This window comes from Anaerorudis cellulosivorans (assembly GCF_025943985.1).
In the GTDB taxonomy this organism is placed as follows: Bacteria; Bacteroidota; Bacteroidia; order Bacteroidales; family Dysgonomonadaceae; genus Anaerorudis; species Anaerorudis cellulosivorans.
The window spans coordinates 173,014-218,954 of record NZ_JAPCWE010000003.1 but is presented as its reverse complement, the minus strand read 5'-3'; the positions used below and the strand labels follow the sequence as shown (position 1 = coordinate 218,954).

Below are 45,941 nucleotides of genomic sequence, written 5' to 3'. Positions count from 1 at the left end.
GAAATATAGATTAATATGCAAGCAAATAGGATACTGATTTTAGTGCATTTTTGAAAAATTTAAACCGTCCCTTCCGGGTGTCACTGAATTGAAAATAAAAAGTCAGAGACTTTTCGGAGTGGACTCAAAATTCAAATTTTCCGCAAAATTAGCATCTTACTTTTGAAGAGAATTTTTCAATATGCACGAACGAATTATTCCATACGAAGAAAACTTGTTTTTCTTGATAAACGGCAATCATTCCTATTTTATGGACTGTATAATGTGGCTGTTCTCCGGTGGTATTATATGGATTCCTGCGGCTTTGTTTTTACTCATTGCTATGTATAAAAAGCAGTGGCAGGAATGGATTCCGATATTAGCTGCAATTATCCTTCTTTTTGTGTGCTGCGACCAATTCTCGTCATCGATTTGCAAACCTCTTTTCGCACGTTTGCGACCTACGCACTATCCGGGCATCGAAGAGTCTGTCAGGACATTGTATGGATATACCGGAGGAAAATATGGATTTATATCGGGTCATGCGACAAATGCTTTTGGTTTCGCTACTCTAACCGCACTTTTGTTCAGAAACAGATATTATACGGTTGTTATTTATCTCTGGGCATTGACCATGGCTTATTCACGGGTTTATTTGGGCGTCCATTTTGTATCAGATGTAGTTGCGGGAGCAATAGCCGGTAGTGCGATTGGATTCGGAGTATTTTGCTTATATCGATACTTTTCACGTGTATTCAACACAGAATATAAATGCAAACGAACATATTCAACCAATCGAATTAACATCATAACACTCACATTGGCATTTTACATTCTTTCAATTATCTTATTTAGTGAATTACTGATTAATATTTTTAAACCAACATTATTTTCTTAACGATGATATAATCTGTTTTATCACCTGTGATCTTTTTATGTCTGCAACATAATTATTCTCTCAATCGGGAGATAATTGATATATCGTTTTTTATCCAACGATAGACAAAACAATATTTCAACTACTCTAAAGTGACATTTTGATTGCCTGCTATACGTCGAAAACGGCGGACAGGCTTTTTGTATATAGTCTTTTCTTAAGTAATATTAAAGCCAGAAAGAATCGGTATATTCATTGTAAATAATGTTTTTTGGTGTGTTCAGTTAAATTTATTCTGGTTTGAACACTGTATGAATACCTGCCCCATTACCGGGAGAAGAAAAGCAAGTTGTTTTAATCTTGCTTTTATAATAGTTACTTTCAATAACAATAGTCGCATTTCCCTTTTTATCTTCGGGAATGAAAAATACAGAACCGTTTTTTCCAATCATAAATTGTTCATCAGGCTGGATAGCTGACAAATCATCTTTAACAAACCTACCGTTTCCTTGATAAGTATATCCAGACAGATCGTCTATACATATTCTGCAGTAATAATAAACCTTTGCTCCTGTATCAGGCTTTTTAAGATCAGGTTCATCAATAGTCTCATAAAACGCATATATTCTTATATCAGGTTATAGTTATAATCATCTTCTTCACAACTATACGTACTATAACTAAAAGTGTAAGAAAAGCCAATTTGGATATTATATTATATATTCATACAATCTCTTTTTTTTATTATATCTCAAATAAATATTGTATAAATGTAAAGGTGGAATTTTGTAGATATTTTGAATTTTATCTTTCTCTTATTTTTTTATCAGTTATCAAGTGGATTTTTTTGTCTACTGTTCAATACAACATAGATGAAACCTATCTTCAACTTGGGATCAATATGGATGAATATCGTAGAAGACTATATAAGTCATTTGCTCAGGGTGCAAGCAGGTTATTAATGATACCCAATTGAGTATTTTTGCTTTTACAACACCCAATAACCGATTTTCCACTTTTAACGGACATTTTTGTCACTTCTGAATTTTCTGTCGAAAAGAGGTTAAATATACAATCCGAGAACACACTGAATATCAACTGTTTTACTGCAACAAAAGAGAAATAATACCCAATTTCCCATTGGAATATCATGTAGAAAAACAAATTTTTCTAATACAATAAAGCCCTGTAATCACGGTAAAAGAAAATAGTCTAAAAATAGTTTACCCAAGTTGTCAATACAGGTGATTTATACTCCCGACCTTTGCAAAGTATCAATAAAACAAAGAATTATGGACGTAATAATTATGAAATCGGGAGCTTTCCGGGAGCTTATGGACAAGATAGAGGCCATAGAGAAACATATCTGCCGTATGGAACCTGAAAAATCTCCTTTGCAGGAAATATGGCTGGACAATGAGGTTGTCTGTGCTTATCTTAAAATCAGTAAACGTACTTTGCAACGTTATCGAAGCAATGGAGTGATTATCTATTCACTAATAGGTAGGAAAACCTATTATACCATTTCGGAGATAAAGCGACTGTTGGAAGAAAAACGCATCCAGCGCAGTAGCGGTTCGCTGGACGAATTGGACGCCAAAGGATTGATGACTTTGCCTAAAGATTGATTATGTTTATAGACAAGGAACATTTTGACAGTTGGATGTGGCGTATTATGGAGCGTTTCGACAGGCTCGAAAAGATGCAGTCGCCCGCATCTGTGCAAAGCAGAACACTGCTTCCCGATGGCGATATGCTGCTGGACAATTTCGACCTTTGCCAAATGCTGAACGTCAGCAAACGCACCCTGCAACGCTATCGTTCTTCCGGCGAGTTGCCCTTTCAGATGATATACCACAAAACCTATTATAAGGAATCCGATGTCATACGGTTTATTGAAAAACATTTCAGCAGTTTTCGGAATATGAATAAGAAAGGCAACAAATAAAACATGTTCAGCCGGAGTGAGAAAAGCCGTCGATTTTTTGTTTCGACGGCTTTCTCTTTAGATTTTCATGCTGCTTTTGGAAGGATTATCCGTATCGGCATGAGAGCGTGGAACGCTGCCAAGAACAATGCGTCCGCCGGAACTGTCAGCTATTTTCCTGAGCCGTGCCGGAATGTAAGGCTGTCCGTTGCCCAGAGAAGGTTGGCGGTTATCTTCCTGGGATTGTTTTTTGTTCTCTTCAACCTCGTTTACAGGCTGTCCCTCGCTTTCTTCTATCGGTTTGAGGGAAAGCTGTATCTTCCGGTCTAAATCCGTCAGTTCAGCCCTGAGAGAAGCCAGCTCCGGTTCTTTGCGCCATGTTCCGTCCACCACGTCTTTGAGTGTGGGAATATCTTTCGACAGTTTCTCATTCTCCTTTTGGAATTTTTCAAGCGTCGGTTCAATGGTTCCGAGTGCATTGATAAAATTCTGTGCTGCCAAACGTGGATCAGAGGCAAGATTACCATAGTTGTACTGATACAGGTAATCACCTTCGCCACGAACATAGAAACGGTTCTGCACAGCATCAAATCCTTCTTTTTGAGAAGTTTCACTTTTTACAAGCAGGTCGAAACCATACAAGCTACCAATCTTATCAAACTCATTTCCGGTGCGGGCGGTATCGGCAATATGATTCAGGTGTTTGCCGATAAACTTAATATCGCCGCCCTGAACACCATCCAGTTGGATAGGATTTTTATACGAGCCGTCCTCATTTAATTGTACCTGGCTTTTGAAATGTTCCAGGTCTTTACCGATGCGTTCAATCAAACCACTATTTTTCTCCACTTTTTGCAGAATCTCATCCAACTTGTAACGGCTGGATGATTTACCCCGCACGAATGCCTGCCGTTCGCTTTCCAATGTGGTGATTTTCTTTTCCAGACGGGCTTTCTCCAATAATTCCGTATTACCGGAAAGGATAGCCACATATTCGGAGAAGTTCATACCTGTCTTCTCATCCATTGCGCCCTCGTCAATGGTGCGTGCGCCCATATTGTTGGTTTTTAGTTGCTGAATAAAAAGTTCTTTGTTATGGAGTAACCCGAATTTATAGGCATCCAATGATTTTTCGACAGCATAGAGAACAACATCCACCTTATTATCGGCATAGTATTTGGCGACCTCGTTGCCTGTGCGGATGCCCCGCCCGTCGCGCTGGGTCAGGTCTGACGGTCGCCACGGGCAATCGAGATGATGAATGGCAACACACTTTTTCTGTGCATTTACGCCTGTTCCAAGCATTTCAGTCGAGCCGAACATGATACGGATTCTGCCTTCTTTCATTTCCTCTATCATGCGCTTGCGCATACTTTCGCTACTGGCGCCTTCCTGAATAAAGCGTACCTCATGGGCTGGTATGCCGTGATCTTCTACCAATTTACGCTTTACTTCACTATATACGTTCCACTCCCCAGCTTTGTAAGTGCCGAGGTCGGAGAATACGAACTGTGTACCCTTGTGTTGGTCGTACTTATAATAGTAATCGGCAATCATCCGTGCGCAATGGCTGGCTTTATTGTCCACATGGTCGCCGAAGCGTATCGGATCGACCATACGCATATCGAGCGACATTTTACGGGCGTAATCCGTAGCAATCAACATCTTTGCTTTATCTTCCCTGTCGGTCAGTTTACCACGATAGAGCAGTTCTCCATCGCCTGTTTTGGCAAACTCCACCAAACGGTCAATAAATGCCGTTTGGTCGGGTGTGGGCGGTATATTATGCAATATCTCATTCTTCTCTGGGCGGTCTATGCCGATATCGGCGGCTGTACGGAAGTCGGTGATCTCGGAATAAAAAGCCGCCAGTTCCGGCACTTTGATAAAATATCGGAAACGCTCTTTCTGCACAATCTCATTGGTTACCGAAAACTCGTAATCAATGGACTTTTTAGCAAAAACGGCTGCCCACGCATCAAAGGTTTTGAGGTTCTGGCGTTCCATTTCCTGCGGACGGAGGTATTTGAACAGCAAATAGAGTTCCGTCAGTGAATTGGAAATGGTCGTTCCCGAAAGGAAAGTTGCGCCTAAATCCCTGCCCGTGCGTTCCTGAATGGTACGGATGGCAAAAAGCATATTCAGCGCACGTTGGGAGCCTTCGGGGTTTCCCAATCCTGCTACCCGGTCGTGGCGGGTATTGAACGTAAGGTTCTTGAATTTGTGAGATTCATCGACGTAAAGGTGGTCTATACCCATGTGTTTGAAATCGACTGTATCATCCTTACGGTTTTCGATGGTGTGCATAACCGTTTGCAGCTTGGCTTCCAGATTGAGTTTACGCCTTATGCAACCTTTCAGCATGGCACGGGAAACTTCTTTGCCCTGGTCTTTGAGTACCTGCAAATTTTCCTCCACGCTGTCGAGTTCGGTCTGTAATATCTCCCGTTGCAGTTCCGGGGATTGCGGTATCTTGGCAAACTGTTCGTGTGTCAGGATAACAGCATCCCAATCGTTGTTCTTTATCTCGCGGAAGATCCTCTCCCTGTTTTTGGGAGTAAAATCTTCCTTGCCGGGATAAAGAACCTTTGCGTTCGGATAGGCGGTGCAAAACGTCTTGGCTATCTCATGTATATTGGCTTTTAAGCCTGTGATCATGGGTTTGTTGGCCAGTCCAAGCCGTTTTTTCTCCATTGCACCGCAACACATAATCAGGGTTTTACCACCGCCAACCTCATGGTCGCAAATATTTCCGCCCAATAATTTATCCATCCAAACGGCATCTTTTTGACTTTTATAGAGGTCTTTTATGCCTAATCCTTTCAGGTCAAGCCCCGGAAAGGTTTGGTGCGAACCGTCATAGTTGGGACGCACAAAACAGTTGAAGGTGCGGTTGTAGCGATCAGCCAGCCTGTCCTTAAATTCCGGTGACTGGTCGCGCAACCAATCGGAAAAACCGTTCCGCATTTCATCTATCTTGGAGTTGGCGAGTTGTATCGCTTCCGGGTCACGCACTTTTACCTCCTGCATTTTACCATCAATCAGCTTATTCACTTTCTTGGTGATGTCGGGCGAAGTGTTTTGCAGGGCGTGTTTCATTAGGTGTATGCCGTTAAATGTACGGCTCTGTGATTTCACGGCATACTGATCGGTTATTTTTACGTTCGTCCTGTCAACCTTTACGCTGTACTCGTCGATATTGGGTGCGAAGTTTATCGAAACATCCGCATCAAACAGATGCGATGCATATTTTTCATAAATACCTTTGGGTATCCAGCGTTCGCCAAAATTAAAATCAAGATCATCAAAGGCAATGGGTTTCGGGGTGGCTTCTTGAAGCGCCCGCAGAGAATCCGCTGCGGGAATGTGGTTAGGATTATCATTTAAAAAGCGCTCTACCCGTTCTGCTTTCTCTATGACATTTCCGGCTATGTATTTATCGGCAATTTCATAGCCGTTAATTTCCGGGTTGAAATAGATACTGCCGTGCAGTTCTTCCAGAATATTATCCTTTGTTCCTCTGGTAAGCCCCGCCATATATTCCAGATTCACCCCGGCGTATCTGTTTAAACTGGCGACCAACGCTTCACGGGCATCGGCAGCTTCGGTAATTTCATTAGGATTGAACGCTACCGGATGATGGAAAATATCGGCTTTCTGCGCTACCCCGTCAATATAGCGTTCGAGGGAAAGGATTTCCGTTCCCCTCGCGTCCATTTTAATCAGGTCGAGGTTTTTCTTCTCGTTCAACCTGCCGAAACGGTCTGTAAAGTTGTCGTACAGGCGATTTAGCATTTCCCTGAGGGCGGGATTGGCTTCCAACCGTTCGGCTTCATTCTGATAGAGGTGGTAATAAGTATCTCTTATTTCGACGTAGATAGAGGCTTTCTTCCCCTGTGTTTCGGTTAGTTCCAGTGGGTGGAATATAGGTTGTAAGCCGTCCATATCCCGCAGATAGCCGATACGGTTGTGTTCATCCGAAACGAGTGAACCCTCACGGTAATGCGGCAGTATTTCCGCTTTGAACGGGATCGGTTTCAGGTATTCTTCCCGTTCCTGTTCCCGCCGTAAGGCTTCCTGTTGTTCCACTCTGCGGGCATCTTCAACCGGATAAACAAGTGGTGTATTGTCTGCCGATGCTCGTTCCGGTTGCTGATCTTTCTGTTGCCGCTCTTTTTCTTCACGCTCACGATGGGCGTTAATTTGCATTTCCTCACGCCAGTCGATAAAACGCTCTTCTTCCTGTTTCTTTTTAGGTTTGACAGTCTTTTTTCGCTTGCGGGGACGGCTTTGATTGCGTTCTTCTTCGGAAAAACCGAACAGATCATAGAGGGTAATTAGCGGTTCTTTCTGTACGTTTACCTGCGGGGCGGCCTCCGTAGTCGGCTTTGCGAGAATAGGGGGATCATCCATATCGAACAGCGTTCCGCTAAAATTACCTACCGGGGCATTCTCTACGTTTTGTTTAGGCTCCATAGTCGCCTGAACAGGTGTTTCCGGGGCAGGCTCAATAATCCCGTAATCATCCGGTGTTGGCGGGTATTCTTCTATAAAGCGACGATCACTCTCATTAGCCCATGCCCCGAACTCCGCAAGGTCATCCGGTGTAGGGTCATTATCTTGTTCAACAGGTGAAATAATCTCCCCTGTACTCTCTATTGGAGTCAGTTCCCCGGTGCTTGTATTAAAATTATATCCTTCCGCCCGTGCTTTTGCGATAGCATCCTGTTCCAGTGTAATCGTTTGGGTATTACCTCGATTGTCTAAATCTTCAAAGTGTTCCTCTACGGCTTGCCAAAACGGATCAAGGTCATCCGTCTGCCAAAGGGGATTAAGGTCGTTTGGCAGTCGTTCTTTCCCCTGTGGTCTTTGAAGGTGCGAGGTGGAAACGTCGGCTTCCACTTTGTTTGAAGCATCTGCAATGTCCACTGTTATACTTTGCTCCGATTTAACTTGCGGAGCAGTTTCATTTCTTACTTGCGTTTGCTCCGCAATTTTAGGAGCAAAAGAAAGGTAGCGATCAAGGTCGAGGTGTTTGGAAAAGTCCTCGACCAGCATCCGGCGCAAGTCTCCGGCGATACCTGTTTCGCCACCGGAATGGGTAAATTCCATTGCGGGTTTGCCATAAGGGTCTGTTCCGACTTTGGCATCGGTTTGGATAACCCTGTCTAACTGTTGGAACAGGTTATTTATGGAAATACCGTTTGACAGCTTGCGGGATTCGATAAAATCCGTCTGTCGCTGTGTTACGGGATATTCGCCCGGCGGTCGTTTCTGCAATACAATGAGGTCGCTACCGACTTCCGTTCCGGCATGGTCGGTAAACAAATTATTTGGTAACCGTATAGCAGAAACCACATCGCACCTGTCCGCAAGCCATTCACGAACAGGTCGGTTTTGTTCGGAGTTGAGAACGCCTTGTGAAGTAATAAAGGCGATGATACCGCCATCACGGACGGTATCAACCGATTTCATAAAGAAATAGTTGTGCAGTGTCTGTGTACCCTGCCGACGGGACGGGTCGGTACTTGTTGAGAAAGACGGGTCGAAAAGGGCTACATCACCGAAAGGGATATTACTGGCCGCCACATCGTAATAGCCGGAATACTTCGGCTCGATGGCTTCATATCCCTGTACCCTTACATTATCCTCCGGGCGCAGGTGTTTAAGTATCATGCCTGTCATCGGGTCTTTTTCAAAACATGTCATTTCTGCATCAGGAGCGGATTCCCTTAGACTGTCGGCAAAAACGCCCGTTCCGGCGCTGGGGTCTATTACCCGAAGGGGCGTAACACCGCTTTGCGCCAACGATACAATCAGGGTGTCGGCAATGACGGGCGGAGTATAAAAAGCTGACAGAATGGAATCTTTGATGCCATTCAAATACAGCCTATACTCTTTTTCGTTAGTGGTATTTTCTTTGAGGACAATGTGCAGTTCTTCTATAAGAGGGGTTAAGGGTGTGGTTTTCCCACCGTCTTTCGGCAGTGGGTCTATCACTTCCTTAATTGCTCCAAAACCGCTGTATGCCTGCAAAACTTTTTTTTCCTCCGGGGTGGCTTCCCGTTTTTCCCGGTCGAGCGTAAAGGCTGCCTTTATCGCGTCGATATTCTGGCGAAGGTGCGCCGTTTTATTAAACCGCGCCATCTTCCAGAAGTATTTGAATGGTTCCCGTTAGTTCCGTGTATAAGAGGTCGTATGCAGGAGTGTCGGCAAAATCATCCGTCAGGGTGTATTTTGCCAGCACGTTACCGCATAGCGGTAAAACCTGCAGGGCGACCTTACGGGCGGAATTTTCGGGTATTTCCACCGGAAACTCATCCCAGAGTATATTTACAAGGGTGTTGTAAGCGGAAAAATGCAAGTCCCGGTATAGTTCGGCGCTTGCCAGTTCTTCCGCTTCAATATGGGTAAGTCCGTTTTGGATTGCCTCGCTGTAAACCCCTGCGGCGAGGTCAGAACGCTTTGTTATAAATGCCTTATCCCCGGTTTTGTCGGGATGACTGTCGTGTAGATACGATAAGAGGGATAGGCCGTAATAGGATAGTTCGCCCTGTGGCGATGAATTATTCTTTGCCATAACATTGGAATTTTAGTGGTTGAAAATATGGAGAGGGGGAAAGCGAAAAGGCGCTCCGGATTCCCACCCGAAGCGCCAACCACTAAAATTCCTTTCAAAACACGTCTTAAAAAACAATGCTATGATTAGAATCTTAGTGGCAAATATACTATTATTTCCGCTTTTTCCCTTTCCCTGCATTACCCGGTTTGTTTTTCGGAAATTCAAAAACGGTTTTATATTCACTGTCGAAAGCAATAATAGCATCGAAAGTTCCTCCGGCTTTTTTCTTGAAGCCTTTTATCAATCCGGTTTTCCCTTTACCGAAAAGTTCGGATAATTGTGCATCCGTCAGATCCTTTCCTGCAATGGAGCGGAATATCTTCAGTCCGCAATCGGGATTCTGGCATTTAGCAACTTTGGGATAGAAAACCACCTGCCCGCTGCACTTAGGGCATTTACATCTGGTGCGATTGCTCGCTCCCTCGATAGAAATAGTGAGCAGCTCCGTTGTAATCTGTGCGGCATATACTTCTATACCCTTGTGAAAAGTATCCGCATCCATTCCTCCCAAAGCGATTTTATTCAGTGCGCTTTCCCACTCTCCAGTCATCGAAACATCTGCAATTTTCTTATCCTTAACGGCCAGATACACGGTCAATCCTTTATTGGTGGGTACAAGTGATTTTTTTTCGCGTACAATATATTCGCGGGAGAATAGCGTTTCGATAATGGCTGCACGAGTGGCAGGCGTTCCGATCCCCGATTCTTTGAGAGCTTCACGTTCGGCTTCGTCCTCAACTTCTTTGGAACAGGTTTCCATTGCGGATAACAGGCTGCTCTCCGTATGCAATGGACGGGGTTTGGTCTGCTTTTCCAATATATCGCAACCTTTCACAGGCAGGCTGTCGCCTTGAACAATGTCGGGCAGTACGGTGGCATCTTCCTCTTTTTCTTCTTCCTGTGTGCCAAATACGCCACGCCATCCGGCAGAAAGGATAATACTTCCCCGTGCCGTAAATGTTACTCCGTCACATTCAAGGGAAACAACTGTATTTTCTTTCTTACACTTTTTAGAAAATGCTTCCAGCATACGTCCGGCAACCATTTCGTAGATGATGCGTTCATCGGGTGAAAGTTCGCCGGGCTTGTTCTCGGTAATGATGATCGCATGGTGGTCGGTAATTTTCTTGTCGTCCACACTGCGGATATTAAGTGGGGCATTCTCCATTGAAGCGGCGTAAGCGGAAAAGCGGGAATAGCTTTTCATACTGGCAAGTAGCTGCGGTATTTCATCGAATACGTCGGTAGAGATATAGCGGCTTCCGGTACGGGGATAGGAAAGTACGGTCTTTTCATAGAGCGCTTGCGCTATCGTCAGCGTTTTATCTGCTGAAAAACCGTGTTTGCTGTTGGCTTCTTTTTGCAAAGTAGTCAAGTCATATAATAATGGTGGTTCCTGATTGGCTTCCTTGCGTTCCACACTTACCACATTTGCCGTACCGCCGGAATTTACAAGGGCGTAAAATTCATCCGCTTTTGTCCGGATATCATACTTCTCCAAAGACAGGGCTGAAAAAGAGGTGGCATCTTTGGCTGTATGCAGTTTGAGTTGGAAATAGGTCTGCGGTTTGAAATCCTTATTTTCCAGATAGCGGCTGCATATCATCGCCAATGTAGGTGTTTGAACCCGTCCGAGAGAGAATACACCGCTTCCGGCGGCAATACTTAATGCCTGGCTGGCATTAATTCCCACAACGTAATCTGCATGACTTCGAGCACGGGCAGACAGGTACAGGTTATCGTAATCGCTGCCCGGACGGAGGTTTTGAAGTCCCTCACGAATGGCACGGTCGGTCAGACTGCTGATCCAAAGGCGGTCGAACGGCTTTTTACAATCGAGGTAATTGTATATAAAACGGAAGATAAGTTCTCCCTCCCGTCCGGCATCGGTCATAACGATAATCCGGTCGGCACGGGAGAATAACTCCTTAATTACGTTTAGCTGTTTCAGTGCACCGGGGTCATTCTTATATTCCTTGCCCTCTTTAATCTGTCGGGGTTGGAGGATAAACTCTTTGGGGAGTATCGGCAGATTCTCCGCCTTAAACCCTGTGAAACCGTAGGCTTCGGGCATCGCAAGTCCGACCAGATGGCCGAACGCCCATGTAACGGCATAACCGTTGCCTTCTAAATATCCGTCTTTCTTTGTTGTTGCTCCCACGATAGCCGCTATCTCACGTGCTACGCTGGGTTTTTCTGCAATACATACTTTCATTGTTTTCTATTTTTTATTATTGTGAATAAATGGATTAGGAAATTTTGGGGCTTCTCTTTGCTTTTCGTGCAGACTGCCGTTTTGAGGGATTTTGCCGCTGCTTGTTCTCATCTTGCTTCTTTTGCTGGCCTTCGGTCGGTTTCTGCTGCCCCTGTTGAAGTGGCTTGTCCACTTTCTTGGTTGCTTCGTTGGTCTTACCCTCGGAATTGACGGCGACCTGTGTTTTGCTCTCGGCAGTGGGTTTTACTGTTGCACCCTGTTTCTTGGCGTAGTCGGGATTCCATTTGAAAAAGTCCAATTTGCCTTTTTCGTAGTTCGGTTTAACCCACGCATTGAAAGGCTGATCCTGACCGTCTTTCATCATGGCTTTCACATAGGTGGCTTTACCCGCCTCCAATGATTTAATCTGCTTTTCGTCAAGCTCAACCCCCAATAGTTTTTTAGGGATAAAAATTTCTTTTTTATCCTCGCCCTGTGAAACCTCTTTTTTTGTTTCCTGATCTTCCGCCTTTTTCTGTTGGCGGATTTCTTTATTCTCCTGAGAGTAGCGGTTACGGTCTAAGCCGTCATAGGTAAAGTCGAATTTCTTGTCCGCAGCATTGACCTGAACATAGCCGTCGAATTTTGTTCCACTGCGGGAAGTCATGCCCTCGACTAACACTTTCCGTCCTGCGGCAAAGTCCAACTTCTGCCCTTCGGTAAGTTCGACACCTTTGATTTTGTCAATCGGGCCGATCCGACTGACGGGCAAGACTTCCAATCCGTTCGTCATTTTGTCGAGGGTAACATAACAAGGTTCTTTTTTGCCGGGGGCAAGTTCCAGTTCAATTACTTTTCCGGCATTGCCCGTAGCCAGTAGATTGGCTTTTGCTTCATCATCGAGCTTTGTGCCATGCAGGGGTGCATCCAGATTCGGCTTTTCTTGGTGGTAATGTGGAATAGCCTTGATTGAGCCGTCCGCCTGTTCTTCCAGCGAGATACGCCCTTTTGTGGGGACGCGCATACCGCCGGGTTCCATTTCGGGATTCATTTCAACCATCTTGTTGGACTTATGGCCGTAGGACATCGCTTTCAGGTGGGGCTCCACATCTTCCCACTTAATCCCTTTGCGTTCCAAATCTGCCCGGTCGATTTTGCTTACGTCCATCGGTTGGAAAGTCGATTGGGAAGTGGTATCGCCGCCACCCTGCTGTACTTTGGGGTTCAGTCCTTGTCGGGCTGCCAGTTCTACTGCCGGATCGACACGGTACTTTTCCAGTTCTTCGGGTGGAAAGTTCATCTTGACGAGCTTGTTAAAAACGCTCTCGATCATGATAAAAACTTTGTTGATGGGATTGGATAACCCTGAATGTGCCGGATTATCCGCCTGCTCCATCATCTTTTTGAAAAAGGCTTCAATGAAAGAATCGTTCGTGTTCACATTCAACAGGGAAGCCAGATTTGCTTTAGTGGGTTCGACGGTCTGAATGTTTCCGTCCTTATCCACATCGGTAACGGCTTTCAGTTGGCCGCTGCTTGCATCTTGAACGAGCATTACTTTTTTGGCATCGTTCTTTAATTTTTCGTCCATATTTACGAATGTTTTTAGTTCGCACCAATAGCGGTGCGTAGGCGAAATTAGACTTAATGACTTGTATGTAAAAGGGTTGAAATCTGTACTGTTGCTTGCGGAAAACAACTGGCAACTTGTGGCATCAAAGTATTAGTACCGAGAGGAAATTATGCAATGGCTTTTCCCTTACCCGGTTATATTGCCTACCTTTGGGGAGAGATATTTTTAAGGTATGATTGAGCAATTTTATTCTATCAGGCATTTGTCCACAGAGCAGTTAAGGGAACTGTTCTCATCTTTCCGCAGTCAGGGATGGGTGGATTACGATTATTATAAGTTGATGATTGAAGGGGTTACTCCACCGGAGTTGTCGGATGAGGAAATAATGTTCAATATGGACGGAGCCAATCCGCACAATTACTTTGTATTCATGCAGGGTATGGAAGATGAAAAAGACGGGATAATGATTGGTTTCGGACTGACGGATTACCCGTTATTCGGGGCATTTCTGCACTTGGATGAAGGATTGTTGGACGAGATAATGGAGAAATACGGATTAAAACCGACCAATACGGGTGTAGGGTTTCCATTTGGAGATAGAGAAAATAAAAGATTACTGAATTAAATTTCAAAAATATAGTTTGTAATCAGACTTCTAATCCCTGATTTTTATGTAATTTTGTTTTTTAATTCTGATAAGTATGCCAACAATAATAGACTTAGGGGTTGAACATGACCATATAGAATCTCTTACCAAAGCAAGTGGGATAACTGCTCTTTGTGAATTAATTTGGAATGCTATTGATGCTGATTCCTCAGAAATTCACATTAACTATAAGAAGAATGGTTTGGGTGGATATAATGAAATAGAGATAATTGACAATGGGCATGGATTATCATATGAAAAAGCCAAAAACGTATTTGGCAAATTAGGTGGTTCTGAGAAGAAATATACAACGCAAAGCCCTGGAGGTAGATCATATCATGGTAAAGAGGGAAAGGGTCGATTTAAAAGTTTAGCCTTAGGAGATTTAGTTACTTTTTTCAGTATTTATAAGGATGATGATAGTTATAAGACTTTTACAGTAAAGGTCAGTAATAGCCAGTTATCTCATTCAGAAATAAGTGATTTAAAGCAATTACCGAAAGGGGAAGGTTCTCAAGGGTTCAGGGTTTTAATTCAAAATGTCAATGATGTTAATGCAGAACAAGGACTTAACCTAAAAAATAGAAGAGAAATAGAGGAAAAATTCGCTTCATTTTGGATTAATTATCAAAACTTTAAGATATTCTTTAATGGCAATGAGCTGAATTTTGATTCCCTGATTAAGAATACATATGAAGAAACTTTGAAATATGAAATAAATAACCTCACTTATTCATTTGTTGTAAAGATTATTGAGTGGCAATTTGACAATAAGAAAAAAACATATTTTTGCAACACTAAGGGCATACCTTTTCTTGAATATAATTTAGGTATTAGGTCTTCTCTTCCTATCTCAATCTTCATTCAATCTGTCTATATAGAGCAACTCCACAGGGAAAACACCTTGAATATGGGGGAAATGAATGAGGATTTGAATGTAGCATATAATGATGCTAAAAAGATAGCCCGACAATATTTGAAAGACAGACTGCATCTTTATTCTAAAGAATTTATAGAGGAATTAAAGAGAGAGAAAATCTATCCATACGAGAATAAGCCAGAGAATATCGTTGAAGAATCTACAAGGCAGGTTTTTGATATAGTTGCATTACAGGTAAATGAATATCTTCCCTCTTTTGGCGATCAGGATAATAAAGGGAAAAAGCTCACATTATCTCTTATTAAAGAGGCATTGGAGTCAGGGTCTGTTAATCTAAAAAGAATTTTAAGCGAAGTTATTGAACTCCCAAAGGATAAGCAGAATGAGCTTGCAGATATTCTGGAAGACACATCATTATCCTGCATAATTGATACCATGACTGAAATCAAGAACAGGTTAAACTTCTTGCAGGGATTAGAACAACTCGTATATGATAAAGAACTCAATAAAGATGTAAAAGAAAGAAAACACCTTCATAAAATTATTGTCAGAGAAACTTGGATTTTTGGAGATGAATATACTTATGGGGTTGATGACATTTCTTTAAAAAATGTCTTGAAAGCATATATCAAAGACCACTTGGAGCGAGAGGATTTTGAAGAAGTTGTGGAGTCTGAAGATAATGGGGATTTACAAACAATACCAGATGTTTGCCTCTGGCAGCAATACAGTTTAGGTAAAAGAGGTAAAGAAAACTTGGTCATTGAGTTGAAGAAACCCACTGTAGATGCAGGGATTAAAGAAAAAGGACAGATAGAGGGTTACGCAGCAAGAGTAGCTAATGATGCCAGATTTCCTAAAGACAAAACCAGATGGAAGTTCTATCTGATTACTAAAGAAATAAAGCCGGAATTAGAGCCTTTGATAAATCAGAAACATAGGAAATATGGTCATGTTTCAGAAGGAGATAATTTTGATGTATATGTTTTGAGGTGGGGAGATATCATCACAGATGCAAAATTGAGGCATGAGTTTATAAAAGAAAAACTTAATATCTCTTTACAGGATAATAATGAAGGACTTGAATATCTGAGAGCAAAATACAAGGAATACCTGCCTGAGAATTTTGGAGAAGAAAAACAACCTCAAGAGGCGGAAGAAATAGGAAAATAATGGTAGTGTCCTTTACTAAGAAAACCCTACAACTATTTAAAATGTAGGAGTTAATTTTATACTGCACATTTATTCCTGCTCTGGTAAGGGTTTACATAGTGTTGGGTCGTTCTTAATTCTTTCCAATTCTTTATCGACTATTTGGCGTGTTTCTTCTTTGATGCGGTCGTAATTTTCTTTAATCATATCCTTCATCCTGTCCACTCCGTCCTCATCGACAAAGTTGGCAATAACGGGTATCTGCTGGTATTTGGCGGTTTCCCGCTTTGCCCGTTCGTTGTCTACTACTATTTCTGCATGGAAAATTTTCTGTTCTATTCTCTCGTCGAAATTATCGGCGATTGCACCCACAAACATACCTTGTGTTAGATTGGCTATCTTACTGGCGGGAATCAAACTGTCAAGCTGCGTAGATATGGATGTGGACTTGTCGTTTCTGTTTATTGTCATAGACTGTCGTTTCTGTAACACTTTTCCGAAACGCTCCGAAAGGTTTTTGGCAGTGTCGCCTACGACTTGACCGCTGAAAATATTGCCCACCGTGTTCATCACGACAGCGGCCTCTTTATCTCCATAGTCGCGTTTTAGCTGTGAAAAGTCCTGAAAACCGAGCAATACGGCTACTTTATTGCTTCGGGCGGTCGCTATCAGGTTGTCCAAGCCTTTGAAGTAAATTGTCGGCAACTCGTCAATTACCACGCTGCTTTTCAGTTGTCCCTTTTTGTTGATTAACTTCACAATACGACTGTTATACAGTCCTAATGCCGCTCCGTAAATGTTTTGTCTATCGGGGTTGTTGCCTACGCATAATACTTTCGGTTCTTCGGGGTTATTTATATCCAATGAAAATTCATCGCCCGACATGACCCAATAAAGTTGTGGCGAAATCATACGGGAAAGCGGTATTTTAGCCGATGAAATCTGTCCCTGCAACTGCTCCATTGCACCACCGAGCCACGCATCCATGAAAGGAGAAAGGTAGTTTTCCAACTCCGGATAAGAGGTTAGGATAGGGAAAATATCTTCGTATCGTTTATTCAAAAATTCAATGGCGTGAGGAAAGGTGCAATACTTTCCGTCCTTATAAATGCGTAAATACCAAATAATAGCAGCAAAAAGAATAATCGAGGATTCGACAAAAAAATCGCCCTGCTTTTGCACCCACGTCCGGTTCAAATTGAGCATTATAGTATAAGCCGACTCGTAAGCATCAGCAATATCATTCATAAATGACGGATTAAGCGGGTTACAACGGTGCGAGCGGGACGGATCATCGAAGTTAATCACGTAAAATGTAGGAACTTTCTTATAACCGCCCTGATTGTTTAATAGGTGGTTATAGGCTATTGTTGAGAGGTCGGGGTACTTGAAATCATAGCAATAGAGTGAGTATCCCTTTTTAATCTGCTGTTTTATGTATTGATTAACAACGGCATAACTCTTGCCCGATCCGGGCGTACCCAATACGATTGAAGCCCTGAACGGGTTCACGACATTAATCCAGCCGTTATTCCATTTCTTCCGGTAATAAAAACGTGTAGGCAGGTTTACCGAATACTCGTTTTCCATCAGGCGAGTTTCTTGTTGAAAGGATTCGTTCTCGACATTGAACACGTCGTCCATCATGTTGTTTTTGAGTAGGCGCGACATCCATGTTCCACCCATCAATAGGAAAATGTACCCTACGGACATCGTCAACATATAAAAGCCGGCATTGGCTTCCAGTGGCAAGGGTAAATCCAGAAGCCACCAGTTAAAAAAGAATAGCACGAATCCGGCTGACAGGAACACTATGATTTTGTTCCATGTGATTTTTTCTTCCTTAACTCCCTTTGTTCCCAAACAGGAAAGGGCGAGGAATACTATGGTAAAGAGTTTAGTCCAAAGGATATTATGGAATAAACCCGCCGTGCGGTCAAAATTAACGAGTATCTTATCGACCACACCGATATTGATACCCCAATTTACCATCTGCTGGTAACAAAACCAATAGATGTTGATTACTACAAATAAAGTACTGAGGGCACGCATAAAGTCCATGACTTTTGCCAATCCCCGGAGATCATCTTCTTGTTGCATAATAAAATCGCTTTTATGAGTTTGAAAAGCGAAAGTAAATAGGTTTCCACTGTAACTATCTGATTGTTGGCAGTGTGGGTTGTTAAGGAATTGAATTGGCGACTTGTGGCATTGAAGTCAATACGAATCGTATGAAAACTAATGATTGCTAAAGTTATAAGGAATTATTCTTTCTGAATTTCAGTTATTTGCTAACTTTGTGGGTCTTCAATTTATCTAAAGTAAAGTTTATGACGAAACAAATACGGTTAATAGGTGAGCATCCTGATAATACGCATCCATTTGGTAAATGGCTTGCTGCAAAAGACATTCCTGATTCCGATACAAAATGTCATAGAGAATTGACGGAATCTATTGAAGTGGATGATGAGTTAATTGAATGGATGGCAAGAAAGATAATTGATCATCATTATACTCAATTTAGAATAGATAGATTGAAAGAAAAATATGGAAGTTTAGGTTTTCCTCAATACGCAGAACAACATAGAAAATTACCAATTGCAGATAAGGTAAAAAAAGGTAATGCGACCGAAGTTCTTCTAACAGACTATCTTCAAACAACACAAAGAAAAGAATTTATAAAAGTTTTCAAATTAAAATATAATCCAAATGTAGATCAAGCAATCAAGGGAGATGATACTTTGATGGTCGATTTATTTGAAGAAAATGGTAATGAAAAAATAAAAATTTATTTAGGAGAATCCAAATTTCGGAAAACCCCGTCAAAAGCCGTTATTGGTGATATAACTGATTCTTTAAGTAAGGACATGCTTCCTTTATCATATACTTTTTTAGTAGAAGAAATTGCTAAAACAGATGAGCCCCTTGCGAGAAAGTTAGATGATTATATAGTACAAGACATAAAGGATAGAGGTGACTTGATTTATGCAGGCCTGTTATTAAGCAATACAGATACCTCTGAAAAAGTAGAAACGCATTTGAGTAGTGATAACCCTAACTTGGTTTTTATTTCTGTTGGTATTGATGACCCAGAAGGATTTATTGAATCCGTATTTGTAAAGGCAGAAGAATTAATTGCTAATCCCGATTTATTATGAATATAGAACATATTGAAGAAAGCTATCAGGTGTTAGAATCGGATTCTACTTTACAGAACTTAATCGCCCAAGCTAATGCAAGATATATCCTTTATAATACAGGAGAGTCTCAACAAAATTTTCCTCGCTATACAATTAAAGATGAACAACTAAATACTCTTGCTTTTAAATATCTGAATGTCGGATGTAATTATTTTGAAAAACATAATTACACAAAAGCGGCTCATTCTTTAGAAAAAGGTGCTGCGATTCTTGAATACATACACGGTTCACTTAATACACAGACAAAAAATAAAAATTTGTTTTGTCTGATTTCTGCTTTAGCCTATTATGTTTCTTTTCAATACTCTAAATCCTTTATACTTATAAGTAAAATTCAAAGTGACACTACAATATCTTCGTTAATATCTCTATTTCTTAGTAGACACTTCGATCAACTATTAAGCGAGATCGACCAACTTCTTACAGATTCCAGTTATGATGATGAGTATTTGGCTGAACATTTTGATGAGGATGATACTACGAAAATTTATGAGATAATAATAGCAAAAGCCTTAAATCATTATGTACAATTCTATCATACGGGGAATAATGAGTTTTTAGAAATTGCAAAAAGGAATCTTATAGACCTTCAAGATATAGCAGGAATAAAGGGCGAACCGGATATTTGGTGGGTAATTCGACTATTACTTCTCATCATAGAGGGATTTAAAGAATCTTCGTTATGGCATGTATTAGGACATTATTTCAATATCAAAGATAAATTTCCTTTAAAGTATATACAATCATTAGTATATAAAAATGGTAGTATCACAGAGTTATTCCTTACTCAAAGGAACTCCTTACCTAAAGTTTTAAACAATGAGCAAAACGGAAGTATTGTCAGTATTCCAACAAGTAGTGGCAAAACAAGAATTGGAGAAATCGCAATTTTAAACTGTTTGGTAAATGAACCTGATGCAAAAATTCTTTTCATAGCCCCTTTCAGATCGTTAGCCTATGAAATAGAAAATTCACTTGATGAAATTTTTAGCAATCTTGATATTTCAGTGTCACATTTATACGGAGGTAGTCTGTTTAGTAAACTTGACGAAAAAATCATAAATGAATCTTCTGTAATTGTTGCAACACCAGAAAAGGCTAAAGCTCTTTTAAGAAGTAGTAAAGAAATTCTTTCATGCATCAAATTAGTAATTGTGGATGAGGGGCATTTGTTTGGAGCTAACAAAAGGCTTATTGTCAATGAAATGTTTTATGAAGAACTAAGATACCATATTGGTCTTAATGGTGGTAAATTTCTGCTTTTGTCCGCAGTATTACCAAATGCCGAAGATTTATCTGAATGGCTGACAGGTTCTTCTAATAATGTATATAAAGAGAACTGGAGACCTTCAGATGAAAGGATTGGAATAATGGAATGGAATGGTGTTTCTGTTAATATAAATTGGAGAAGTACAGATACAGAAAGAAATTCATTTAATCCCAATTTCATTGTGCGACAAGAGTTACCCAAAAAGCCACGCCAAAGAAAAATCCGTTATTTCCCAGCGGATAAGAATCAAGCTATTGCAACTACTGCATATAAATTAAGAAATTTCGGCCCTGTTTTAATATTCGTTGGTGTTAAACGGTCTGTATTTACTCTCGCAAGAGAGTATGAAAAATGTATTCAACCCGAAGATGGTAGATTTAGATTTAAGAACAAAGCCAATTGGAAAGCCTTCAAATTAGCCTGTATTGAATCTTATGGAGAAGATTCTGAATGGCTTAGATTTGCTAAACTGGGAATATTTTGCCATAATGCAGATTTACTTTCCGATGTTCGACTTCCACTGGAAAGATTAATGAGAAGTGAAAAACCAAGAGTGATAATTGCAACTTCAACATTAGGACAAGGTGTAAATCTTGGAGTTTCAACTGTTATATTTTCTACATTATATCAGGCAAGAGAGCCGATCACTAAAAGGGATTTTTGGAATATCGCTGGTAGAGCAGGTCGTGCATTTGTAGATCATGAAGGGAAAATTTTAGTCGCACACGATGTGTCAGGAAAAGATAAAAAGACAATTGATAGGGAAAGAGGCAATATTACGAGTTATTTAGATAAGGATAACATTGACAAAGCTAAAAGCGGGTGCTTAGCTTTAATTAGAGGATTGAAAATAATAGCCTTAAGAAATGGAGTGCCATTTGATGTATTGCTAAACTTGCTTGCAGAGAATCGAATTGCTGAAATTCACGAGCAGTCTGATGAAATTAATGATCTCCTTGACTGGATTGATGATGGCCTATTGTCGCTTCATAATTCTAATAATATTGAAGGTAATAAATTAGAGTGGGTTGATGAGTACTTCCCCCAATCTTTAGCTTACCTGCAAACTCAATATTACGATGATATTACAGGAGATGAGGTTCTTGAGTTTGTTAAGGCAAGAATTAAGGGTATAACAAGAAAGGTTGGTGAAGAAAAAGAAAATTGGGAAAATGTTGTATCCTCTGGCATTCCCATAAATTCTGATTTACAAATTGAAGATAGAATGGATGAGGTTATCAGGTTTGTTCAAGATTATGTAATCGGCGGTCAAACGTTGGAAGACCTAATTTTACTACTTGAAAACATTGAAAATACAATTAATGACATAAACGTATTAGAAGGGGAATCTATAGAAAGTGTTGACTCAAAAGAAATACGGAGGAAGTGGTTAAGCGGAATAGCTATGTCGGATATCTCTCAGCATGAAAATGCCATAAAAATAATAACCAATCATTATTCTTTCAATTTACCTTGGATTCTTAATGGGATTTCAAAGAAATTAAAGAAGCGAGATTTAACCGACGAAGCTGATGTGATCGAAGAATTAGCTATTCTTGTAGAGTTGGGGTTACCCAATATAAAATCAATAAAAGTATATCAAGCAGGTATTCGTTCAAGATCTTCTGCTCTTGAAATTGCGAATTTATATGAAGATGAACTTTGGGAAAAGAGCATCAAAACATATAAGCAAGATTTAATAAATCATGCTGATTTTTATAAGGAGCAAGTGTCTGAAAATGCAGCATCGTGGATTGATTTATTAGTGAAATTTTCAAAAAGAGAGATTATAAAGATTGAGAGAGTGCCTAATTTTAAGTACGGGAAAGTACATAAACGGACTAAGAGATTAATTGCCCGATTGATTAACGATGAGCAATTTCTATTGAGTACGGATTTTAGCGTTATAAATAAAATCGGAGAAGATTCAAATGTCGATTTCTCTAATGTTAATGATCTAAATGGAATCTATTTTGATTATGACGAAAAAGATAACCTTTGGAAAATGAAATGTATAAACCCATATATAAAGTTTGAATAATCTGAATGGATTATTTTAAGTATTTCAAGGCTAAGTCTATCAAGGCATAGCACCGATGAAAAAGGTAGTCGTAATAGTTATTGTCGATTATATCTGTCTTATTTGTTTCATGATGCCTGATACGAAAATCATTCCCGATTTTGGTCAGTCTCAGAAATTCTTCATTAAACAACTCCTTATAATTGTCGTTCTGATTAGACATATCATCGACTATCTTCTCGGATGACTTCTTTTTATCCAAGTCTGAATAATAAGTTTTTAATCGTTCCAGCGCATCCCATATTTTCTCAACGGCAAGCTGTTTGTCGGATATGGATTTGTTATTATACAGAGTCGTTGCTTGTCCGACCAATTCCTTGAGCCCTGGCTCCGTAATAACTTCTCTGCTTTTAAGGCTCATTTCGGTCAGTTCCATTTTACCACCGGCGAGCTTGTATATGATGCCATTGTTTTTAAGTAGCAGATTTATCTCATCAGTGAAAGAATCGTTACTCTGTCTTGGGAATAACTCTATTGCGTCAAAAACGCAGTATGGATAGTTATTCATAATGAAATAGTCGAGATTATCTGTTACCGTATATTTCCGGCTATTGTCGAACGCATGAGGAAGGTAGTGTTCTCCAATATTTCTAAAAGCAACCTCTTTAGCTTTGATGGTATAATTCAAGCCCGTTTCACCTGTTTCATAAAGGTCTTCATCAAACCTGTTGAATAACTGTATAATCTCTGATCTTATTTTTTTTGATATAGTCGGTAAGTTAATGCTTTTGGAATCAATGGCTTTTTTATTCCTAATAGAAAAAGGAATGAACCTCCCGCTTACCGATTCTGCCTGACTTATCTTTCTCCATGAATAGACCGAACGTTGGGAAATTTTGTCGCTTTCATACAATTCGTATCCGTCCGCACGAAGGGTCGCGTTTATTTTTCTAAGATAAGCCTGCCAATATCCTGCTTCATATCTATTTTCAGGATGAAATACAGCACATAAAAAATCTAATAACACGCCATCATTGCCATTCAACAGCTCAAACCTATCGTCGGTAAATACCCAGTCGGAATCCCAATCATCATTATTGATAGTATGTTGCCAGATATCTCCTTCTGCGTTTTCATATCTTTCATCGTAACTTGGCATTTTATCCAGCGCATACAGTTTCTTTAGAAAATCTATTTCGGATAAACGTCCATGATAAGGATAAGAAATACGCTGCTCTTCAGTGAGCCAGCTATATTCAACATAACCTTTTTGAAACAGGTCAAAAATATCACGCCTTGTTATTTCAGTTATGTTACGCATTGTTTCTTAGATAAATATAGCTAATTGATTAATGTACAAAGGTAGCTAATTACTGACAATCGACAAAGAACAGTAAACGGTATATTAGGTTACATCTTATGTTTCTTTGACTTAGCAACCGTACGAATCCGCTTTTTAGGTTTAACCTCTGAAATCCTGTGCAGATTTGCTCTGTCTTTTGGCACTTCCGAATAGCATTCATTCAGGGCGTTAGCGGAATATTCTTTCCCCAGACGGGAGCCGTTCAACACGCATCTGTTCTCATGGTCGATGAATGTTACCCCCGTGATGCGCCCCGTATCGTTGCGCCGGATAAAGAGGTCGATGTGGTATGCCCTGAGCCGTTCGCGCAAAGCGTTTTCGGTTGGTGCATCCAGAAAGGCTTCGGCCACTCGGTAGCGGGTATATTCCCGGCTATTTTCTTTTGTGATTTTATCGCCAGATTGTTCCATGTGCCGCTCCAATGCATCCAAACCTGCGGTCTTTCCAAAGAGGGATGATTTCAGCAGAGTAACCTCTGCCTTTTTTCCGTCTGCGTTCAATGCCGTATAGAGCAATCCCTTATAAGTGTGTCCGCCCCTTTCGCCCCGGACTTCTTCTATACCTATATTATATAAGGAAAGCAAGGCTCGGAACTCGCCTAATGTCTGGAAACGGTACATAGATAATGTAGGTTTGATAACTGCTTCTATCTGCCGTTTCAGTTCGCCTTTAGTGGAATCAACGGGTTTAAGTTGCCATTTTTCGGAACGCTTTTGCCCTTTGGCCGGATGCAGGTTGTATTCTTTTTCTAGTTCTTCAGTAATGGCTACACTACGTTCATTACGTTTACTGTCCTTTATCTTTTTCCCGTCCTGACCTACCTGTACCGAAACGATATGTATGTGCTCCCTATCGATGTCGGAATGCTTGAAAACAATGTAAGGCTGGCCGCCCCAACCCATACGATCCATATAATGTCCAGCTATTTCGGACAGCTGTTCGTCCGAAAGATTGTCTTTCGGGTCGGGATTGAGTGAGATATGAATAACAGGTTTTTCGGTTCTAAAATGGTCGGGCATCCACCGCAAAATATCTTCTGCTGTTTCTCCTACATTGAAATTACCGTCCACCGGTTCCCGAAGAATGTGCGTTGTCAATACCGTTCCCACTCCCTTATCCACCTTCTCCTGATTGTAAAAGAGCGAACCGTAAAGATTACTTCCGGTTGTAATATTGGCTACCATCGCTGTTTGAAATCTTCGGAAAGTGCGATGATCTGTTGCCCGATAGCCGCTAGTTCCGCCGTTATTTTTTCCAGTTTGTAGAGCAGGGCAAGCACTTTTTTCTCTGAAAAATGTGTGTGAAGTTCTTTCACTACCTGATTGTAATTCGTTCCCACTGCCCGGAATTGCGCGTGGAATTGTGTGAGTTTAGCCACATATTCCAGCGTTCCCCTGTCGGTTTTTATCACTCGGAACGTGTCGTTAAAAATCCTCGCTTTGATAAATATGGCTTTCGCCGTAACGCCCGACTGTTCAAACAGTGTCATGAAACGGGCATATTCTACATCTGTGAATCGCACCATGACCGGATGGGATACTGTATCTATTTTGGTAGGCCGCCCGCCTTTACCCCGTCTGCGGGGTTCATTATTATTTTCCATACATCGATTTTTTAGGAGTAGCACTTGCTACGCTGGTTTATAAAAAATCCGATCCCTTTCTCTGGTGGTGTCAGCCGCCACTATTAAAAGCACCGACTTCGGAGGTGCTTTTCCTCCCCTTGTGGGCAAGCTGTTTTTAGTTACGGAATTTATTACGAGTAACTAAAAACACAGCTTGCTCTTTGCCCCGTTGCAAAGAAATTCTGTCCGTGAGGACAGACCATTAAAACAGCCGCCCGATCAAACGTCGAAGGGAGGCTTATTAACCACCGGGATCGTCATGGGTACAAAGTTACCGGACATTATAATCAGTTGCACTATAGCTGATTATGCCTATATCTACCAGTTGGCTGCCACTCTGTTCCATAGCCAGAAAATCACATACAACCGAGTAAAATAAGGGGTTTATTTGCACTCGGAACAAATAAATATTGGATTGTTCCAAGAGTTCTTTATTTCCATTTTGAAGTAGTGAAATGCACCCGGAAATCAACAGGTATTGACAGTCTATCCATGTATCCATATTGATAGATATATGGATTATCAATACTGATTTATTGATTGACGTGTAGATAGGCAATACTGATATACTGATATGTGTATTGACAGCCAATACACATATCAATAGTTATCCGGGGAATTAATGATATGAGCCAATAAGGAAGCATTGAATCATAACGATATGGAAATACAGAAAAATAGAAAAACAGCAATGTATCAACAGTGAAATAAATAAGAAGTTAAACACTTAAAAATTGAAATGATGAACAAAGAGCCTATTTATCTGGCATTTTCCACCCAGAAGGGCGGAGCCGGAAAAACAACCCTTACGGTGCTGGTAGCATCCTATCTGCACTACGTGAAAGGCTACGATGTAGCCGTTATTGATTGCGACTACCCGCAACACTCCATTGCTGAGATGCGGGAACGTGACCTGAAACAAGCGTTGGGAGACGACCACTACAAGCGGATGGCCTATGAGCAGTTTACACGCCTGAACAAAAAAGGTTATCCGGTTATCGAGAGCAGTACCGAAAAAGCGATTGACGATGCCGACCGTATCACGGGGCAGGCAGACTTCGATTTCGTGTTTTTTGATCTGCCAGGAACGGTAAACAACCCATCCGTTATCAAAGCCCTGTCAAACATGGATTACATCATCGCACCCATTAGTGCTGACCGTGTCGTATTGGAAAGTACCTTGCGCTATATGGTTGTGATAAACGACGTGATAAAAAAGACGGGGGTATCCACTATCAAAGGAACGTACCTCGTCTGGAACATGGTCGATGGACGTGAGAAATCCGAACTGTACGAAGTTTACGAGCAGGTGATCGCCGACCTCGGCTTTGATTTATTGAAAACCTTTCTGCCGGACAGCAAGCGTTTTCGCCGGGAACAATCGGCATTACACAAGCCTGTTTTCCGTTCCACGCTGTTTCCCGCAGACCGGTCGCTTATTAAGGGCAGTAATATCGAAGAACTGACTGATGAAATTCTTTCACTCTTAAAACGACCGAACAATGGCTAAACGGGCAAAGGCAGGGGAACTGGATGAATCACTGATTATCCAGTCCTTCAAAGATACGGAACTGTTGGCCAACCCTGCCGATGCTATCGCCGGGAAACCGGATGAGGAGATACCGGCAGAAGAAACCAAAGAGAAAGTGGTACAGGTGGAAGATAATGCCGATGAAACAGGAATTCCGGTAACCGATACTGCACCAAAGGGAAAATCCCGCCGCCGCAAGGGTAGTTATGATGAGGTCTTTCTGAAAAACAAAGACCTCAAAGCCCGGCAACCTGTATATATCAGCCAGGAGATTCATCAGGAAATTAAAAAGGTAGTACACCTGCTTGCCCTGTCGAATCAGGAGATGAGTGTCGGAGGCTATATTAATAATGTGCTGGCAGATCATCTGGAACAGCATAAAGAGGACATAGCCGAACTTAGACGCAGACAGATAGAAAATTTATAAATTCATAAATAAGATATAAAATGAAAAAGAAAAACAAGAAACAGCAGAGTTACGAAACGCTGTTCGTCAAAAAATCGACTCTCATCGCACGGGAGGGCAAGATGGTCTATATACGGCGTGAATTTCACAATACGATCCAAGCCGTGTGTCAGGTAATTGGGAATAATGAGGTATCGCTGTTGAGCTTTATTGACAACGTACTGGCACATCATTTTGAAACTTACGGAGATGAGATTTCCCGGCTGTATGATGAAAAACATAATGGAATAAACATTATAAAAAATACGGAAAAATGAAAAAAAGAGAAAGAAAAGAGCCGGAGGAAACAATGGCTGAAATGGCTTCCTACGAAGAACAGTATTTGAAGCCGGTTGAAATCGACCGCCGGCAGTGCGTGTACATCAGTAAACGTAATCACGAGGTGCTGAACTCGCTTATACATTCCATCAGCCAAAAAGGGCTGACCATCGGCGGTTACATCGACAATGTAATCACCGAACATCTGGAAAAACATAAAGCGGAGATCAACCATATCTACCGCCGGGAACGGAACGACTTACTATAAACCACTAAAAATTCCAGTCATGTCAGACAAAATAATCATGTTATGTATCGTGCTGGTGGCTGTCGCAGTAATAGCCGCCGTGTTTATCCGCCGTGCTATCAGCTACCGACGGAGAGTAAAAGAAACAATCGGAGAAGGTATTCCACCGGAAGAAATAAGCATCGGAGTTACAAGAGAAGATATGCCCCGTGAAAAGGACAACTATTACCGTAGCTATTTCTTCCACCCGGTGGATTCTTCTACCCGCAATGGCAGAGACGTACTGATCCAACCTAAGCACCATGCCCGCATAAAGGCAATCGTAGGAAGTGCCCGAAAAAAGGGCATACCCGTAACCATATACAGCTATATGGATAATGTACTGGAACATCACTTCCAGTCTTTCGGGGAAGATATAACCGATTTACACCTGAATCGAGATGATAGTCATTAATGCCCATACCATACTCGTTTTGCTGATCGTATTTGCCGTCATCTATGCTGTTTGGACAATGGTTTACCTGAATCGTTTGGGAAAAACGGAAAAGAAAAAAGACGAAGCGAAAGAACAAAATACAGTAAAACGCAAGAAAGGAGATATCGTCGGCAAAAGCCGGTTCGTGTTGCCACTTTCCGGTCAGTCCAAGCCAGAAGCTACCGTAGTTTCTGAAACTGAATCAGATACGAAAAAAGAGAATATATTTGCTCCCGCAAGTGTACCCGAACACCCCCGGCAAATAGCGCCGGAAGAACTGGACGACGTTTTCGGTGCTGTCCCGGAAGGCGAAACAAATGAACCTCTGGACATCGACTATCCGCTACAAGTTAAACCATTCCCGGAAGAAGAAGCGGAAGAAACCGAAGACGAGGACGAAAGTGAGGATTTGCCAATCAAAGGCAAACCTGCCGCCCAAGGGGTCAGTTTTGAACAAATGGGCGAAGCCTACCGCCATGTGGTACATAATCCGACAATTACAGATGAGCAAAAAGAGGAAACCGGACGTGTCCTCTTAAACCTGAAAGGAACCGATATGTTTGAAGCTATCGTTTCAGGTCAACCCGGACGGGGCGATAAGGTGGATATCCTTATTAACACTTACCTCACGGCATTCCAGAAAAAGGTCGCCGAAAGGTCAGCGGAAAGCCTACCTCCGCAGGGTGAAGTCCTAACGGGTTTTGACGTCCGAGATTTTATGTAACGTAAAAAATGAGAACAGATGAAAAAATATGATTACGGATAGCGCGGTAAACCTATCCTTTAGACCACTAAAATTTCAAGTAAAAACAAGTTTCACCCGGTGCGGGGCCTATCCAACCCCGCACCATCTTAAAAAATCAAGTTATGACAAAGAAAAAAATTGAATTTCATTCTTCCTTTTTCACGCCCGGCAAAAAGTACAAGCACTCTCTGCCCTCGCTTAAGAAAAAGGTTCTTATGTCGGCGGCGTTTGTCTTTGCCGCTGTTTCATCCGCCTTTGCACAAGGCAACGGAATCGGTGGCATCACCGAAGCTACTAACATGGTAACCAGTTATTTTGACCCCGGAACTAAGCTGATCTACGCGATTGGGGCCGTCGTCGGCTTGATTGGGGGTATCAAGGTATATAACAAGTTCAGCTCAGGCGATCCGGACACCTCGAAAACCGCCGCCAGTTGGTTCGGAGCCTGTATATTCCTTATCGTGGCGGCGACCATCCTGCGCTCTTTCTTCCTTTAATCACTACTCCCAGAATTGGCAATATGGAGTACAATATAAATAAAGGGATAGGCAAGAGCGTGGAATTTAAGGGTTTAAAGGCGCAATACCTGTTTATTTTTGCCGGTGGCCTGTTGTCTGTTTTCGTGCTGTTCGTGATTCTTTACATGATCGGCATAGACCAATGGATATGTATAGGCTTCGGCGTAATAGCCGCATCGGTACTGGTATGGCTGACTTTCGACCTGAACCGGAAATACGGTGAGAACGGGTTAATGAAAATCATGGCCAAACGCCAGCATCCCCGCTACCTGATAAACCGCAAAATTCCATACCGCTTATTCCGCAAAAAGAAAAAAGCGCTATGAGGAATATAATGAAAGCATCCACGATAGAGAGCAAATTTCCGCTACTGGCTGTCGAACACGGATGTATAATAAGTAAAGACGCGGATATAACGGTAGCCTTTCGTGTCGATCTGCCGGAGCTTTTTACCGTAACCTCGGCTGAGTATGAAGCCATACACGCCGCATGGGTAAAGGCCGTAAAGGTACTGCCGGATTACAGTATCGTACATAAGGCCGACTGGTTCGTCAGCGAAAAATATCGTCCCGATACGGGCGACGGGGATATGAGTTTCCTCTCACGCAGCTATGAACGGCACTTTAACGAACGTCCATTCTTAAACCACTCCTGCTACCTGTTCCTTACCAAAACGACAAAGGAGCGGATGCGGATGCAGAGTAACTTTTCCTCCCTCTGCCGGGGCAACATTATCCCTAAAGAGGTAGATAAAGAAACGGCTGTGAAATTCTTGGAATCTGTCGGCCAGTTTGAAAGGATTGTAAACGATTCGGGATTTATCACCCTGACCCGTCTTACGGACGATGAGATAACGGGGACGGCAGATAGCGCGGGGCTGATTGAAAAGTATTTTACCCTGTCGCCGGAAGATACCACGACACTGGAAGATTTGGAATTGGGAGCGGATGGCTTGCGCATCGGCGATAAACGGGTATGCCTGCATACCTTGTCCGATGCGGAAGATTTGCCGGGACGGGTGGGAACAAGCATCCGCTACGAAAAATTATCCACCGACCGGAGCGATTGCCTTTTGTCTTTCGCTTCTCCCGTCGGGCTGTTGCTCTCCTGCGACCACATTTATAATCAGTATTTATTTCTGGACGATAGTGCCGAAAACCTGCGGAAGTTTGAAAAACAAGCCCGCAATATGCAGTCGCTATCCCGCTATTCACGCGAAAATCAGATAAACAAAGAGTGGGTCGATCATTACCTGAACGAAGCCCATTCTTACGGGCTGACCTCTATCCGGGCACATTTTAACGTGGTTGCATGGAGTGAAGATACGGACAAGTTGCAACACATCCGCAACGATGTCGGCTCACAGCTTGCGCTTATGGAGTGCCGCCCACGCCATAACACAGTGGATGCCGCAACGCTTTATTGGGCGGGTATGCCCGGCAACGCGGGGGATTTTCCGGCAGAGGAATCGTTCTACACGTTTATCGAACCTGCGCTCTGTCTCTTCACAGAGGAAACCAATTATAAAGATTCGCCAAGTCCTTTCGGTATCAAGATGTGTGACCGGGTGAGTGGTAAGCCGCTGCACCTGGATATATCCGACCTGCCGATGAAAAAGGGAATTATCACGAACCGAAATAAATTCGTGTTAGGCCCCAGCGGAAGCGGCAAGAGCTTCTTTATGAACCACATGGTGCGCCAATATTACGAACAAGGCTCCCATGTCGTATTGGTCGATACGGGAAACAGCTATCAGGGATTGTGCGAACTGATCCGGCGTAAGACCAAAGGACAGGACGGTATCTATTTTACATATACCGAAAAATCCCCGATTTCTTTTAATCCGTTTTTCACGGACGATTACGTGTTTGAAACGGAAAAAATGGACAGTATTGTTACGCTGCTTATGACCTTGTGGAAAAGTGCGGATGAAAAAGCGGGCAAGACCGAGAGCGGGGAATTAGGAAATGCCGTTTCGGGTTATATCCACCGTATTCAGGAAGACCGTTCCATAACGCCCTGTTTCAACACATTCTATGAGTATCTGAAAAACGATTTCAGGGAAGAACTCAACAACAGGGAAATTCCGGTTGAAAAAGAAGATTTCAACATTTCCAATCTTCTGACCACACTGCGCCCCTACTATAAAGGTGGGCGGTACGATTTCCTGTTGAACTCCGCAGATGAGTTGGACTTGCTTTCTAAACGGTTCATTGTCTTTGAAATAGACGCGATAAAGGATAATAAAGAACTCTTTCCGGTGGTCACAATCATCATCATGGAATCCTTCATAAATAAGATGCGCAGACTGAAAGGTGTCCGAAAACAACTGATTGTGGAAGAAGCGTGGAAAGCTCTTTCGTCGGCAAATATGGCTGAATATCTGCGCTATATGTACAAGACGGTGCGTAAATATTTCGGTGAGGCCATCGTGGTCACGCAGGAGGTCGATGATATTATTTCTTCGCCTGTGGTGAAAGAGAGTATCATCAATAACTCGGACTGTAAGATCCTGCTCGACCAGCGTAAATTCATGAACCGCTTCGATGCTATCCAATCACTGCTCGGACTGACCGACAAAGAGCGTTCACAGATACTTTCTATCAATATGTCCAACCATCCCGGTAGGCTTTATAAAGAGGTCTGGATTGGCCTGGGCGGTGTAAAAAGTGCTGTTTATGCCACCGAAGTTTCGATGTCGGAGTACCTGACCTATACGACCGAGGAATCGGAGAAAATGGAAGTGATGGCGCTGGCTGAAAAGTTGGGCGGCGATATTGAACTGGCTATCAAACAGCTTGCTGAAAGTAAAACTGAAAAATAGCTGAAGCCATGTACAAAAGAAACAGGAGTACGTCCGATCCGTTGAAATGCCAACAGTATTTTCTGTTGGAAGATATAAGGGGGAAATGGGTAAGCTGTGGCGGGGACAGTAGCCGGATGCCGGAGGTGCATATTTATCGCACAGGAGTTTATCATCACCGAATCAAATTCTCTTATGATCCCAATACGGTTTTCAACTGTCCCTTATGGCATCGGTGGGGCGTTACCTTTTTCTACCTGTACGGACGCATCCAGCTAAGATACGATGCTGAAAGAGACTTACTGAGCCTTTCGGACTATGGCGACTATTACAGGGTAGAGGATTCGTTGCTTTAGGGCTATTCCTCTCCCTTTCAAAGAAGTATTAAACAAATAAAAAAGTAAAGAAATGAAACGATTGATTTTAATAATGTGTGTTGCCGTTTTCGGCTTCACATTTCAGGCGAAAGCGCAATGGGCGGTTCTTGACCCGTCCAATCTGGTGCAGAACATTCAGCAGGTGGTAAAATCATCTTCCACTGTCAGTAACCTTGTCAGCAATGTCAAAGAAACTGTAAAAATCTATGAGCAGGGTAAGCAGTACTATGATGCGCTTAAATCGGTCAATAACCTGATTAAAGATGCCCGCAAAGTAAAGTTGACTATCGAAATGATCAGCGAGATCACTAATATGTATTCAGGCGGGTTCAACAGAATGGTGTCCGATCCCAATTTCAGTGTGAGCGAACTGGAAGCTATCGCCCTGGGTTATGCCAAACTGCTGGAAGAAGGCGGGGCTTTGGTTACGGAACTGAAAACGATAGTTACTCCCGGTAACGGACTTTCACTATCGGATAAGGAACGAATGGATGCGATAGACCAGATTTACACCAAGATGGTCGATTATCGTAACCTGACCAAGTATTATACCAATAAGAATATCTCCATTTCATTTATCCGAAGCCAACAAAAGGGTGATATGGAGAGGGTGCGTTCGCTTTATGGTAAACCATCCGAAAGATATTGGTAAGCCATGATGTTGTTAGCAGTAGATTTTGAAAACCTGCATCAGATTCTCCGGAATCTGTATCAGGATATGATGCCCCTTTGTGCCGACATGATCGGTGTCGCCAAAGGGGTGGCCGGACTCGGCGCATTGTTCTACGTGGCTTACCGTGTATGGAAATCGCTGGCGAGCGCCGAACCTATCGACGTGTTTCCGCTCTTGCGGCCTTTTGCGATTGGACTGTGTATTATGTTCTTTCCGACTATCGTGCTGGGTACAATCAATGCCGTTATGTCGCCCGTAGTAACGGGAGCGCACGGTATTTTGGAAAGCCAGATAGAAAACGTGGAAGGATTGCAGCAACAACGGGATGCGTTGGAATATGAAGCACGGGTACGTGAGGGAAAAGAATGGCTTGTCAATGATGAAGTGTATGAGGAAAAATTCAGCGATCTGGGCATTACGCAGATTGGCACAATGGTGTCGATGTGGTGGGAACACACATGGTACAATATAAAGATGTGGTTTCGCCAGCTTGTAAGTGATTTCTTTGAGTTGCTTTATAACGCCGCCGGACTGACCATTGATACCTTGCGTACCTTCTTTCTGGTCGTCCTCGCCATATTGGGGCCACTCTCTTTTGCCCTCTCCATTTACGATGGTTTCCAATCCACACTGACCAACTGGATTTCCCGGTATATCAGTGTATACCTGTGGCTACCCGTGGCGGACATCTTTTCGGCGGTACTCTCCAAAATTCAGACTTTGATGCTTCAGGCGGATATTGTAGCCCTGCAAGACCCGTCCTATATACCGGACGGAAGTAATGGCGTGTATATCATATTTCTCATCATCGGTATTATAGGCTATTTCAGTGTACCGACCGTAGCCGAATGGATTATCCAGTCGGGTGGCGGAGCAAGCGGAGCGATGGGCGGTATTGCCCGTGCCGGAGCATTTACAGCAGGTGTAGGCGGTGCAGTTGCCGGAAACCTGATGGGTAGAGCTACAGGCGGAGGCAGCAAATCGTCCGGCGGTTCATCCGGTGGAGGAAGCGGTGGTAGTGGCGGCGACTCACCCAACGGACAGAATTTAGCAACACAGGGAGGCAACGGCCCTACGCCGTAAACCGTTTGATTTATCAATTTAATCATTAAAAATATGGAGTTTAAATCATTAAAAAATATAGAAAGCAGTTTCAAGCAGATACGGATGTTCGGTATCGTCTTTCTCTGCTTATGTGCGATAGTGGCGGTTTTCAGCGTAATCAAGTCTTATCAGTTCGCAGAAGCCCAGCGGCAGAAAATTTACATTCTTGATGAGGGTAAATCTCTTATGCTGGCGCTCTCGCAAGACCTTTCGCAGAACCGTCCCGTTGAGGCAAAAGAACATATAAAAAGGTTTCATGAACTCTTTTTTACGCTCTCGCCCGATCGTTCGGCTATCGAATCCAATATCAATAGAGCACTCTTTCTGGTTGATAAGAGCGCTTTCCGCTACTATCAGGATATGCAGGAGAAGGGGTATTATAACCGCATTGTGTCGGGCAATATTAACCAGACCATTCAGGTGGATAGCGTGACGATTGATTTTAATGCTTATCCCTACCGTGCCATGACTTATGCCCGGCAAATGATTATCCGGGAGAGTAACATCACGGAACGCTCTCTGGTTACCCGGTGCAACCTTATCAACTCGGTAAGGAGTGATAACAACCCTCACGGTTTCGCGATGGAGAAATTTGAAATAATCGAAAACCGCGACCTGCGGACATTAGCACGGTAATATCATGGCAAAGAAAAAGGAACGGATAACCCCCTTTGAATGGCTTGGAGATCGCCTCCGCTATGCGTGCGGATCGCTCAGTAAGGATGCCCGGATATTGATAACCATTTTCATGGTTCTGGCACTTAGCGGGCTGTCGATCTACTTTACCATTTCCTCCATTTACCATATCGGTAAGGGAAACGGCGAAAGGATGCAGATTCAGCATATCGAGAGCTTGGAACTGGAACTCCGGCAAAAGCAATCGCAGTTGGACAGTGTAAAACAAATAAACGAATTTAATTATGAGTACAGAGAATTTGAATCAGAATAAAGAAAAGCCTGTTGAGGGGAAAGGGAAAGAGAAAAAAGAACTCACTCCACAGGAATTGCAGAAGCGTAAGAAGATGATCATCTTCCCGCTGCTGTTCCTGCTGTTTGCCGGGTCGATGTGGCTCATCTTTGCCCCGTCAGGGGAGAAAGGCGAAGAACAAAAGGACGGTTTCAACACCGACCTGCCTACACCTAAAGAGAGTGGTATCATATCGGATAAACGCGAAGCCTACGTACAGGATGCGATGCAGAGTAAACAACAGGAAAAGATGCGTTCCTTACAGGATTTCGCCTTTAGCCTGGGCGAAGAAAACGATACCGAAAGAGAGCAGGTGAAAATAACGCCCCAATCGCCGGATTATTACGAAGAACCGCAGTCAGGTAATAGGTCGTCTTCCCGGAGCGGTAATGCTTTTCAGAGTTCAAACAACGCCTATCAGGATGCGAACCGGAGCCTCGACAGTTTCTATGAAGAACCTGCCACGAAACCGGACGAACAGGCGCAGCTTGCTTTGGAATCACGCATACAGGAATTGGAACAGAGGCTGATAAATGAACAGGTACGTAAGTCCGAAGAAGAAGAACAACTGGCGATGATCGAAAAATCTTACGCTATTGCCGCCCGCTACATGGGTGGAGGTGAACAATCTTCTACAGAGAAAGTCCCTGCGGTGAATAGGACAAATGGTAAGGTAGCCGTACAACCCGTTACACAGATACGCCACAATGTGGTATCGCTACTGACCGCACCGATGCCGGATTCCGTTTTTCTGGAAGAATTTGTCAAACCCCGGAATTGGGGATTTAATACGGTGGCAGGTGCCGAAGAAGTGAAAGACAAAAACAGCATCCGGGCATGTGTATATCAGACGGTAACGATTACCGACGGGCAGGAAGTGGGCTTGCGACTGTTGGAACCGATGATGGCAGGCAATTACTTTATCCCTAAAAATACGGTGGTAACAGGCTCGGCACGTATCACAGGCGAAAGGATGGGTATTACCATTAATGCTATCCAACACGCCGAAAATGTTATCCCCGTTGAACTTCTTGTCTATGATTTGGACGGCGGGCAGGGTATTTCCGTGCCAGGGTCAGAGGAAATAAACGCAGTCAAGGAGATAGCCGCCAATATGGGGTCAGGCATGGGCAGCAGTATCACGATAACGGATGATGCCGGATCGCAACTGCTGGCCGACTTGGGACGGAGCGCTATTCAGGGAGCATCGCAGTATGTCAGCAAAAAGATGCGGACAGTAAAAATAACGCTCAAAGCGGGTTATCAAGTACTGCTGCTTCCCCCAATGAAATAGCATAAATAACAAAACAGCCTGCGGCTGCCACTAAAATTCCATTTTATAAACACTAAAAAAAACAAGTAATGAAAAAGATTTTTTTGATGTTCGCTTTCGTAGCGACAGTCTTTGCGGCTAACGCTCAGGAAACCGTAGTTCCCACCAACCCCTCGACGGGTGATTATTTCGACGGACTTACCCTTCCACTTACATTCAATAGAATGATACCGCCCCATGCACTGGAGGTGACGTTCTCCAAGACGGTGCATATCATCTTCCCATCCGCAATCCGCTATGTAGATTTGGGATCGGCAGATATTCTCGCGGCAAAAGCCGACGGTACGGAGAACGTCCTGCGCGTGAAAGCCGCCTTGCGTGATTTCAGCCGGGAGAGCAATCTGGCTGTCATTACTGAAGACGGAGCGTACTATACTTTTAATGTGAAGTATGCAGACGAACCGGTCAAACTCTCTGTTGAGATGACCGATTTTATCCATGACGGCGAAGCAACGAACAGGCCGAATAATGCACTGGATATCTATATGCACGAACTTGGTCAGGAATCGCCACTCCTTGTCAAACTGATAATGAAGTCTATCTATAAGAACAACGATAGGGAAATCAAACACATCGGCAGTAAGCGTTTCGGTATCCAGTACCTACTCAAAGGAATTTACTCGCACAATGGGTTACTGTATTTTCATCTGCAACTGAAAAACTCGTCCAACGTGCCTTTTGATGTGGACTACATTACGTTCAAAATTGTGGATAAAAAGGTGGCGAAGCGCACCGCCATTCAGGAGCAGGTTATCTGGCCGCTCAGGGCACACAACAATGTAACGTTTATCGGCGGTAAAAAGAGTGAACGCACCATATTTACCCTGCCGAAATTCACTATCCCGGACGACAAGCACCTCGTTATCGAGCTTCATGAGAAAGAAGGCGGACGGCATCAGACCTTTACGGTAGAGAATGCCGATTTGGTACGGGCGAAGGTTATTAACGAACTAAAAACGAAGTAATATGAAAAATGCAAGTAAGAGAGAGCAGAAGCAAAACTTGTTTTGTATTCTGCCGAACGTGAGTATTTTATCCAAAAGGGCTGTGTTTTTTATCGTAGCGGCGCTGTGTCTTGTCATGGGTGGCGAGGCACACGCCCAACGCGCCCTGAAGGGGATGCGTGGTTTGGAACTTCGGGGTGGTATGGTGGATGGTTTTCATTCATCGGACAATCGCAACGAATTAGGGTACTACTTCGGGATTGCCATGACGACATACGCTAAGAATGCCAATAAATGGGTATTCGGGGCGGAGTACCTGAACCGCTACTATCCTTATAAGGACGGGCGTATCCCTATGGCACAGTTTACCGGAGAGGGCGGTTATTATTACAAGTTTCTCTCCGATGGTTCAAAGACCTTCTTTTTCTCTATCGGTGCATCGGCACTGGCTGGGTACGAAACAGTAAATTGGGGCGATAAACTACTCCATGACGGTTCTACCATTCAAAATAAAGACGCTTTCCTGTATGGTGGAGCAATTACGTTGGAAGTGGAAGCCTACCTGACGGATAGGGTTATTCTACTCCTGACGGGGCGTGAGCGCATCCTCTGGGACACTTCCAGCGGGCACTTCCACACGCAGTTTGGTATCGGACTGAAATTCATGATTAATTAACCATGAATACAGACGAGTGGTACACTCCACCGGAAATAATTCGTTCCCTCGGCGATTTTGATTTAGATCCGGCGACCTCTCTGACGGCGCTTAATCTAAATCATTCGGCGGAACGGTTTTATACAGAGAAAGAAAATGGTTTGCAGCAAGCATGGGCAGGTCGTATATGGCTCAACCCTCCGTATTCTAACCCTCTTATAGTAAAATTTCTTGCGAAAATGGCAGTGCATAACAACGGTATGGCACTCGTTTTCGCAAAGATAGAAGCAAAATGGTTTCACGATACGGTACTGTATAATGCGGGTGCAGCTAAATTTCTGTACGACAGGATTCGGTTTTTACGACCTGATGGAACACCGGGGACACAACCACGAAATGGTTCTATGCTTCTGGCATACGGTAGGGAAAACATAGAAATCCTGTATAATAATCCCCTCAAAGGGAAATTTGTATTACTATAAAATGAAATAAAAATGAAAAAGACAACATTCAAAAGGGCGCTTGCGCTCACGGCATGGATGGCAGCTATTATATTAATATTAGTCGCCTGTGATGATAAATTGGACGTAAAACAGGTGTATAGTTTCGATTTGGCAACGATGCCCGTTCAGAAACGGATTACCGAAGGTGAAACTGTTGAAATAAGATGTCAGATAGTCAGGGAAGGCAATTACAGCGAAACAACGTTCAAAATTCGCTATTTCCAACCTGACGGGAATGGTGAATTAAGGTTGGATGACGGCACGGTATTTCTGCCGAATGACCTGTATCCATTGGACAGGACGACTTTCCGGCTTTATTATACCTCACAAAGCACGGATCAGCAGGTTATTGACGTGTATATCGAAGATTCATTCGGGCAGATGGTTCAAAAAACATTCAGTTGGCAAAACGCCAAAGGGGATGATGAACCGGAGGAAGAATAGTCCGGCTAAATAGAACAAGTAAAGTACCCGGAGCAATTCGGGTACTTACTTTAAATTACAGATTGACTATGAAATACCTAACAATGTTCTTTGCCGTTTTGCTGTATTTACCTGCATCGGGACAAGCGTTTGATTCTCTAAACAGAAAAACGGAAATAAAAAAATGTATGAAACCCGTCTATTCTATAAATGAGTTCTGCCGGATAGCAGATTCTTTGCAAATGTCGATTGACGAATTATGCGACTATCCCGTCATCTTCCCAATTAAAGAACCAGAGCGTATTTCATCGGGGTTTGAGATGCGTTATCACCCCATTTATAGGATAAGGAAATTTCATACAGGGATTGATATTCCAAAAACTAAAGGTACTCCTGTGTATGCCACCGGAAACGGTATTGTAACCAGCAAAGGCTACAATTCAGGTTACGGATATTATATAGAGATTGAACACGCAGGTAGTTTCCGGTCATTCTATGCACATTTAAGCAAAACGATGGTGACCGTAAGTGATTCGGTAAGTATTACCCAACAAATAGCTTGTGTGGGTAATACTGGGGCAACAACAGGTAGCCACTTACATTATGAAATTAGGAAAGGTAAACGCTTTCTGAACCCAATTGGGTGGTGTGGTTGCTTATTTGGTATGTTGAATAATAAACAGAATTTATTTCGGTTCAAGCAAGCTATTAATGAGTAGTAGCCAAATTCCAAATGCAAATAAGCAACTTTAGGCAACTTGTTGAAAAACACCTGTCAAGCGATTTTGTCAGGTGCTTTTTTCTGGGTATCTTTGCGTGTTGAGTTTTAATATATAGTCAATGATAGGAATGTACAACAGATACATAAGTGATTATCCAAATCAAGTTCATCAACTGAACTTCTCCATCCTGCAAAACTATCATATTTTAAAGAATGGAGATATTAAATATCAGGCGAAAAAATTTGATGTAAACTGGAAAAACTACGAAAAAACGGGAAAAAGACATATTGTCAATTTCTTAATTAGAGATCATTTCAGTGGTTGCTTCTATGCTGAAATATTTCCAATAGATGAAGTTCCAACTATTGTTGATTTTCTCTATAATGCATGGAGAGAAAAAACAAATTTCGAGTTTTGTGGTATCCCTAAAACTCTGATTCTTGGAAGACATGTGGTAGAACGCTTTCCTATGATTTATAATTTGGAACCAAATGCAGGTGTCAATATCGAATTAGCTACAAATGGATTTGCAACAGGCATTCGTTCCTTAAAAGATTGGGAGAACAATATCGCATATTATTCATATTATGAGAACTACAAAAACATTAGTGGCTTCCAAGCTAATGTCGAAATAATTTGCCGGGACTTAAATCTCCGAAATAGCGGCAAGTCCGAACCTAATCTATTGAAATGGGTTAATAATCAGCCTAAAGGAAAGTTGGTAAATGACCAAGCTGAGTTTGAAAGACTCTTTGAATCACAAAAATAGCAACAAAATTATGTCTCAAGCAAATTCAAAATCATATCTACAAGGTTCCTTGTTTGAAGAAGATTATCTGATAAGGACTTTAGGCGCTTTAGTTCATTTCCCTGAGATTGCATTAACAGAACTCGTTGCCAATGCATGGGATGCAGGAGCAACAATGGTTGATATATTTATCCCTGAAGATTATGACCAAAAATTGACGGTTGAAGACAACGGAACCGGATTGACTAAAGAGCAGTTTGAACAACGATGGATGAAACTTGGGTATAATCGAATAAAGCATCAAGGTAAAAATGTTCTGTTTCCTCCAAATGTTGAGGGTAAAAGGTTGGCCTATGGTAGAAACGGAGTTGGTCGTCATGGGTTACTTTGTTTTGATAAAGAATATACTGTAATTACTAACTCAGGCGGAAATAAATCAACTTTTGTTATTACCACGCAAGATGAGAATCAGCCTTTCGTTATTAAAGAGGCCTCGTATGATAAATCCACCACTTACGGGACAAGATTAGAGGTAATTGTTACTAAAAATCTACCCAAACCAGATAAAATTTTAGAGATTATTTCTGCAAGATTTTTGCACGACCCTAAATTCAAAGTATCAATAAACAAGCAAACCGTCCAACTGGAGCAACATTCAGGACTAATAGATACGACAGAACTGAAAATAGATAATATAACGTTGGTCGCCCATTTTATAGATTCACAAAAATCCGCAAGGTCAACAATTTATCAAGGCATTGCGTTCTGGCAGAGTAATAGACTTGTAGGAGAACCTTCCTGGATTTTAGGAAATGAAGTTGTTATTGATGGAAGAACAAAATTCGCCAAACGCTATACTGTGGTTATCCAAACGGATGATTTAGCCGATTATATTTTTGAGGATTGGACTGGGTTTAAAAGAGTTGAGATGATGGATAAGGTTTACAAAGAAGTTATTTCTTATGTAAACAAGATGTTTTCTGAGATTGCAAAAGAGACAATAGAAGAAACTAAAGAGCAAATTAAAAGCGATTTTCGTTCAGAATTTTCTCAATTAACACCTTTGGCTAAATATGAAATCAACGAAGCGATTGAAAGCATGACAATAGCACACCCAACAGCAAAACCGGAATCTATTTCTTTAGCTGTAGAAACAATTATCAATCTTGAAAAAACGAGGTCTGGGCAAGAGTTGTTACTCAAACTTTCCACTCTATCGGAAGATGATATTGTTGGGTTGAATACATTGCTTGAAAAATGGTCTGTAAGAGATGCTTTAAGTGTATTGGATGAAATAGATAGGAGAATCACAGTAATTGAAGCTATACGCAAACTATCCAAAGATAAAGATGTTGATGAGTTACATGTATTGCATCCTTTAGTTACCGGAGCAAGGTGGTTATTCGGGCCGGAATATGAATCTGCGGAATATTCATCTAACAGACAATTACAAACAGCAGTTGAAGTTGTATTTAAAAAGAAAATAAGCAAAGAGGTTTTTAGAAACCACAAAAAACGCCCTGACATTGTTCTGTTGAACGATTCTACCGCTTCAATAACCGGGATAGAAACCTTTGACAAAGAGTCTAATTTAGCGACAGTCAATAAAATACTTGTTATTGAGCTCAAACGAGGTGGGTTTAAGTTATCAAGAGAAGAAAGGAATCAAGCGCAAGGATATGTAGAGGATTTTATGAACTGTGGGCAATTAATAGGAACCCCATACATTGAAGCATTTGTTGTCGGAGAATCTTTTCAAGAAAAAGTTCAACCTATTTCGACCGTCAAGAATGACAATAACGTAGAACTTGGCAAAATCCGTATAACTACTTTCAGCCAATTAGTGGATACCGCTGAAAAAAGACTGTTTGGTCTTAGGAAAAAATTAAGTGATAGATATGATGATATGCCGGGAATGGATTTGTATCGGCAACATGGACAACAGCAATTGAACTTCATTGCCGAGTAATAATAAATATTTATTTATTCTATCCCGTTCGTTTAGCTTATCACAGAAAGAGCGACAGGCAATTTTTCGCCTGTCGCTCTTTCTATAATCTGTAATCCGTCTGGATAAGTATTTTTTGTCAGCAAATCTTTTGATTTTAAGGGGGCTATAAATACCCAGACCGGATGAGATACAAAGACCGGAATATGATATATTTAGGAAAAAGATGTATCTTTGTAGTATGGCATGGGACAATATGACAATATAACTCCTGTGTCTGGAGTGTAGGAAAGAACAACATATAAGGGGCTTTAGAAAACAGCCAATTTACAGAAGTCCACCCGAATATGATAGTTTCTCTTTCTGCCTGATTGTGTATATGTGTAAAATCATATATCGAAAGGGCGTAAGGTTATGAACTATCAGTGGGCGGGCGCTTGGCTGTGCCTCTAAAGCCGATGTGTTTGTAATTCTTGCGCCTGTTTTCGTTTAATGATTTTAAGATTACGAACATGAGTACATCCGAAGAAGTTTCAAAAAAGAGTTGTGGCGGGCTAACCCGCTCGGAAGTAGCAAACTTGTTGCAACCTATCATTAAGTTGCATAACATTGAGGTAAAAGATGATCGCTTTGAATTTCCATGCGTTTATGCTTCTGCCGGAGTACCTGAATCCGAATTGTCGAATGATACGGAAACGACGGTTATACTTTTTGAGCATATTACTTCCATATCGCCTTTTAAGGTTCGTTTTGAAGTCTTATTGCAATGTGGCGAACTCTATGTCTTTTCCACAACGGACAGCACCAGAACACATATAAACACATATGGCGGGGATGAAAATATAAAATTAGAAAAACCGACCACAGCACAGGATATAGCTGGGAATATTTGGGACGGATTGGAGAAAACACTGGCTTCCGGAAAGAAATAGAGCTGAATAAGCATAGTCTGATAACTTATTGAAAAACATCTGTCAAGCAATTTTGTCAGGTGTTTTTTTATGGGTATTTTTGCAAGCAGAAAAATATATCAATATGTCAACAGGAGCTAAATTTTTACGAGCAGATTTACATATTCACTCTTATGGTGAATTTGGGTCTTATGATGTGACCGATACAAATATGACCCCACAAGCAATTGTGGATACAGCAATAGAAAAAGGATTAGGGATAATAAGTATAACTGATCATAATGAGATATTTAACTCGAATACTGCAATAACTTATGCAGAGGGGAAAAACATATTTGTTATTCCTGGAATAGAAGTTAGCACAACACAAGGGCACTTATTGCTTTATTTTCCCACATTCAATGATTTAAGAAACTTTCATGGAAAACTAACGATAAATCAAGATAAGAAAACTTGCCAAAATGGCATTGTGCAGTGTCTTGATTTTGCTCAACAGCATAATGGTATAGGTGTTCTTGCCCATATAGAACTCGAATCAGGTTTTGAAAAAACAATTGGACGATTTGGCCCTCCGATGGAGGAAATTTTCAAACATAAGAATTTATTGGGATTAGAAATATGTACAAAAGAGAATATTGACCTATATACTGATTCGGATGATGATTCAAGGAAAAGACTTATTGGATTACATAGGGAAGCCTGCGATTATAACGAATCATATAATCTTGCCAAATTACTATCATCTGACGCACATGACCTTAATAGACTTGGTATTAACGCCGAGGGAGGAAAGAAATTGACAAGAATAAAAATAGATGAACTAAACTTTCATTCTTTCAAAATTGCACTTATTAGTAATGAGTCAAGAATTAGGCTTGAAGATTTTATCCCAGAACAAAGACCTGTTATCAAATCTATTAGTATAGAAGGTGGGTTATTGGACAAAGTGAGAATAGACCTAAGTTCGAACTTAACCTGTATTATTGGAGGTAGAGGTGCTGGAAAATCTACACTATTAGAGGCTATTAGAGAATGTTCTGGAAACAAATCAAATGCAAGAGTAGTAGACTCTGACGTGTGGCCGCAAGATATTTCTTTGACGTATGAAGATGAAGCGGGACAGGTGTTAGAGTTCAAACGAGAAAAGTCTGCGGAGAATCTAAATGTAACAGATCCGATTAATGGCATTTCAAAAATTGATGTTGAAAGTTATGGACAAGGTGATACCGCCGAAACATTACAACATAGTGATGCTAATCCTATTATTTTGGTTAATTTTTTAGATTCATTCTTGGATTTAGACTCACTAAAGAGCCAAGATGATGAAATCGTCGTAAATTTACGTGAAAATCAAAGTGAAGCAAGAAAATTGAGACTTGAATTACTAAGTCTTCCTGACACAAAAAAGGCATTATTAAACGAACAAAAAAAATTAGCAAATCTTGAAAAAGAGAAAGCTGGGGAACTGGTAAAATACCAAACAGCATTAATACGAGAAAGGCAATTACGAAAAGGTTTAGTTGATGACTTGAACGCCCTTATTAAAACGTATCGAGAGATATTCAAAGATGACACTACATTTAAAAATTTTGAAAAATTATCTGACGACGAAATCGTTGTAGGGAAGAATTACTTCAAAAAGGTAAAAGAAATTGTTTCGGATTTCTCGAAGATAGTCTCAGAAAAGTCAGGAGAATTGAATATTTCTCTAAATCAGAAAATAGAAGAACTGAAAATTGAACTTGCTAATTGGCAAAAGGAAGAAAAAACAATACAGGACGAAATTGACAAGAAGAAATCTGCTCTTGAAGCACAAGGGATTCCATTTGACTTAGGCAAGATAAATCAAATTTCAAAAGACATCATAGACTTAACAACAAGGGTTCAGAAATTAGAAAATAGCCAGAAGTTATTGAAAGAATTGGAGGCTGCTCGCAAATCACTAATAACAGAAAGAACCGATGTTAAAAATAAAATATATTATCATAGACGAGAGTTCGCAAATACAATAAATGATAATCTTAAAAATACGATTGACGGTCTGTTTATCACCGTTAAATATTCAGAGGGGAAATATTCAGATGAATTTGAAAAACTACTAAAAAATGTTATGGACTGGAGAACCTCTCAGGTTCCCAGAGCATTCATCATTTCGCTCAACTTATCCCCTTTAGAGTTTGTTGGTATATGCAAAAGAAATGATGAAGCAAGATTAAAATTAATTACTGATACCAATGGCAATCGACTTCTTTCCGATCTGGAA

General features: G+C 41.8%; 41 protein-coding genes (1 of these 41 running past the window's edge). 31 read left to right on the top strand and 10 right to left on the bottom strand.

Annotated elements, in window-relative coordinates; genetic code table 11:
• The first annotated feature begins 181 nt into the window (after positions 1–181).
• Positions 182–877, top strand: a complete 696-nt coding sequence (locus OLM34_RS02755; protein ID WP_264405063.1) for a phosphatase PAP2 family protein — start codon at positions 182–184, stop codon at positions 875–877.
• A 269-nt stretch (positions 878–1,146) separates the two neighbouring features.
• Here OLM34_RS02755 and OLM34_RS02750 read toward each other — a convergent pair whose 3' ends face one another.
• Positions 1,147–1,308: a hypothetical protein gene (locus OLM34_RS02750; protein ID WP_264405061.1), complete on the bottom strand. Its 162-nt coding sequence runs from the start codon at positions 1,306–1,308 to the stop codon at positions 1,147–1,149.
• An 840-nt stretch (positions 1,309–2,148) separates the two neighbouring features.
• Here OLM34_RS02750 and OLM34_RS02745 point away from each other — a divergent pair.
• Together OLM34_RS02745 and OLM34_RS02740 are read left to right on the top strand one after the other, a co-directional pair.
• Positions 2,149–2,484 (top strand): helix-turn-helix domain-containing protein, encoded by a 336-nt coding sequence (locus OLM34_RS02745; protein WP_264405060.1) that lies wholly within the window; start codon positions 2,149–2,151, stop codon positions 2,482–2,484.
• A 2-nt stretch (positions 2,485–2,486) separates the two neighbouring features.
• Positions 2,487–2,804 carry a helix-turn-helix domain-containing protein gene (locus tag OLM34_RS02740; protein WP_264405057.1) on the top strand — a complete coding sequence of 106 codons (318 nt, stop codon included), beginning with the start codon at positions 2,487–2,489 and terminating at the stop codon, positions 2,802–2,804.
• Between the two features lie 57 nt (positions 2,805–2,861).
• Here OLM34_RS02740 and OLM34_RS02735 read toward each other — a convergent pair whose 3' ends face one another.
• From OLM34_RS02735 to OLM34_RS02720, 4 genes are all read right to left on the bottom strand, one after another.
• A complete protein-coding gene (locus OLM34_RS02735) occupies positions 2,862–8,930 on the bottom strand; it encodes an N-6 DNA methylase (protein WP_264405055.1) in 6,069 nt (2,022 codons plus the stop codon).
• Positions 8,917–9,363 (bottom strand): DUF1896 domain-containing protein, encoded by a 447-nt coding sequence (locus tag OLM34_RS02730; RefSeq protein ID WP_264405053.1) that lies wholly within the window; start codon positions 9,361–9,363, stop codon positions 8,917–8,919. The genes OLM34_RS02735 and OLM34_RS02730 overlap by 14 nt, the downstream gene beginning before the upstream one ends.
• A gap of 151 nt (positions 9,364–9,514) precedes the next feature.
• On the bottom strand, positions 9,515–11,620 hold the full coding sequence (locus OLM34_RS02725; RefSeq protein WP_264405052.1) for a type IA DNA topoisomerase: 2,106 nt from the start codon (positions 11,618–11,620) through the stop codon (positions 9,515–9,517).
• 34 nt (positions 11,621–11,654) lie between these two features.
• Entirely contained in the window at positions 11,655–13,190 is a 1,536-nt protein-coding gene (locus tag OLM34_RS02720) for a DUF3945 domain-containing protein (RefSeq protein WP_264405051.1), read from the bottom strand.
• Positions 13,191–13,404: 214 nt separating this feature from the next.
• Between OLM34_RS02720 and OLM34_RS02715 the strand changes: the two genes are divergently transcribed.
• Complete coding sequence (locus OLM34_RS02715) at positions 13,405–13,797, top strand: hypothetical protein (RefSeq protein WP_264405050.1); 393 nt, start codon at positions 13,405–13,407, stop codon at positions 13,795–13,797.
• Positions 13,798–13,873: 76 nt separating this feature from the next.
• Positions 13,874–15,871, top strand: coding sequence for an ATP-binding protein (locus OLM34_RS02710; RefSeq protein ID WP_264405048.1), 1,998 nt, complete (start codon positions 13,874–13,876; stop codon positions 15,869–15,871).
• 69 nt (positions 15,872–15,940) lie between these two features.
• On the opposite strand, the gene mobC is transcribed toward OLM34_RS02710, so the two are convergent.
• On the bottom strand, positions 15,941–17,950 hold the full coding sequence (mobC, locus tag OLM34_RS02705) for a conjugal transfer protein MobC (protein ID WP_264405046.1): 2,010 nt from the start codon (positions 17,948–17,950) through the stop codon (positions 15,941–15,943).
• Between the two features lie 230 nt (positions 17,951–18,180).
• Here mobC and OLM34_RS02700 point away from each other — a divergent pair, with 230 nt between their 5' ends.
• Together OLM34_RS02700 and OLM34_RS02695 are read left to right on the top strand one after the other, a co-directional pair.
• Entirely contained in the window at positions 18,181–19,008 is an 828-nt protein-coding gene (locus OLM34_RS02700) for a DUF1837 domain-containing protein (RefSeq protein ID WP_264405044.1), read from the top strand.
• The gene (locus OLM34_RS02695) at positions 19,005–22,361 is read left to right on the top strand and encodes a DEAD/DEAH box helicase (RefSeq protein ID WP_264405043.1); all 3,357 of its coding nucleotides are present in this window, start codon (positions 19,005–19,007) and stop codon (positions 22,359–22,361) included. Before OLM34_RS02700 ends, OLM34_RS02695 begins: the two co-directional genes overlap by 4 nt.
• A 10-nt stretch (positions 22,362–22,371) precedes the next feature.
• Here the strand turns inward: OLM34_RS02695 and OLM34_RS02690 are convergent, their stop codons facing one another.
• The 4 genes from OLM34_RS02690 to OLM34_RS02675 form a co-directional block, all read right to left on the bottom strand.
• Complete coding sequence (locus OLM34_RS02690) at positions 22,372–23,661, bottom strand: AbiJ-related protein (RefSeq protein WP_264405042.1); 1,290 nt, start codon at positions 23,659–23,661, stop codon at positions 22,372–22,374.
• An 89-nt stretch (positions 23,662–23,750) separates the two neighbouring features.
• On the bottom strand, positions 23,751–24,887 hold the full coding sequence (locus OLM34_RS02685) for a relaxase/mobilization nuclease domain-containing protein (protein ID WP_264405040.1): 1,137 nt from the start codon (positions 24,885–24,887) through the stop codon (positions 23,751–23,753).
• The gene (mobA, locus tag OLM34_RS02680; RefSeq protein ID WP_264405039.1) at positions 24,881–25,306 is read right to left on the bottom strand and encodes a conjugal transfer protein MobA; all 426 of its coding nucleotides are present in this window, start codon (positions 25,304–25,306) and stop codon (positions 24,881–24,883) included. The genes OLM34_RS02685 and mobA overlap by 7 nt, the downstream gene beginning before the upstream one ends.
• A gap of 292 nt (positions 25,307–25,598) precedes the next feature.
• Positions 25,599–25,829, bottom strand: coding sequence for a hypothetical protein (locus OLM34_RS02675; RefSeq protein ID WP_264405037.1), 231 nt, complete (start codon positions 25,827–25,829; stop codon positions 25,599–25,601).
• A 240-nt stretch (positions 25,830–26,069) separates the two neighbouring features.
• Here OLM34_RS02675 and OLM34_RS02670 point away from each other — a divergent pair, with 240 nt between their 5' ends.
• From OLM34_RS02670 to OLM34_RS02555, 24 genes are all read left to right on the top strand, one after another.
• Positions 26,070–26,837: a ParA family protein gene (locus tag OLM34_RS02670; protein ID WP_264405074.1), complete on the top strand. Its 768-nt coding sequence runs from the start codon at positions 26,070–26,072 to the stop codon at positions 26,835–26,837.
• Entirely contained in the window at positions 26,830–27,285 is a 456-nt protein-coding gene (locus OLM34_RS02665; RefSeq protein ID WP_264405036.1) for a DUF3408 domain-containing protein, read from the top strand. The genes OLM34_RS02670 and OLM34_RS02665 overlap by 8 nt, the downstream gene beginning before the upstream one ends.
• Before the next feature lie 20 nt (positions 27,286–27,305).
• On the top strand, positions 27,306–27,581 hold the full coding sequence (locus OLM34_RS02660) for a DUF3408 domain-containing protein (protein WP_264405035.1): 276 nt from the start codon (positions 27,306–27,308) through the stop codon (positions 27,579–27,581).
• Positions 27,578–27,850 (top strand): DUF3408 domain-containing protein, encoded by a 273-nt coding sequence (locus OLM34_RS02655; protein WP_264405034.1) that lies wholly within the window; start codon positions 27,578–27,580, stop codon positions 27,848–27,850. The genes OLM34_RS02660 and OLM34_RS02655 overlap by 4 nt, the downstream gene beginning before the upstream one ends.
• Positions 27,851–27,869: 19 nt before the next feature.
• Positions 27,870–28,283 (top strand): DUF3408 domain-containing protein, encoded by a 414-nt coding sequence (locus tag OLM34_RS02650; protein WP_264405033.1) that lies wholly within the window; start codon positions 27,870–27,872, stop codon positions 28,281–28,283.
• Positions 28,270–29,028, top strand: coding sequence for a hypothetical protein (locus OLM34_RS02645; protein WP_264405031.1), 759 nt, complete (start codon positions 28,270–28,272; stop codon positions 29,026–29,028). Before OLM34_RS02650 ends, OLM34_RS02645 begins: the two co-directional genes overlap by 14 nt.
• A 236-nt stretch (positions 29,029–29,264) precedes the next feature.
• Positions 29,265–29,546, top strand: coding sequence for a DUF4134 domain-containing protein (locus OLM34_RS02640; RefSeq protein WP_264405073.1), 282 nt, complete (start codon positions 29,265–29,267; stop codon positions 29,544–29,546).
• 23 nt (positions 29,547–29,569) lie between these two features.
• A complete protein-coding gene (locus OLM34_RS02635) occupies positions 29,570–29,893 on the top strand; it encodes a DUF4133 domain-containing protein (protein ID WP_264405030.1) in 324 nt (107 codons plus the stop codon).
• A complete protein-coding gene (locus OLM34_RS02630; protein WP_264405029.1) occupies positions 29,890–32,391 on the top strand; it encodes a TraG family conjugative transposon ATPase in 2,502 nt (833 codons plus the stop codon). The genes OLM34_RS02635 and OLM34_RS02630 overlap by 4 nt, the downstream gene beginning before the upstream one ends.
• A gap of 8 nt (positions 32,392–32,399) precedes the next feature.
• Entirely contained in the window at positions 32,400–32,726 is a 327-nt protein-coding gene (locus tag OLM34_RS02625) for a DUF3876 domain-containing protein (RefSeq protein ID WP_264405027.1), read from the top strand.
• 52 nt (positions 32,727–32,778) lie between these two features.
• Positions 32,779–33,399, top strand: a complete 621-nt coding sequence (locus OLM34_RS02620; protein WP_264405025.1) for a DUF4141 domain-containing protein — start codon at positions 32,779–32,781, stop codon at positions 33,397–33,399.
• 3 nt (positions 33,400–33,402) lie between these two features.
• A complete protein-coding gene (gene traJ, locus OLM34_RS02615) occupies positions 33,403–34,503 on the top strand; it encodes a conjugative transposon protein TraJ (protein ID WP_264405023.1) in 1,101 nt (366 codons plus the stop codon).
• 33 nt (positions 34,504–34,536) lie between these two features.
• A complete protein-coding gene (traK, locus tag OLM34_RS02610) occupies positions 34,537–35,160 on the top strand; it encodes a conjugative transposon protein TraK (protein WP_264405021.1) in 624 nt (207 codons plus the stop codon).
• A gap of 4 nt (positions 35,161–35,164) precedes the next feature.
• Positions 35,165–35,473, top strand: coding sequence for a TraL conjugative transposon family protein (locus tag OLM34_RS02605; RefSeq protein ID WP_264405019.1), 309 nt, complete (start codon positions 35,165–35,167; stop codon positions 35,471–35,473).
• Positions 35,445–36,785 carry a conjugative transposon protein TraM gene (gene traM, locus OLM34_RS02600; RefSeq protein ID WP_264405017.1) on the top strand — a complete coding sequence of 447 codons (1,341 nt, stop codon included), beginning with the start codon at positions 35,445–35,447 and terminating at the stop codon, positions 36,783–36,785. The genes OLM34_RS02605 and traM overlap by 29 nt, the downstream gene beginning before the upstream one ends.
• A 68-nt stretch (positions 36,786–36,853) precedes the next feature.
• On the top strand, positions 36,854–37,789 hold the full coding sequence (traN, locus tag OLM34_RS02595) for a conjugative transposon protein TraN (protein WP_264405015.1): 936 nt from the start codon (positions 36,854–36,856) through the stop codon (positions 37,787–37,789).
• A gap of 115 nt (positions 37,790–37,904) precedes the next feature.
• Complete coding sequence (locus OLM34_RS02590) at positions 37,905–38,444, top strand: conjugal transfer protein TraO (RefSeq protein ID WP_264405070.1); 540 nt, start codon at positions 37,905–37,907, stop codon at positions 38,442–38,444.
• Between the two features lie 2 nt (positions 38,445–38,446).
• Positions 38,447–38,905 carry a phage N-6-adenine-methyltransferase gene (locus tag OLM34_RS02585; protein WP_264405014.1) on the top strand — a complete coding sequence of 153 codons (459 nt, stop codon included), beginning with the start codon at positions 38,447–38,449 and terminating at the stop codon, positions 38,903–38,905.
• A gap of 12 nt (positions 38,906–38,917) precedes the next feature.
• Positions 38,918–39,370 (top strand): DUF3872 domain-containing protein, encoded by a 453-nt coding sequence (locus OLM34_RS02580; protein ID WP_264405012.1) that lies wholly within the window; start codon positions 38,918–38,920, stop codon positions 39,368–39,370.
• 68 nt (positions 39,371–39,438) lie between these two features.
• On the top strand, positions 39,439–40,068 hold the full coding sequence (locus OLM34_RS02575) for a M23 family metallopeptidase (protein WP_264405010.1): 630 nt from the start codon (positions 39,439–39,441) through the stop codon (positions 40,066–40,068).
• A gap of 121 nt (positions 40,069–40,189) precedes the next feature.
• Complete coding sequence (locus OLM34_RS02570) at positions 40,190–40,840, top strand: hypothetical protein (RefSeq protein ID WP_264405009.1); 651 nt, start codon at positions 40,190–40,192, stop codon at positions 40,838–40,840.
• A 10-nt stretch (positions 40,841–40,850) separates the two neighbouring features.
• Positions 40,851–42,788, top strand: a complete 1,938-nt coding sequence (locus OLM34_RS02565; RefSeq protein WP_044216948.1) for an ATP-binding protein — start codon at positions 40,851–40,853, stop codon at positions 42,786–42,788.
• 491 nt (positions 42,789–43,279) lie between these two features.
• Positions 43,280–43,699: a hypothetical protein gene (locus OLM34_RS02560; protein WP_006801668.1), complete on the top strand. Its 420-nt coding sequence runs from the start codon at positions 43,280–43,282 to the stop codon at positions 43,697–43,699.
• A 103-nt stretch (positions 43,700–43,802) separates the two neighbouring features.
• A protein-coding gene (locus tag OLM34_RS02555; protein ID WP_006801669.1) for a TrlF family AAA-like ATPase crosses the window boundary here: on the top strand, positions 43,803–45,941 show its 5' portion. 510 nt of this gene lie beyond the right edge of the window; the window shows 2,139 of its 2,649 coding nt (coding positions 1–2,139); it begins with the start codon at positions 43,803–43,805; its stop codon lies beyond the right edge, outside the window.

Bases quoted from the DNA above. Each gene is read 5' to 3' on its own strand.
- traN (WP_264405015.1), top strand. From the start codon at position 36,854: ATGAAAAAGATTTTTTTGATGTTCGCTTTCGTAGCGACAGTCTTTGCG.
- OLM34_RS02560 (WP_006801668.1), top strand. From the start codon at position 43,280: ATGAGTACATCCGAAGAAGTTTCAAAAAAGAGTTGTGGCGGGCTAACC.
- OLM34_RS02710 (WP_264405048.1), top strand. From the start codon at position 13,874: ATGCCAACAATAATAGACTTAGGGGTTGAACATGACCATATAGAATCT.
- OLM34_RS02630 (WP_264405029.1), top strand. From the start codon at position 29,890: ATGAGGAATATAATGAAAGCATCCACGATAGAGAGCAAATTTCCGCTA.
- OLM34_RS02695 (WP_264405043.1), top strand. From the start codon at position 19,005: ATGAATATAGAACATATTGAAGAAAGCTATCAGGTGTTAGAATCGGAT.
- OLM34_RS02665 (WP_264405036.1), top strand. From the start codon at position 26,830: ATGGCTAAACGGGCAAAGGCAGGGGAACTGGATGAATCACTGATTATC.
- OLM34_RS02565 (WP_044216948.1), top strand. From the start codon at position 40,851: ATGTCTCAAGCAAATTCAAAATCATATCTACAAGGTTCCTTGTTTGAA.
- OLM34_RS02755 (WP_264405063.1), top strand. From the start codon at position 182: ATGCACGAACGAATTATTCCATACGAAGAAAACTTGTTTTTCTTGATA.
- OLM34_RS02685 (WP_264405040.1), bottom strand. From the start codon at position 24,887: ATGGTAGCCAATATTACAACCGGAAGTAATCTTTACGGTTCGCTCTTT.
- traM (WP_264405017.1), top strand. From the start codon at position 35,445: ATGAGTACAGAGAATTTGAATCAGAATAAAGAAAAGCCTGTTGAGGGG.
- OLM34_RS02750 (WP_264405061.1), bottom strand. From the start codon at position 1,308: ATGATTGGAAAAAACGGTTCTGTATTTTTCATTCCCGAAGATAAAAAG.
- OLM34_RS02605 (WP_264405019.1), top strand. From the start codon at position 35,165: ATGGCAAAGAAAAAGGAACGGATAACCCCCTTTGAATGGCTTGGAGAT.
- OLM34_RS02580 (WP_264405012.1), top strand. From the start codon at position 38,918: ATGAAAAAGACAACATTCAAAAGGGCGCTTGCGCTCACGGCATGGATG.
- OLM34_RS02670 (WP_264405074.1), top strand. From the start codon at position 26,070: ATGAACAAAGAGCCTATTTATCTGGCATTTTCCACCCAGAAGGGCGGA.
- OLM34_RS02660 (WP_264405035.1), top strand. From the start codon at position 27,306: ATGAAAAAGAAAAACAAGAAACAGCAGAGTTACGAAACGCTGTTCGTC.
- OLM34_RS02650 (WP_264405033.1), top strand. From the start codon at position 27,870: ATGTCAGACAAAATAATCATGTTATGTATCGTGCTGGTGGCTGTCGCA.
- OLM34_RS02730 (WP_264405053.1), bottom strand. From the start codon at position 9,363: ATGGCAAAGAATAATTCATCGCCACAGGGCGAACTATCCTATTACGGC.
- OLM34_RS02745 (WP_264405060.1), top strand. From the start codon at position 2,149: ATGGACGTAATAATTATGAAATCGGGAGCTTTCCGGGAGCTTATGGAC.
- OLM34_RS02720 (WP_264405051.1), bottom strand. From the start codon at position 13,190: ATGGACGAAAAATTAAAGAACGATGCCAAAAAAGTAATGCTCGTTCAA.
- mobA (WP_264405039.1), bottom strand. From the start codon at position 25,306: ATGGAAAATAATAATGAACCCCGCAGACGGGGTAAAGGCGGGCGGCCT.
- OLM34_RS02675 (WP_264405037.1), bottom strand. From the start codon at position 25,829: ATGGATACATGGATAGACTGTCAATACCTGTTGATTTCCGGGTGCATT.
- traJ (WP_264405023.1), top strand. From the start codon at position 33,403: ATGATGTTGTTAGCAGTAGATTTTGAAAACCTGCATCAGATTCTCCGG.
- OLM34_RS02715 (WP_264405050.1), top strand. From the start codon at position 13,405: ATGATTGAGCAATTTTATTCTATCAGGCATTTGTCCACAGAGCAGTTA.
- OLM34_RS02640 (WP_264405073.1), top strand. From the start codon at position 29,265: ATGTCGGCGGCGTTTGTCTTTGCCGCTGTTTCATCCGCCTTTGCACAA.
- OLM34_RS02655 (WP_264405034.1), top strand. From the start codon at position 27,578: ATGAAAAAAAGAGAAAGAAAAGAGCCGGAGGAAACAATGGCTGAAATG.
- traK (WP_264405021.1), top strand. From the start codon at position 34,537: ATGGAGTTTAAATCATTAAAAAATATAGAAAGCAGTTTCAAGCAGATA.
- OLM34_RS02735 (WP_264405055.1), bottom strand. From the start codon at position 8,930: ATGGCGCGGTTTAATAAAACGGCGCACCTTCGCCAGAATATCGACGCG.
- OLM34_RS02625 (WP_264405027.1), top strand. From the start codon at position 32,400: ATGTACAAAAGAAACAGGAGTACGTCCGATCCGTTGAAATGCCAACAG.
- OLM34_RS02690 (WP_264405042.1), bottom strand. From the start codon at position 23,661: ATGCGTAACATAACTGAAATAACAAGGCGTGATATTTTTGACCTGTTT.
- OLM34_RS02635 (WP_264405030.1), top strand. From the start codon at position 29,570: ATGGAGTACAATATAAATAAAGGGATAGGCAAGAGCGTGGAATTTAAG.
- OLM34_RS02585 (WP_264405014.1), top strand. From the start codon at position 38,447: ATGAATACAGACGAGTGGTACACTCCACCGGAAATAATTCGTTCCCTC.
- OLM34_RS02725 (WP_264405052.1), bottom strand. From the start codon at position 11,620: ATGAAAGTATGTATTGCAGAAAAACCCAGCGTAGCACGTGAGATAGCG.
- mobC (WP_264405046.1), bottom strand. From the start codon at position 17,950: ATGCAACAAGAAGATGATCTCCGGGGATTGGCAAAAGTCATGGACTTT.
- OLM34_RS02590 (WP_264405070.1), top strand. From the start codon at position 37,905: ATGGGTGGCGAGGCACACGCCCAACGCGCCCTGAAGGGGATGCGTGGT.
- OLM34_RS02700 (WP_264405044.1), top strand. From the start codon at position 18,181: ATGACGAAACAAATACGGTTAATAGGTGAGCATCCTGATAATACGCAT.
- OLM34_RS02645 (WP_264405031.1), top strand. From the start codon at position 28,270: ATGATAGTCATTAATGCCCATACCATACTCGTTTTGCTGATCGTATTT.
- OLM34_RS02570 (WP_264405009.1), top strand. From the start codon at position 40,190: ATGATAGGAATGTACAACAGATACATAAGTGATTATCCAAATCAAGTT.
- OLM34_RS02740 (WP_264405057.1), top strand. From the start codon at position 2,487: ATGTTTATAGACAAGGAACATTTTGACAGTTGGATGTGGCGTATTATG.
- OLM34_RS02620 (WP_264405025.1), top strand. From the start codon at position 32,779: ATGAAACGATTGATTTTAATAATGTGTGTTGCCGTTTTCGGCTTCACA.
- OLM34_RS02575 (WP_264405010.1), top strand. From the start codon at position 39,439: ATGAAATACCTAACAATGTTCTTTGCCGTTTTGCTGTATTTACCTGCA.